General features: G+C 33.6%; 55 protein-coding genes (2 of these 55 running past the window's edge). 48 read left to right on the forward strand and 7 right to left on the reverse strand.

The window, feature by feature from the left end; all coding sequences use genetic code 11:
- The 29 genes from ATE49_RS08755 to ATE49_RS08895 all read left to right on the forward strand — a co-directional run.
- Positions 1 to 1,625: the 3' portion of a GumC family protein gene (locus tag ATE49_RS08755; protein WP_065081862.1), read on the forward strand. 757 nt of this gene lie to the left of the window's left edge; the window shows 1,625 of its 2,382 coding nt (coding positions 758–2,382); its start codon lies beyond the left edge, outside the window; its stop codon occupies positions 1,623 to 1,625.
- Between the two features lie 80 nt (positions 1,626 to 1,705).
- Entirely contained in the window at positions 1,706 to 2,740 is a 1,035-nt protein-coding gene (locus ATE49_RS08760) for a polysaccharide biosynthesis protein (RefSeq protein WP_065081863.1), read from the forward strand.
- Positions 2,741 to 2,751: 11 nt separating this feature from the next.
- On the forward strand, positions 2,752 to 3,165 hold the full coding sequence (locus ATE49_RS08765; protein WP_065081864.1) for a WxcM-like domain-containing protein: 414 nt from the start codon (positions 2,752 to 2,754) through the stop codon (positions 3,163 to 3,165).
- Entirely contained in the window at positions 3,162 to 4,280 is a 1,119-nt protein-coding gene (locus tag ATE49_RS08770; RefSeq protein ID WP_065081865.1) for a polysaccharide biosynthesis C-terminal domain-containing protein, read from the forward strand. Before ATE49_RS08765 ends, ATE49_RS08770 begins: the two co-directional genes overlap by 4 nt.
- 15 nt (positions 4,281 to 4,295) lie before the next feature.
- Entirely contained in the window at positions 4,296 to 5,435 is a 1,140-nt protein-coding gene (wecB, locus tag ATE49_RS08775) for a non-hydrolyzing UDP-N-acetylglucosamine 2-epimerase (RefSeq protein WP_065081866.1), read from the forward strand.
- 4 nt (positions 5,436 to 5,439) lie between these two features.
- Positions 5,440 to 6,642, forward strand: a complete 1,203-nt coding sequence (locus tag ATE49_RS08780; protein WP_065081867.1) for a glycosyltransferase — start codon at positions 5,440 to 5,442, stop codon at positions 6,640 to 6,642.
- Positions 6,639 to 7,763 carry an EpsG family protein gene (locus ATE49_RS08785; protein ID WP_065081868.1) on the forward strand — a complete coding sequence of 375 codons (1,125 nt, stop codon included), beginning with the start codon at positions 6,639 to 6,641 and terminating at the stop codon, positions 7,761 to 7,763. Before ATE49_RS08780 ends, ATE49_RS08785 begins: the two co-directional genes overlap by 4 nt.
- A 1-nt stretch (position 7,764) precedes the next feature.
- Entirely contained in the window at positions 7,765 to 8,889 is a 1,125-nt protein-coding gene (locus ATE49_RS08790) for a glycosyltransferase (protein ID WP_065081869.1), read from the forward strand.
- On the forward strand, positions 8,886 to 9,419 hold the full coding sequence (locus ATE49_RS08795) for an acyltransferase (RefSeq protein ID WP_081278445.1): 534 nt from the start codon (positions 8,886 to 8,888) through the stop codon (positions 9,417 to 9,419). Before ATE49_RS08790 ends, ATE49_RS08795 begins: the two co-directional genes overlap by 4 nt.
- Before the next feature lie 2 nt (positions 9,420 to 9,421).
- The gene (locus tag ATE49_RS08800) at positions 9,422 to 10,378 is read left to right on the forward strand and encodes a hemolysin activation protein (RefSeq protein WP_065081871.1); all 957 of its coding nucleotides are present in this window, start codon (positions 9,422 to 9,424) and stop codon (positions 10,376 to 10,378) included.
- Entirely contained in the window at positions 10,375 to 11,307 is a 933-nt protein-coding gene (locus ATE49_RS08805; protein ID WP_065081872.1) for an acyltransferase family protein, read from the forward strand. The genes ATE49_RS08800 and ATE49_RS08805 overlap by 4 nt, the downstream gene beginning before the upstream one ends.
- Entirely contained in the window at positions 11,304 to 12,809 is a 1,506-nt protein-coding gene (locus ATE49_RS08810; protein WP_065081873.1) for a lipopolysaccharide biosynthesis protein, read from the forward strand. The genes ATE49_RS08805 and ATE49_RS08810 overlap by 4 nt, the downstream gene beginning before the upstream one ends.
- Positions 12,810 to 12,824: 15 nt before the next feature.
- Positions 12,825 to 13,835: a glycosyltransferase family 2 protein gene (locus ATE49_RS08815; protein WP_065081874.1), complete on the forward strand. Its 1,011-nt coding sequence runs from the start codon at positions 12,825 to 12,827 to the stop codon at positions 13,833 to 13,835.
- A 5-nt stretch (positions 13,836 to 13,840) separates the two neighbouring features.
- A complete protein-coding gene (locus ATE49_RS08820) occupies positions 13,841 to 15,157 on the forward strand; it encodes a hypothetical protein (protein ID WP_065081875.1) in 1,317 nt (438 codons plus the stop codon).
- A 3-nt stretch (positions 15,158 to 15,160) separates the two neighbouring features.
- Positions 15,161 to 16,201, forward strand: coding sequence for a glycosyltransferase family 2 protein (locus tag ATE49_RS08825; RefSeq protein WP_065081876.1), 1,041 nt, complete (start codon positions 15,161 to 15,163; stop codon positions 16,199 to 16,201).
- A 15-nt stretch (positions 16,202 to 16,216) separates the two neighbouring features.
- Positions 16,217 to 17,359 carry a glycosyltransferase family 4 protein gene (locus ATE49_RS08830; protein WP_065081877.1) on the forward strand — a complete coding sequence of 381 codons (1,143 nt, stop codon included), beginning with the start codon at positions 16,217 to 16,219 and terminating at the stop codon, positions 17,357 to 17,359.
- Positions 17,356 to 18,270 carry an NAD-dependent epimerase/dehydratase family protein gene (locus ATE49_RS08835; RefSeq protein ID WP_065081878.1) on the forward strand — a complete coding sequence of 305 codons (915 nt, stop codon included), beginning with the start codon at positions 17,356 to 17,358 and terminating at the stop codon, positions 18,268 to 18,270. Before ATE49_RS08830 ends, ATE49_RS08835 begins: the two co-directional genes overlap by 4 nt.
- Entirely contained in the window at positions 18,270 to 19,226 is a 957-nt protein-coding gene (locus tag ATE49_RS08840; RefSeq protein ID WP_065081879.1) for an MraY family glycosyltransferase, read from the forward strand. The genes ATE49_RS08835 and ATE49_RS08840 overlap by 1 nt, the downstream gene beginning before the upstream one ends.
- A 3-nt stretch (positions 19,227 to 19,229) precedes the next feature.
- Positions 19,230 to 19,700, forward strand: coding sequence for a PglD-related sugar-binding protein (locus tag ATE49_RS08845; RefSeq protein ID WP_065081880.1), 471 nt, complete (start codon positions 19,230 to 19,232; stop codon positions 19,698 to 19,700).
- A gap of 242 nt (positions 19,701 to 19,942) precedes the next feature.
- Positions 19,943 to 20,386, forward strand: a complete 444-nt coding sequence (locus tag ATE49_RS08850) for an adenylyltransferase/cytidyltransferase family protein (RefSeq protein ID WP_034845531.1) — start codon at positions 19,943 to 19,945, stop codon at positions 20,384 to 20,386.
- Between the two features lie 2 nt (positions 20,387 to 20,388).
- Positions 20,389 to 20,934 (forward strand): dTDP-4-dehydrorhamnose 3,5-epimerase, encoded by a 546-nt coding sequence (rfbC, locus tag ATE49_RS08855; protein WP_065081881.1) that lies wholly within the window; start codon positions 20,389 to 20,391, stop codon positions 20,932 to 20,934.
- A gap of 7 nt (positions 20,935 to 20,941) precedes the next feature.
- Positions 20,942 to 22,021, forward strand: coding sequence for a dTDP-glucose 4,6-dehydratase (rfbB, locus tag ATE49_RS08860; protein ID WP_065082010.1), 1,080 nt, complete (start codon positions 20,942 to 20,944; stop codon positions 22,019 to 22,021).
- Between the two features lie 40 nt (positions 22,022 to 22,061).
- Positions 22,062 to 22,928: a glucose-1-phosphate thymidylyltransferase RfbA gene (gene rfbA / locus ATE49_RS08865; protein ID WP_065081882.1), complete on the forward strand. Its 867-nt coding sequence runs from the start codon at positions 22,062 to 22,064 to the stop codon at positions 22,926 to 22,928.
- 145 nt (positions 22,929 to 23,073) lie between these two features.
- The gene (lptB, locus tag ATE49_RS08870) at positions 23,074 to 23,802 is read left to right on the forward strand and encodes an LPS export ABC transporter ATP-binding protein (protein ID WP_009087046.1); all 729 of its coding nucleotides are present in this window, start codon (positions 23,074 to 23,076) and stop codon (positions 23,800 to 23,802) included.
- A gap of 111 nt (positions 23,803 to 23,913) precedes the next feature.
- Entirely contained in the window at positions 23,914 to 25,638 is a 1,725-nt protein-coding gene (locus ATE49_RS08875; RefSeq protein WP_065081883.1) for an ABC transporter ATP-binding protein, read from the forward strand.
- A 46-nt stretch (positions 25,639 to 25,684) separates the two neighbouring features.
- Positions 25,685 to 26,116, forward strand: coding sequence for a DUF1493 family protein (locus ATE49_RS08880; protein WP_065081884.1), 432 nt, complete (start codon positions 25,685 to 25,687; stop codon positions 26,114 to 26,116).
- 14 nt (positions 26,117 to 26,130) lie between these two features.
- Positions 26,131 to 26,706 (forward strand): cob(I)yrinic acid a,c-diamide adenosyltransferase, encoded by a 576-nt coding sequence (locus ATE49_RS08885; protein WP_059325296.1) that lies wholly within the window; start codon positions 26,131 to 26,133, stop codon positions 26,704 to 26,706.
- 41 nt (positions 26,707 to 26,747) lie between these two features.
- Positions 26,748 to 27,359, forward strand: coding sequence for a thiamine diphosphokinase (locus tag ATE49_RS08890; RefSeq protein ID WP_065081885.1), 612 nt, complete (start codon positions 26,748 to 26,750; stop codon positions 27,357 to 27,359).
- Positions 27,360 to 27,545: 186 nt separating this feature from the next.
- Positions 27,546 to 28,937, forward strand: coding sequence for a type III PLP-dependent enzyme domain-containing protein (locus tag ATE49_RS08895; RefSeq protein WP_034866478.1), 1,392 nt, complete (start codon positions 27,546 to 27,548; stop codon positions 28,935 to 28,937).
- A 29-nt stretch (positions 28,938 to 28,966) separates the two neighbouring features.
- Here the strand turns inward: ATE49_RS08895 and ATE49_RS08900 are convergent, their stop codons facing one another.
- From ATE49_RS08900 to ATE49_RS08920, 5 genes are all read right to left on the reverse strand, one after another.
- Positions 28,967 to 29,629 (reverse strand): HAD family hydrolase, encoded by a 663-nt coding sequence (locus ATE49_RS08900; RefSeq protein ID WP_065081886.1) that lies wholly within the window; start codon positions 29,627 to 29,629, stop codon positions 28,967 to 28,969.
- A gap of 95 nt (positions 29,630 to 29,724) precedes the next feature.
- Complete coding sequence (locus ATE49_RS08905) at positions 29,725 to 31,119, reverse strand: alpha/beta hydrolase (protein WP_065081887.1); 1,395 nt, start codon at positions 31,117 to 31,119, stop codon at positions 29,725 to 29,727.
- A complete protein-coding gene (locus ATE49_RS08910) occupies positions 31,109 to 31,693 on the reverse strand; it encodes a YIP1 family protein (protein WP_065081888.1) in 585 nt (194 codons plus the stop codon). Before ATE49_RS08910 ends, ATE49_RS08905 begins: the two co-directional genes overlap by 11 nt.
- A 3-nt stretch (positions 31,694 to 31,696) precedes the next feature.
- On the reverse strand, positions 31,697 to 32,095 hold the full coding sequence (locus ATE49_RS08915; protein WP_065081889.1) for a PH domain-containing protein: 399 nt from the start codon (positions 32,093 to 32,095) through the stop codon (positions 31,697 to 31,699).
- Positions 32,096 to 32,162: 67 nt separating this feature from the next.
- The gene (locus ATE49_RS08920; RefSeq protein ID WP_065081890.1) at positions 32,163 to 32,438 is read right to left on the reverse strand and encodes a DUF2089 family protein; all 276 of its coding nucleotides are present in this window, start codon (positions 32,436 to 32,438) and stop codon (positions 32,163 to 32,165) included.
- A 148-nt stretch (positions 32,439 to 32,586) separates the two neighbouring features.
- On the opposite strand from ATE49_RS08920, the gene speB reads away from it, so the two are divergent.
- The 4 genes from speB (at position 32,587) to ATE49_RS08940 (ending at position 37,316) form a co-directional block, all read left to right on the forward strand.
- Positions 32,587 to 33,441 carry an agmatinase gene (speB, locus tag ATE49_RS08925; protein ID WP_059154324.1) on the forward strand — a complete coding sequence of 285 codons (855 nt, stop codon included), beginning with the start codon at positions 32,587 to 32,589 and terminating at the stop codon, positions 33,439 to 33,441.
- Positions 33,442 to 33,544: 103 nt separating this feature from the next.
- Complete coding sequence (locus ATE49_RS08930; RefSeq protein ID WP_065081891.1) at positions 33,545 to 34,024, forward strand: BON domain-containing protein; 480 nt, start codon at positions 33,545 to 33,547, stop codon at positions 34,022 to 34,024.
- A gap of 6 nt (positions 34,025 to 34,030) precedes the next feature.
- Positions 34,031 to 34,450, forward strand: a complete 420-nt coding sequence (locus ATE49_RS08935; protein WP_065081892.1) for an SH3 domain-containing protein — start codon at positions 34,031 to 34,033, stop codon at positions 34,448 to 34,450.
- Between the two features lie 103 nt (positions 34,451 to 34,553).
- Entirely contained in the window at positions 34,554 to 37,316 is a 2,763-nt protein-coding gene (locus tag ATE49_RS08940) for a TonB-dependent receptor (RefSeq protein ID WP_065081893.1), read from the forward strand.
- A gap of 261 nt (positions 37,317 to 37,577) precedes the next feature.
- On the opposite strand, the gene ATE49_RS08945 is transcribed toward ATE49_RS08940, so the two are convergent.
- Both ATE49_RS08945 and panC read right to left on the reverse strand, forming a co-directional pair.
- Positions 37,578 to 38,018, reverse strand: a complete 441-nt coding sequence (locus ATE49_RS08945) for a GNAT family N-acetyltransferase (RefSeq protein WP_065081894.1) — start codon at positions 38,016 to 38,018, stop codon at positions 37,578 to 37,580.
- A 2-nt stretch (positions 38,019 to 38,020) separates the two neighbouring features.
- On the reverse strand, positions 38,021 to 38,863 hold the full coding sequence (gene panC, locus ATE49_RS08950; protein WP_065081895.1) for a pantoate--beta-alanine ligase: 843 nt from the start codon (positions 38,861 to 38,863) through the stop codon (positions 38,021 to 38,023).
- Between the two features lie 111 nt (positions 38,864 to 38,974).
- On the opposite strand from panC, the gene ATE49_RS08955 reads away from it, so the two are divergent.
- From ATE49_RS08955 to ATE49_RS09025, 15 genes are all read left to right on the forward strand, one after another.
- Entirely contained in the window at positions 38,975 to 39,745 is a 771-nt protein-coding gene (locus ATE49_RS08955) for a glycogen/starch synthase (protein WP_045183705.1), read from the forward strand.
- Between the two features lie 28 nt (positions 39,746 to 39,773).
- Complete coding sequence (locus ATE49_RS08960) at positions 39,774 to 41,306, forward strand: DUF4270 domain-containing protein (RefSeq protein WP_065081896.1); 1,533 nt, start codon at positions 39,774 to 39,776, stop codon at positions 41,304 to 41,306.
- A gap of 19 nt (positions 41,307 to 41,325) precedes the next feature.
- The gene (gene glmS, locus ATE49_RS08965) at positions 41,326 to 43,176 is read left to right on the forward strand and encodes a glutamine--fructose-6-phosphate transaminase (isomerizing) (RefSeq protein WP_065081897.1); all 1,851 of its coding nucleotides are present in this window, start codon (positions 41,326 to 41,328) and stop codon (positions 43,174 to 43,176) included.
- A 54-nt stretch (positions 43,177 to 43,230) separates the two neighbouring features.
- Positions 43,231 to 44,280, forward strand: a complete 1,050-nt coding sequence (locus ATE49_RS08970; protein ID WP_065081898.1) for an NAD(P)/FAD-dependent oxidoreductase — start codon at positions 43,231 to 43,233, stop codon at positions 44,278 to 44,280.
- A 12-nt stretch (positions 44,281 to 44,292) separates the two neighbouring features.
- Positions 44,293 to 44,709 (forward strand): RrF2 family transcriptional regulator, encoded by a 417-nt coding sequence (locus ATE49_RS08975; protein WP_078678032.1) that lies wholly within the window; start codon positions 44,293 to 44,295, stop codon positions 44,707 to 44,709.
- Between the two features lie 81 nt (positions 44,710 to 44,790).
- Positions 44,791 to 45,504 (forward strand): phosphoadenylyl-sulfate reductase, encoded by a 714-nt coding sequence (locus ATE49_RS08980; protein ID WP_059154332.1) that lies wholly within the window; start codon positions 44,791 to 44,793, stop codon positions 45,502 to 45,504.
- Positions 45,505 to 45,516: 12 nt separating this feature from the next.
- Complete coding sequence (cysD, locus tag ATE49_RS08985; protein ID WP_059154333.1) at positions 45,517 to 46,428, forward strand: sulfate adenylyltransferase subunit CysD; 912 nt, start codon at positions 45,517 to 45,519, stop codon at positions 46,426 to 46,428.
- A 65-nt stretch (positions 46,429 to 46,493) separates the two neighbouring features.
- Complete coding sequence (locus ATE49_RS08990) at positions 46,494 to 47,732, forward strand: sulfate adenylyltransferase subunit 1 (protein WP_065081899.1); 1,239 nt, start codon at positions 46,494 to 46,496, stop codon at positions 47,730 to 47,732.
- A 2-nt stretch (positions 47,733 to 47,734) separates the two neighbouring features.
- Complete coding sequence (gene epsC / locus ATE49_RS08995; RefSeq protein ID WP_065081900.1) at positions 47,735 to 48,568, forward strand: serine O-acetyltransferase EpsC; 834 nt, start codon at positions 47,735 to 47,737, stop codon at positions 48,566 to 48,568.
- A 112-nt stretch (positions 48,569 to 48,680) separates the two neighbouring features.
- Complete coding sequence (gene cysK, locus ATE49_RS09000) at positions 48,681 to 49,592, forward strand: cysteine synthase A (protein WP_065081901.1); 912 nt, start codon at positions 48,681 to 48,683, stop codon at positions 49,590 to 49,592.
- A gap of 25 nt (positions 49,593 to 49,617) precedes the next feature.
- Entirely contained in the window at positions 49,618 to 50,463 is an 846-nt protein-coding gene (gene cobA, locus ATE49_RS09005; RefSeq protein WP_065081902.1) for a uroporphyrinogen-III C-methyltransferase, read from the forward strand.
- The gene (locus ATE49_RS09010; protein WP_065081903.1) at positions 50,453 to 52,156 is read left to right on the forward strand and encodes a diflavin oxidoreductase; all 1,704 of its coding nucleotides are present in this window, start codon (positions 50,453 to 50,455) and stop codon (positions 52,154 to 52,156) included. Before cobA ends, ATE49_RS09010 begins: the two co-directional genes overlap by 11 nt.
- Before the next feature lie 149 nt (positions 52,157 to 52,305).
- Positions 52,306 to 53,997, forward strand: a complete 1,692-nt coding sequence (locus ATE49_RS09015; protein WP_260232411.1) for an NADPH-dependent assimilatory sulfite reductase hemoprotein subunit — start codon at positions 52,306 to 52,308, stop codon at positions 53,995 to 53,997.
- A gap of 495 nt (positions 53,998 to 54,492) precedes the next feature.
- Positions 54,493 to 57,381 (forward strand): TonB-dependent receptor, encoded by a 2,889-nt coding sequence (locus ATE49_RS09020; protein WP_065081905.1) that lies wholly within the window; start codon positions 54,493 to 54,495, stop codon positions 57,379 to 57,381.
- Position 57,382: 1 nt separating this feature from the next.
- Positions 57,383 to 57,671, forward strand: partial view of a TSUP family transporter gene (locus ATE49_RS09025; RefSeq protein ID WP_065081906.1) — the 5' portion only. 1,223 nt of this gene lie beyond the right edge of the window; the window shows 289 of its 1,512 coding nt (coding positions 1–289); the start codon lies at positions 57,383 to 57,385; its stop codon lies off the right edge, out of view.

The following is a 57,671-nucleotide window of genomic DNA, read 5'->3' on the forward strand; positions in this document are numbered from 1 at the left end:
CAGAAGACATATTAAATGCCATGGTTATTGCATATAATAATGATGCTATACAGGATAAAAATTCTGAATCAACAAAGACCCTGGATTTTATAGAAGACAGAATTAAAAAATTATCTGGTGAACTAGGACAAGTTGAAAATGAAAAAGAAAACTTTAAATCTAGAAATCAACTTACTGATATTGAGACAGAAGCTAAAATTAGTCTCGAAAGCTCTGCTGCTGCTAGGGCTAAGCAATTAGAATTAGATGGTCAGTTGGAATTAACCAATGCACTAATTAATTATGTATCTCATCAAGGGCAATACCAAGTATTACCTTCTAATGTAGGACTAATGAATCCAGAAGCAATTGCAGGTATAGCAGCTTATAATCAATTAATACTACAGCGAAATCGTTTATTAGAATCTGCTACTCCAGAGAATCCTGTTGTCGTTGATATTACTAAACAGGTTAATAGTATGCGTTCTTCTGTTATGCAAAGTCTGCAACGTAATAAGAATGGATTAGAATTGGCAAGAAATGAATATCTAGGAGAACAAAATAAGGTTTCCGGTAAAATATCCAAGCTTCCGTCAATTGAAAAAATGTTTAGAAGTATTGAACGCCAACAACAAATCAAGGAAAATCTTTATCTACTATTATTACAGAAGCGAGAGGAAACAGCAATTTCAAGATCAATTACTGCTGATAAGGCAAGGATAATAGATAATGCCTATGCTTCAGACGCTCCGGTAGCTCCAAGAAAAATGGTCATTTTATTAGGTGCACTAGTAGCTGGTTTATTATTGCCATTTGGAGTGATTTATTTGTCGGATTTACTTAATAATAAAGTGAAATCTAAGCATGATTTAGAAAAATTATCTCATACACCAATATTAGGAGAAATACCAAGTGTAGAAAAAGGAGAACCAGATATCGTTCAAATGAACGACTTGTCTCCTATGGCAGAGGCATTCAGGATTTTAATAACGAATATGAATTTCATGTTGCCTAAAAAAAATACAGGTAAAGTAGTATACGTAACGTCCACAGTAAAGGGGGAAGGGAAAACATTCACCTCTGTTAACTTATCTTTGACACTGGCTACTCCAACTAAAAAGACAATTATTATTGGATCAGATATTCGAAATCCACAATTACAAAGATATAATACCGCAAGAAAGGGACTAAAAGGACTTACAGAATATTTATATACTGACCAGACCAAGCTAGAAGATATAATTCATGTATCCACATTCAACCCGTATTTAGACGTAATTTATTCAGGAATGATTCCTCCTAATCCTACAGAATTATTAACAAATAATCGATATGAGAATCTATTAGAAGAATTAAAAGAATTATATGATTATATTATTGTTGATACAGCACCTCTAATGCTTGTGACAGATACATTCTTAATTGCAGACCTGGCTGATGCTACTATATATGTTACACGATCTAAGTATACAGAAAAGACACTGATTGATTTTGCCAATAGTAATATTGATCAAAAGAAAATTAAAAATGTAGGCTTTGTATTAAATGATGTTGGTAAAAATTATTTTGGATATGGTAATAAATATGGCTATGGTTATAGTGCTAAAGAAAAAAGCTGGCTTGAAAAAATAAAAGACAGATTATAACAATTAGTTATTAAATTGATCATTTAAGTACAAGGCTATAGTGTACTAACTTATATAAAAAATAATAGATTACAGAAAAGATGTTAATAAAAGATAAAATTTTACTTATAACTGGGGGTACTGGTTCTTTTGGTACAGCAGTACTTAATCGTTTTTTAAAGACTGATCATTTTAAAGAAATACGTATTTTTTCCAGAGATGAGAAAAAGCAAGATGATATGCGTAATCTTTATAGAAATGATAAAATAAAGTATTATATAGGTGACGTAAGAGATTATAGCAGTGTTGAGCCTGCAACTCGCGGAGTAGATTATATTTTTCACGCTGCGGCTTTAAAACAGGTTCCATCATGTGAGTTTTTCCCAATGCAGGCGGTAAAAACTAATGTTGAAGGAACACAGAATGTAATACGTGCGGCGGCCATAAATAATGTTAAAAAAGTTATTTGTCTTTCAACTGATAAAGCTGCATATCCTATTAATGCAATGGGAATATCTAAGGCAATGATGGAGAAAGTTGCAGTAGCAGAAGCTCGTAATTTATCTGACACAGTTGTTTGCTTAACTCGTTATGGAAATGTAATGGCTTCACGAGGGTCAGTAATACCATTGTTTTTAAATCAAATCCAAAAAGGAGAGGCTATTACAATAACAGACCCAAATATGTCACGCTTCTTTATGTCTTTAGAAGATGCTGTTGATTTAGTACTATTTGCATTTGAAAATGGTAATCCTGGGGATCTATTCGTAAATAAAGCTCCTGCTGGCACAATTGGTAATTTGGCTCAGGCTTTAATTGAAATGACTGGTAAAGAAGTCCCCATTAAAGTTATTGGAACTCGACATGGAGAAAAACTTTATGAAACACTATGCACCCGTGAAGAGATGATGAAAGCTGAGGATATGGGCGATTTTTATAGAATACCTGCAGATAATCGGGATCTGAATTATGCGAAATATTTTTCTGAAGGAGAAGAAGATATTTCGAAAGTAGAAGATTACCACTCTCATAATACAGAGCAACAAGGAGTAGAAGGACTAAAAAAATTAATATCTACACTACCTTTAATCCGAAAAGAAATTTTTGGAGAAGATGTCATGCAATATCCATATTAATCATAACTGAAATGATTTATAAAGGTAGTAAACATATTGATGATAGGGGAATTATTACTTTTAATAATGAGTTCGACGCATCTCCTGTTAAAAGAATCTATACTATAGAGAATAATTCTATTGATTTTATTAGAGGATGGCAAGGGCATGCTATTGAGCAAAGATGGTTTTCTTGTATGAAAGGAAGTTTTGACATTGCTGTAATAAAGATTGATAATTTTGAAAACCCTTCAAAAGAATTGAATCCTGTTTATTTTAAACTAAATACAAAGTCACTGGACTATCTTCATATAGATGGTGGATATATTACTGCTATAAAAGCGCTTGAACCTGAAAGTAAATTATTAGTACTGGCTGATTATGCCCTGGGAGAAATTAATGATGAATATCGATTTCCCTTAGAAACTTTTAAAGTAGAATTATGAAAAAAATAGGAATAACAGGCCAAAATGGATTCGTTGGCAGTCATTTATATAATACATTGGGACTGTTTCCTGAAGAGTTTGAAAGGATTGAGTTTAGTCGGGAATATCTTGATGATGAAGAAAAACTGGATCAATTTGTTAGAAAATGTGACGTTATTGTCCATTTAGCAGCAATGAATAGGCATGAAAGTGAGGACGTTATATATGAAACAAATATTGCTTTAGCCCAAAATCTAGTTAATTCATTAAGACGAACAAATTCAAACGCACATGTATTGATTTCCTCATCTACACAAGAAGAAAGAGATAATCTATATGGTAAGTCTAAAAGAAAAGCTCGTGAAGCAATTGTTAAATGGGCAGATGAAAATAATGGAAAAATTACAGGTTTAATTATTCCTAATGTTTTTGGAGCTTTTGGAAAACCTTTTTATAATTCATTTATTGCAACTTTTTGTTATCAGTTAACACATGGCCAAATGCCTACTATAGCTAATGATGGTGAAGTGAGTTTAATATATGTTCAGGAATTGGTAAATAGTATCATCGAAGCTATTCGTAACGAGAAAAACGTACCTGAATTTTTTATTGAGCCTACTGCGATAAGAAAAGTATCTGATGTTCTGGAACTATTGAATGAATACAAAATAAAATATTTTGACAATGGAGAAATTCCTATCCTGAATAACTCTTTTGAACATAATTTATTTAATACTTATAGATCATATATCAACTATAAAGATCATTATCCGGTTAAATTTGTACAACATACAGATCCCCGTGGTGCTTTTGTAGAAGTGATTCGTTTAGGAATAGGAGGACAATGTTCTTTTTCTACTACAGTATCTGGAATTACAAGAGGGAATCATTACCATACCCGGAAAATTGAACGCTTTGCTGTAATTAAAGGGAAAGCTCTAATCCAACTACGAAAAATTGATTCAAATGAAGTTTTAGATTTTTATTTGGATGGTAATGAGCCAGCCTATGTTGATATGCCTATTTGGTATACACATAATATAAAAAATATAGGAGAAGAAGAACTTTATACTATTTTCTGGATAGATGAGCCATTTAATCCGGAAGATTCAGATACTTATTTTGAAACTGTATAACAGCTAAATGTAATAATGAAAAAACTTAAAGTAATGACGGTCGTAGGTACAAGACCGGAAATTATCAGATTATCAAGAGTATTATCAGCATTGGATGAATCTGATGCTGTTGAACATATTATAGTTCATACAGGGCAAAACTATGACTATGAATTGAACCAGATTTTTTTTGAAGATCTTGGCTTACGTAAACCAGATTATTTTTTGGAAGCTGCAGGTAAGACAGCAACTGAAACTGTTGGAAATATTTTAATTAAAATAGATCCTTTATTGGAAGAGCTAAAGCCAGATGCATTTTTGGTCTTAGGAGATACTAATTCTTGTTTATGTGCTATTCCCGCTAAAAAAAGACATATTCCTATTTTCCATATGGAAGCAGGTAACAGATGTTTTGATCAGCGTGTTCCGGAAGAAACCAATCGTAAGATTGTAGACCATACTGCAGATATCAATCTGACCTATTCGGATATAGCCAGGGAATATCTATTAAGAGAAGGGCTTCCTGCAGATAGAATCATCAAAACAGGTTCACCCATGTTTGAAGTATTAAGTCATTATTTACCGGAAATTAATGCTTCAAAAGTTTTAGAAAAATTAAATCTGGAAAAGGGAAAATTCTTTGTAGTTTCTTCTCATCGTGAAGAAAATATAAATTCTGAAAAAAATTTCCGAGGCCTAATGACTTCGTTAAACTCTATTGCAGAGAAATATCAATATCCGATTATTGTTTCAACTCATCCTCGTACAAAGAATATGATTGATAAAATGCAGATAGAGATGCGTCCTGAAATTCAATTTTTAAAACCTTTAGGTTTTCATGATTATAATGCACTGCAAATGCATGCATATGCTTGTCTTTCAGATTCCGGAACGATTTCTGAAGAATCATCGATATTAAACTTTAGAGCCTTAAACATACGTCAGGCACATGAACGCCCAGAAGCGATGGAAGAAGGAGCTGTTATGATGGTTGGGCTATCTCCGGAACGTATTATGCAGGGATTAGTACAAGTGTTACAGCAAAAAACAGGTGAAGATAGAAATTTTCGCCAGGTAGCAGATTATTCGATGCCAAATGTTTCTCAAAAAGTAGTGCGTATTATTATCTCTTATACTGATTATATTAAAAGAACTGTGTGGTCAGAGGAAATATAGGGAAATGAAAGTTTTGATGATTAATACCGTGTGTGGTTATGGAAGTACGGGAAGTATTTGCACGGATATTGCGAATGCATTGGAAAATGAAGGGAATGAATGTTTTATCGCCTATGGGCAGGGAACGACTTCATATAGGAATAGTTACAAAATTGGCACTGTATTAGAAAATCATCTACATAATCTAGGATCAAGAATATTTGGTAAACAAGGATACTTTACTAAAACCGGAACAAAAAAATTAATCAATTTTATTAAGGTATACAAACCAGATGTTATACATTTACATAACCTGCATGGAAATTATTTGAATCTTGATATTCTATTCGAATATCTTAAAGATTTTAGTGGCAAAGTATTTTGGACATTCCACGACTGTTGGCCTTTTACAGGAAAATGTGCTCACTATACTTCTGTAGGTTGTTATAAGTGGCAATCTCATTGTCAAAAATGCCCACAAATTAAAGAATACCCACCAAGCATTTTTTTTGATAAATCTTTTGAGATGTTTGAAGATAAATACAAAAGATTCTTATCTGTACCTGATCTGAAAATTATTACTGTCTCAGATTGGTTAAAACATCAGGTTGAAAAATCTTTTTTTAAGAAAAATAAAATTCGAAGAATTTATAATTGGGTAGACCATAATACATTTAGTCCCAAGTATGGTTCAGATATTGTTGAAAATTATCAAATTCAGTCCGGAAAATTTACTGTTTTATGCGTAAGCGCATCGTGGTCTATTGATAATAGTAAGTTACAAGATCTACTATCTCTTGCTAATTCTTTACAAGGAGAAGATATTCAGATAATTATGATTGGTGTTGTTATTGGCAATGTTAATATTCCGGATAATGTAATATCAATAAATTATATTGGGGATAAAGATTCATTGGCCCAATTATATAGTTTTTCTGATGTATATCTACACTTATCATCAGAAGATACTTTTGGTAAGGTTATAGCCGAGGCACTAAGTTGTGGGACACCCGCTATTGTATATAATTCTACAGCTTGCCCTGAAATTATAGATTCTAAAACAGGTATAGTAGTGGAAGATCGAAATATAGAGTCTATAAAAAAGAGTATTTTGAAAATTAAAAACAAAGAAGTAATTTTTACATCATTAGATTGCCGGGAAAGAGTATTAGAAAACTTTGATATTAATAAAAATATTAATAAAACAATTGATTGGTATAGAGAATGATTAATAATGTAATAATAATTATTATTTATGTTTTTATTGGGAGTGTTTTTTTTAGACTCCCAGATAGAAATACCTACAAAAGAAAAAAACAATATGTAGGTATTGTATCAATATTGCTTATATTGCAATCTGCACTTAGAAATTTGGCTGTAGGTGATGACACATATGGTTATTATACAGCGTTTATTGCAGCAAATAATAAATACACATATTCAGAAGTATTTTCTAATTTTCTCAATTATTATAATGGTTCTATTGGAAGTGATTTTGGATATATATTTATGGAAAAGTTTTTCTCAGATATATTGGGGGGCAATTTTAGAATTTTCCTTTTTCTAGTTGCTATTCTTTTTTTTATTAGTCTGGGGAAATTTATTTTAAATAATACAAGAAAATTATCAGATATAGTTGTTGCCTATACCATCTACAGTGCACTGTATTTCTCTTTTTACTCAATTACCGGAATTAGGCAAACAATAGCTATGGCTATTGTTATGTTTGCTATACCTTATATTAAATCAAAAAACATATTTAAATTTCTATTATTAGTATTTATTGCATTTACTATACATAAATCTGCTATAATTTTTATACTCTTTTATGCTGTAAATAGATTTAAAAGGCTAGGCAAATACTTGTTTTTGTTTGCACTTTTCCTATTTCCAATAGCTATGAGTTTTAAAGGGCAGATGTTAGCTGTATTTCAGGTAATAATAGGAAGTGATTCGTATAGTGAATATGAAGGGGCTGGAACATTAACATTCACATTACTATTTTTATTAGTCTCTATACTAACTTATTGGAAAAGAAATTTTTTTATTCAGAATAATATAAATTCATCATTCTTCTTTAGTGCATTAGCTTTGTGCTTGGTACTTCTTCCACTTTCATGGATTAATCCTAGTTTGATAAGGATTATTATGTACTTTTCAATTTATTTATTAGTGGTTATTCCTGAAATACTCAACAGCTTTTCGCCTATTTCAGTAAAATTATCTAAAGATTTAAAGATAGTATCTATTATTCTCTTGGTTATTTTATATATGAAATCGAATTCCGAGTTTCAATATGGTTATTTCTGGGATGATATGAGGCTGAATAAGCACTATTTTCAAAGGTAATATGAAAAAGGAAATAAAATATATAAGTTTTTATTATAACGACATGGAGGCCCGTGTGGGAGCTGTAGCCGCTATGTCTAAAATTAATTTTTTAATAGATATACTTTCCAATATTGGGTATTTTACAAAGCTTGTTTCACCATCATGGGCTATAAAAAGACAAAAGGAATTATATATTAGAGAAAAAATATATAATTATTCTAATTATGATATTGTTTTTTCACCCACTTTTTCTCCGAATAATAAATTCCTTGTATTCTTATCAATATTGACAAGTATATTTTGGTGCTTCTTTTATTGTTTGTTTAATATTTCCAAAGGAGAAAAAATTATATTATATCATACCCCATGGCTGGTGCTCCCGGTATTTATTGCAAAGAAAATTAAAAGATTTAAAGTAATATTAGAAGTAGAGGAAATCTATAGTGATGTTAAAAAAATGAATCCTCTTGTTAAGAAGCTCGAATACTATGCATTTAATAATGCTGACTATTTTATTTTGTCTAATGATCTTTTAGCTGCCAAAATTATCAATACAAAACCATATATTGTTTTTTATGGAAATTATCATGTATATGAAAAAATAATAGACCAATATACAGATGGTAAAATACATTTATTGTACGCGGGTATTATAGATTATGACAAAAGGGGAGCTTTTAATGCATTAGAAGCCGCAAAATATTTAAATGATCAGTATGTTCTTCATATTATCGGAAGTGGTAATATTGATGAGCTACAAAATGAGATTAGAAAACATAATAGCATTTCTGATTGCAAAGTTTTTTACGATGGATTAATGACCGGAACTGATTATATTAAATATGCTCAAAGGTGTCATATAGGTCTTAGTACACAAAAAATGGAAGGAAGTTATCTTGATACCTCTTTTCCAAGCAAAATTATTAATTATTTAGGATTAGGATTAAATGTTGTAAGTGGAGATATTAAATGTGTAAGAGAATCCAAAATAAATCATATGGTAAACTTTTACACTAAAGATGAACCCGAGCAAATAGCACAAACAATCATGCAAATGAAGTTTATACCATCAGATATAATTAGAAACGAATTGAGTGAGGTTCAAAGATTATTCATTAATGATATAGATAAATTAATATTATGATGTTATTATATAGAATATATAGCAAGCTGTTAATGCTTATTAGAAAATTTATTTTTCTTAATAAAATAAATTCTGATGAAAAAACGGTTAATATTTATGGCAAAGTATACATAAATGCAACAAATATAAAAATAGGAAAAAATGTTTCAATATATCCTAATGTTTATTTTTGGGGAGATGGAGAAATCATTATCGGAGATAATGTAGACATAGGCATTGGAACTGTAATTTTTTCAAAAAAACGAGTGTTTATAGGAAGTAATACTTCTATTGCAGCTTATTGTTATATTATAGATAGTAATCACTCAACAGGAAAAGATCGTCTCATTAGAGAACAACCATTGGATTTTGATGAAGAGGGTATTATAATAGAGGATGATGTATGGATTGCAGCTGGATGCAAAATATTAAAAGGAAGTAAAATAGAGAAAGGAGCTGTAATCGGAGCAATGAGCATGGTGAATAGTAAAATTGATTCTAATGGTATAGCTGTTGGAATTCCTGCTAAAATAAAGAAATATAGAGAATAATTATGGAAATAAAGAATTATAAAATAGATATACCGGTATTACTAATTTTTTTTTGTAGACCAGAGAAAACAAAACAGGTATTTGACGCAATAAAAGAAGCAAGACCATCTAAATTATATCTTTATCAGGATGGAGCCAGACCTAATAGACCGGATGATGTAGAGAATGTAAAAAAATGTAGAGAAGTTGTTGCAGATATAGATTGGGATTGCCAAGTTTTCTATAAATATCAAGAAGAAAATTTTGGTTGTGATCCATCTGAATTTATTTCCCAAAAATGGATGTTTGAAAATGAAGAATATGGTATTGTATTAGAAGATGATGACGTACCATCACAAAGTTTTTTCCCATTTTGCAAAGAGTTGTTAGAAAAATACAAAGATGATAAACGAATAGGAATTATCTGTGGTATGAATACCCTTGGAGAAACAAATTATAATGATGATTCTTATTTCTTTGCAAAATCAGGTTCAATTTGGGGATGGGCTACATGGAAGAGAAATGTAGATATATGGGACGAACATTATACTTGGTTAGATGATGAAAAGCTACTACAAAATCTTCAACGGAATTTGTCAAAAGGAGAGTATCAGCAATTGGTGAATACTTCTATGCAGCATCGAAATACAGGAAAAGCACACTATGAAACTATATTAGGATCTTCTGTTATTATAAATTCTATGATGAATATTATTCCTCATAAGAATATGATTTCTAATATTGGAATTGGGGAAAATAGTACACATGCAACAAATAATCTAAAGCTTTTGCCTAAAGCAATAAGAAAAATATTGTATATGAAGACTTTCGAACTTAATTTTCCATTAAGGCATCCTAAATATATTACTGAAATAGTACAATATAAAAAAGATGTAAATAGAATTCTGGCTATAGATTATCCTGTTAAAAGATTTATGAGAAGAATTGAAGGGATTATATATCGCATAATTAATAGATGAAAAATAATAATTTAGAAATAAGTAAGTTTTTTGCAATTGTATCCGTTGTTATAGCACATTACATTTCAGATGATTTTTCTATGTGGAGTCGATTGTTACAAAGAGTCGGAACTTTTGGGGTTCCGTGTTTCTTCTTTTTATCAGGATACTTTTATAATATTGAAAAATATGGATTTTTAATTTTTTTTAAAAATAAAATCAAAGGTATTTTAGTCCCTTGGGTTTTTACTGGTACAATTGTATACCTAGTAACTAAAAAACATTTTGATATAGCAGAATGGATTATGTGGATTGCAGGTATTGGAACATATCTATATTATCTGTCGGTATTAATATTTTTATTTCTATTATTTAGTATTAGTTTATTAAGAAATAAATACATTCTAATAGTACTCATTTTATTAAATATAGTTTCATTAGCAATAACATATCTTAACCACTATAATATCTATAGCTATTTGAATATATTTAATTGGATTGGTTTTTTTAGTCTGGGAATGCTTGCAAAAGGACATTTGTATAATGTTATTACTGCACTAAAAAAATATACATATATAATAATATTATTATCCATAGGAATTATCACCTACATTACACTGACAATAGAGAGTAATTATGCTGGATATTTTTCTAAATATGCATTTGGATTGGAAATCTTGGGAGGAGGGGTTTTATTATTAATATCTTCATATAAAGTATTTAATAATAAAATGATACTAATGGTTTCAAAATATTCATTTAGTATTTATTTGATTCACTTTTTATTTTTTCCAATAAAAAGAATAGTCCCCCATAATCTTTTATTTGAAATTTGTACGCCAATACTTTTAACTTTTCTTATAAGTATTTTGCTATATCTTGGGGAACTTGTTTTCTCTAAAATAAAGTATGGTGGAAATTTATATAATACCTTATTAGGAATAAGATGAGCTCACAAATAAAAAAAGGAGCTATAATATCATATGCAACAATATTTATAAATATTGTTATTGGTTTTTTATATACTCCTTGGATGATCCGTACAATAGGAAAATCTGATTATGGACTGTATATTTTGGCAACAAGTTTTCTTTCCTATTTTGTAATGGATTTTGGGCTGAGTCAGACGATAGCCAGATATTTAGCAAAATATAAGATCGAAAATAAAATAAATGAGATTAAAAATCTCTTAGGATTGGTAGGTAAGGTATATCTAATCCTTAATTTTTTAATCATTATTATTTTAATAATTGTATATTTTTTTTCTGATCAAATATTTGTTAAACTAACACAGGAAGAGATTGTAAAGTTTAAAAATATATATGTAATAGTAGGTTTTTACAGCTTACTTTCTTTTACTTTTTTACCCCTGGATAGTATATTTATTGCATATGAGAAGTTCTCTGTGCTTAAGAAACTAGACTTGCTTAACAAATTGGGAACAGTTGCTTTGATGATTGTTTTCCTCTTTTTAGGATATAAGTTGTATGCATTGGTACTTATAAATGCGTTAGTTACAATTATTGTTATATCAATAAAATTAATTATCTCTTATAATTGGTTGCAAATTAGAATTAACTTTTCATATAAAGATCGGCAACTCTTAAAAGAACTATTCAAATTTTCATTCTGGGTATCGGTTATCGGAATTGCTCAGAGACTTTTAGTGAACATATCTCCAACTGTTTTGGGAATGGTATCAGGAACCGAACAAATTGCGATTTTCTCCATTGGAGTTGTTATTGAAGGTTATATATGGACGTTGGCACATGCACTGAACGGATTGTTTTTACCAGAAATTTCCAGATTAGAAAAGAAAGATGATAATAAAACTGAAATTACTAATTTGATGATAAAAGTTGGACGTATACAACTTTTAATTATGGGTCTTTTCTTTATTGGTCTAATTGTATTAGGAAAAGATTTTATTTTATTATGGATGGGAAATGGTTTTTCTGCGTCTTATTATGTTATATTATTTTTAATACTGCCAAGTATTATAACAATTACTCAGGAAGTAGCATATACTTATCTGTTTGTAATTAATGAACTAAAATATAGAGCAATATTATTTTTAACTGCTTCTATAATAAGTTTTATTATTTCATACTACCTAAGCTCTTTGTATGGAGCTATAGGCAGTGCCATCGGAATTTTCGTAGGAGTCATGTTGTGCCATGTAATAGGGATGAATTATATTTATTGGAAAAAAATAAAATTAGATATACCAAGGTTTTATAAAGAAGTATTTGGTAGGCAGTTGTTTTTATGGATAATAATTTTGCTTATTGGTTTTTTTATAAATAAAAACATTAGATTCGAAAACTTATGGTTATCTTTTATTTTCAAGGGAGTTTTCTTATCCATATTATTTATTTTAGGACAATGGTTTTATGGAATGAAAGGTGAGGAAAAAAATATGATCAAAAAATTATTTAAAGGGCGTTTATAGCCAGTCAGTTATAATATGAAAGACCTCATTAGTATAATTATACCGATTTATAAAGTAGAAAAATATATACGCAAATGTGTACAAAGTGTATTACAGCAAAATTATACATCTATAGAACTTATTTTAGTTGATGATGGATCACCAGATAATTGTCCTGAAATATGTGATGAATTAGCTCTGACGGATTCAAGGATTAAGGTTATACATAAAGAAAACGGAGGACTGTCTGATGCCAGGAATATCGGAATAAAAGCGGCCTCGGGAGAATATATTATGTTTTTGGATAGTGATGATTACTGGGAAGGAAAAGATTTTCTTAATAATCTTATTTCCAGAGTACAATTAGCTCTTCAGCCAGATATTATTCTGTATGGAACCTATGATGTTAGTGAAAATAATGGAAGTAAGAGAAAATCACGAGGAGATTATAACACTAATGAAATAAGAAAATCACGAGATAATGCTATAAAATCCCTTTTTGAAACAGGAGAATTTCCAGGTTCTGCATGGGTAGTCGCAATCAATAAAGAATTTTTATTGAAAAATAATTTATTTTTTATAAAAGGTATTAAGTCTGAGGATATTGACTGGTTAATTAATGTATTTTTTCATGCTGAAAAAATAGATTGTATAACAGATGCATTCTATATGTATTTAAGGGGGAGAGAAGGGTCTATAGTTAATTCATCAAATGCAAAAAGTATTGATGATATATTAGTATCGGTAGATAAATGGAAACCTGTTTTGAAATCTAATTTATCTGCTTACAATAAATACTTATTGTCTTATTTGTCCTACCAGTATATTACAACCTATATTATCTATTCCAAACTCGAAAAAGCTGATCAGCAAAGACTGAAACCTCGCCTGCTTCAACATTTGGATTTACTTGAATTTGTAGGAGGAACAAAAGCTAAATTGAGTAAAATATTGATAAATTATGCAGGATTAAAAAATGCATCTGTAATATTGTATTTATTCCATAAGCTATTTAATAAGGTTACAATTTTAAAGAAAATTTCATAAGATTTATGCTAGAAAAGAAAAGAGTTTTAATTATTTCGGGTGAGGCCTGGCGTGATGAAAGTAATGGTGGAAATGTTCTAACAAATCTTTTTACTCCGTTAATGGATGAGTTTGAATTTGCTCAGATTTATACAAATCCACAAATGCCCAATAATTCTGTTTGTAAGAGATATTATCATATCTCAGAAGCAGAGGTGATTAAATCTTTTTTAACCAGAAAACCGTTCGGAAATAGATTAGAACTGCTTACATATAATACGGATATTAAATCGCAGGAGAAAAATATTAGCCTGGAAGTATCTGCTTTAACCAAATTAAAAAGATTGAATTTTGCTATTTTTCATACTATCCAGGATGTAATATGGCGGCTCTCTAAATGGAAAACACCAGAATTAGAGCAATTTATTAGGGAATATAATCCGGATATAATTTTTGCTCCTATGTATTACAGTCTTTTTATTCATAGAATAGATAGATATGTAGCAAAACTTACCGGGAAAAAAGTAATTTCTTATGTATCTGACGATCACTTAACTTATCGGCAGTTTTCTCTGTCACCAATTTATTGGTTCAATCGTTTTATGTTAAGAAGAAATGTAATTAAAACTGCCAAATACTACTCGTTGCTTTATACAATGACAAATGAACAAAAAGAGGAGTATGAAGATGTGTTGAAAATTCCAATGAAGGTATTAAAGAAAACAGGAGACTTTACTGTAAAACCTCTTCCGAGAATTAATTTAAACGAACCACTTGTAATAACATATGGTGGTAATTTAATTAGTAACAGACAAAAAACATTAGGTGCTTTAGCAAGCGCTATTCAAAAAATAAATAAAGATTCGGTTAAAATTATACTCAATATATACACACAAAGTTATGTTGATGATAAAACAAAAAGCTTATTACATGATGGCAGAAGTAGTTTTTTGAATGGTAAAATTACTATGCCTGAACTTCATGAAAAATATAAAGAATCGGATATATTATTGCATGTAGAGTCATTTGACCTAAAACCTCGGCTAGAAACAAGATTGTCTTTTTCTACCAAAATAATAGATTTACTGAATGCATATCGATGTGTAATGGCTATATGTTGGAAGGAAAGCTCTCCTTATCTTTATTTGAAATCTGAAAATGCAGCAATCTGTATTTCAGATATAGATTTACTTCAGCAAGAATTAGAATATTTATTAATTAATAGGCAAACATTACAAGAATATGCGGAAAAAGCATGGGATTGTGGAGTTCGTAATCATCAAAAAGATATTGTTATCAAAGACTTGAAGGATGATTTTAATAATATATTATCAAAAATTTAGAAAATGGAAAATCCTTTAATTTCTGTTATTATTCCTGTTTATAATGTTGAAAAATTTATTAGTCAGTGTCTGGATAGTCTGATTAATCAGACATATTCAAAAATTGAAATAATAACAATTGATGACGGAAGTACGGATAATAGTTTGATAATTCTTCAAGAATATGCAAAGACAGACGAAAGATTAAAAGTTGTTGCTGTACAGAATGGCGGTGTTTCGGAAGCCAGAAATAAAGGTATAGAACTTGCGCAGGGAGAATATATAATGTTTGTTGATAGTGATGATTGGATAGACATTAAAATGATTGAAACATTACTTTCCCATTCAACAGATTATTTGGACCTTGTTCAATGTTCTTATACAAGAAGTTATGTAGACAAATTTGTTCCCAGATTGTTAAATGTATCCGGAGTTATACCCAATAAGGTATTTAAAAGAAAACTTATAGGAATGATTAAAGAAGAGTTATCGGATCCTTCCCAAGCAGATTCATTTGTTATTCCTGTAGCTAAACTTTACAAATCAAAGATCATTAAAGATTATAAAATTAGGTTCATTTCATTAAAGAAGATAGGTACTAATGAAGATTTAATGTTTAATTTGGATTATTGTAATAATATAAAAGGAGATATACTCATCTTAAATGAACCTCTTTATTATTATAGAAAAACTAACGGAGAATCAATTACTTCAACTTATAAACCACAGTTGTTTAATCAGTGGAAATCATTGTTTTCTATTTTAAAGAATAACTATCTGGAAAATGATAAAGATTTTAATGAGGCATTTAATAACCGCATATGCTTAAGTATAATAGGATTAGGGTTAAATGAGTTGAAAAATAAAAACAATTTTTATACTCAGCTAAAAAAAATTAAGTTCATTTTGAATGATCCTATATATAGAGCTTCATTTGCGGAGCTTAATTTATCTTATTTTCCAATGCATTGGAAGTTTTTCTTTTTGTTAGCAAAATATAATATATATATTGGAGTTTATTTAATGTTATACGGAATCGATTTTTTTGTAAAGAAAAAAATATAGTAATATTTAAGAAAAATGGATAAAAGAATACTTCATGTAGTTTCGGTTTCATTCTCCTTACCATATTTTATAGGTGAGCAGTTTACTTATTTTAGAAGAAAAACTGACTATACCTTTTATGTGGCTTGTTCTCCCTCGGAAGAACTCTCTGATTTATCGGAGGAACTTCAATTTACAAAAGTTCCCCTTCCTATTAATAGAGCAATATCTCCTATACAGGATCTTAAAGCTATTTTTTTATTAAGAAAATTTATCAGAGAAAATAAAATTGATATTGTTGTAGGACATACTCCTAAAGGAGGAATGATTGCGATGCTGGCAGCTTATTTAGCAGGATTAAAAAACAGAGTTTATTTCAGGCATGGAATTATGTTCGAAACATCTAGAGGGATAAAAAGATTTATCTTGAAGAGTATAGAACAAATGACAGGCTTTTTTGCAACGAAAGTAGTATGTGTAAGTAATGAAATAAAATCAATAAGTGAGAGAGAACATCTAAGTAATAAAAAAAAGAATATTTTATTAGGACGAGGGACGTGTAATGGTGTAGATTGTGATAATCGGTTTAATCCTGAAAATTATTATAATGAGAGAGATTTAAAGGATAAACTGGGACTTGATGATACTAATTTTGTAGTAGGTTATGTCGGAAGACTCGTAAAAGATAAAGGCACGGAAGATCTTGTAAATGCATGGAGTTTAGTGACCGATAAATATCCACAAGCAAGATTGCTATTAGTTGGTCCGTTCGAAGATAGAGATGCCGTAAGTGAGGAAGTTAAGAATAAAATAGTAGATACTTCATCTATTATTCATACTGGACTTGTAAAAAATACGGAGGATTACTATGCTGTTATGGATGCATTCATATTACCATCATACAGGGAAGGATTTCCGACTGTAATCTTAGAAGCTTCATCTATGGGGTTGCCTATACTTACAACAAGAGCAACAGGTTGTTCTGAAGCAATTATAGAAAATGAGACCGGAATATTTTTTGATATTGAAAGTGTAAAAATATATGAAGCTATTGAATATTTTATAAATAACCGTTCTATAGCCAGACAAATGGGAGAAAATGGAAGAAACTTTGTTAAAGAAAATTTTGAACAAAGTTATATATGGAGAATTATTGAAAATAAAATATTGAGTACATGAATATTTTAATTGCTGGTGGGTCAGGATTTATTGGGAAAAATCTTATATCAACTCTTTCAAATAATTATGATATAAGAACAATAAGCTTGCGAGATGAGAATTGGAAGAAGAAAATAATAGATAATCAATATGATGTATTCATTAATATGATTGGGAAAGCTCACGATCATAATGGTGTTTTTACAGAAAAAGATTATTATTATGCAAATTTTGAATTAGTAAAAGAAATTTATTCTGAATATATAAACTCAAAAGCAAAACTATTAATACATATAAGTTCAGTAGCAGCAATAGAGGAATATGAAAGTGTTACACCACTGACAGAAGAGAGTGTCTGCAATCCTCAATCAATTTATGGGAAGACTAAAAGAGAAGCCGAAAAGTGGTTACTTGAACAAAAGCTACCTGAAGATAAAAAAATTATAATTTTGCGCCCGCCAATGGTTCATGGACCTGGCGATAAAGGAAATTTGAAATTGCTTTATAAATTTGTTAGCAAGGGAATTCCTTATCCCTTATCCTCTTTTGATAATAAAAGATCATTTATAAGTATAAATAATTTTATTTTTTTTATCGAAATAATTTTAAAACGGAAAGAAAGAATTGTTACTGGGATCTATCATGTTTCTGATGACGAATCAATCTCTACCAAAAAAATAATTTCTATTATTAGTAAAGTCGAGAAAAAAAGTGTAATAAACATAAGTTTACCCAAATTTATAGTAAAGGGAATTGCAACTTTAGGTGATATATTACCTATTCCATTAAATACAAAACGATTGAAAAAAATAACAGGCGATTTACTGATTTCTAATGAAAAAATAAAAACAGTATTGGGAATAGATAAACTGCCTTATACTGCAGAAGAAGGACTGAAAATTACTATCAAATCATTTAAAAACAAAGATTAATGGATTATCTGATCATTCTCATTATACTTTTCATTTTGGAACTTATCTACTTTAAAATTGCGGACAAATTCAATATTATAGATAAACCTAATGAGAGAAGTTCACATACTCAGGTCACCTTAAGAGGAGGTGGGATTATTTTTTATTTTGGAGCATTGTTGTTTTTTATAGTTTCTGGTTTTCAATACCCATATTTTATACTGGGACTTACTCTAATGGCCTTAATAAGTTTTTTGGATGATATATTTACATTGTCTAATAAGATTCGGTTACTAATACACTTAGTAAGTGTAATACTAATGTTCATGCAGATAGGACTTTTTTCTTATGCATGGTTTATTCCTTTAATAGCATTGGTATTAACTATCGGAATTATTAATGCTTATAACTTTATGGATGGGATTAATGGGATTACAGCGTGTTATAGCTTAGTTGTTCTGATTCTATTAGCTATAGTCAATCAAAGAATAAATTTTATAGATAAAAATTTAATATACTATAGTATTATTGCTACACTTGTCTTTGGATTTTTTAATTTCAGACAGCGGGCCAAATGTTTTGCAGGAGATGTTGGCAGTGTAAGTATTGCATTTATTATTGTGTTTCTTTTAGGTCAGCTTATTATGAAAACAGGAAATATTATATACCTGTTGTTTTTAACAGTATATGGATTAGATGCAATATGGACAATCATCAGAAGATTAATTAAGCGGGAAAACATTTTTAAAGCTCACCGCAGTCATTTATACCAATACTTAGCCAATGAAAATAAGACTGATAAATTGATTGTGTCTGCAATTTATGGATTGATACAGTTGTTTATTGGTGGCATTGTAATATGGGCAACAACATTATCTTTAAACAATCAGTTTTTATTATCAGGAGGAATTATAATTTCAGGTAGTATAATATATCTTGGAATAAAACAAAAACTAATAAAGACTTATAATCTTTAAGAAATGCAGGAATTTGTTTTATATGGTAATGGAGGCCATTCCAGAGTTATTCAGGATCTCATTGTAAAACTAGGTGGGAAAGTATTGGAAATATTTGATGAAAAAAATGTTTATAATCCACATATTTTTCCACAGGCAAAAATGATTATTTGCATAGGTAATAATGAGATTAGAAAGAAGATCTCCTTAGGGATAATGCATGAGTTTGCTACATTAGTTCATCCTAACGCTATATTGGCAGATAATATAGAAATTGGAGAAGGAACTGTAATTCTTGCAAATGCTGTTTTACAGGCTGGAACAAAAATTGGAAAGCATGCTATAATTAATGCAAATACTACAATAGACCATGATGTTGTAATTGAAAATTTTGTGTCAATATATCCTAATTCTTATATTGGAGGGGAGGCTTATATTACAGAAAATAAGACTGTTGAACCTAACCAAGTAATTAGAAGAAATACAGTCTTTTAGTAGATTTCAAAATTTTAATAATAAAAGCTTTTCCTAATTTATTATAATTTTGGAAAAGCTTTATAAATTGTGATTCGATGTTGTTCCAAAAGTATATCATTTTTCTTAATTACAATTACGGGAAACCGTAATTAAGGAGAATAAATAGAATAATCGGGAGTAAAAGGAGAAAAAAATCGATTTGCTTTTCTTAATTTAATATGTACTTTTGCTCATTACATTTTACAAAATAATAGATAAAAATGAAAACACAAAAAATAGGAATTACTTTTTCCGCTTTTGATTTATTACATGCTGGACATATAAAAATGTTGGAGGAAGCTAAAACTGTATGTGATTATCTTATAGTAGGGTTGCAATTAGATCCAACTCTTGACAGGCCAAATAAAAATAAACCTACACAAAGCATTGTGGAACGTTATATTCAGCTAAAAGCATGTCGTTCAGTAGATGAAATTATCCCATATAATACAGAGGAAGACTTATTAGACATCTTAAAGTCCTTTGTCATAGATGTACGTATTATAGGAGACGACTACAGGGATACAAACTTTACCGGAAAAGATTACTGTGAGCAAAAAGGGATAGAAATATATTATAATAAAAGAGATCATCGTTTTTCAAGCACTGCTTTGAAAAAAGCAGTTTACGAACAAGAACTTAAAAAGCAGGAGGCTAATAAATAATTATGAAATTAGTAAAAACTCCTTTGAAGGATTGTTATATTATTGAACCTACTGTTTTCGAAGATGAAAGAGGATATTTTTTTGAAAAATATAACGAAAACAAATTTGAAGAATTAACTGGTTTAAACGGTCATTTTGTTCAGGATAATATTTCAAAATCCTCATATGGAGTATTAAGAGGTTTACATTTACAAAAAGGTGAACATGCTCAGGCAAAATTAGTATCGTGTCTTGAAGGAAGAGTTTGGGATGTTGCGGTAGATCTGCGGGAGAACTCGGAAACATTCGGGAAATGGTATGGAATGGAGCTTTCTGCAGAAAATAAATTACAGTTTTATGTACCCAGAGGTTTTGCCCATGGTTTTGTGGTACTAAGTGAAACTGCAGTTTTTTCCTATAAATGTGATAATTTTTATAACAAAGAATCTGAAGGAAGTGTTAAATTCAATGATTCTGATCTTAATATTGACTGGAAAATTGCAGAGGTAGACATGATATTGTCAGAAAAAGATCAGAATGCTCCAACTTTCAAAGACAAAAATTACTAAATATACCATGAAGCATATTATTATCACCGGAGGAGCGGGTTTTATAGGTTCTCATGTTGTAAGAGAATTTGTAAAAAAAAATCCTGAGATTACAATTATCAATTTGGATGCATTAACATATGCAGGAAATCTTGAAAATCTGAAAGATATTGAAAACTCTCCTAATTATGTTTTCGAAAAAGCGGATATTACAAAGCCTGAAGAATTAAGAAGGGTTTTTGAAAAATATAGTCCGGATGCTGTAGTACATTTGGCAGCAGAAAGTCATGTAGACAGAAGTATTACAGATCCGAATGCATTTATCAATACAAATGTTATAGGAACAGCAAACTTACTGAATTTGTGTCGTGAATTCTGGACATTAAATCCTGAACACACACATGGCAGGTTTCCGGATGAACCACGAATAAATCTTTTTTATCATGTTTCTACAGACGAAGTGTATGGAAGTTTAGGTGAAACTGGTTTCTTTTTAGAAACAACGGCTTATGATCCTCAGTCACCTTATTCAGCTTCAAAAGCAGCATCAGATCATTTGGTAAGAGCTTATGGCAATACTTATGGAATGCCATTTATAGTTTCTAACTGTTCCAATAATTATGGACCAAACCACTTCCCCGAGAAGTTGATTCCACTGTGTATTTCTAATATTTTAAATGAAAAGCCATTGCCAATTTACGGAGATGGAAAATATACAAGAGATTGGTTATATGTAATAGATCATGCCAGAGCAATTCATCAGATATTTAATGAAGCAAAAACCGGAGAAACTTATAATATAGGAGGTTTTAACGAGTGGCAGAATATTGATCTGGTGAAAGAACTTATAAAGCAATTGGATGCTAAATTAGGTAAACCGGAAGGGCATTCTGAAAAACTTATCACATTTGTTAAAGATCGTCCAGGTCACGATAAACGTTATGCAATTGATGCAACAAAACTTAATCAGGATTTAGGATGGGAGCCTTCAGTTACATTTGAGGAAGGATTATCTAAAACAATTGATTGGTATTTGGATAATAAGGAGTGGTTAGAAAATGTAACATCCGGAGATTACCAAAAATACTATGAAAATCAATATTCATAGGTATAGAAAAAGAAAGCAAATCCACAAAATCTGAGATTAGATGAAAGGAATTATTCTAGCCGGAGGATCCGGAACACGATTATATCCATTGACGATTGCCGTAAGTAAACAGCTAATGCCTGTTTATGATAAACCAATGATTTATTATCCTTTATCAACACTGCTTTTAGCGGGTATTAAAGATATACTAATCATTACAACTCCACACGATCAGGCAGGATTTGTAAAGCTCTTAGGAGACGGATCACAAATCGGGTGTAATATCGAATATGTGGTACAGCCTAGCCCGGATGGATTAGCCCAGGCATTTGTTTTGGGTGAGCAGTTTATTGGAAACGATGCTGCCGCTTTAGTGTTGGGAGATAACATTTTCTATGGAAATGGAATGGGAAGAATGCTAAAACATAAAACCAATCCGGATGGAGGTGTTGTATTTGCATACCATGTGGCAGATCCAGAGCGTTATGGTGTTGTTGAGTTTGATGATAATTTCAAAGCTTTGTCTATTGAGGAAAAGCCCTTGAAACCTAAATCTAACTATGCAGTACCCGGCTTATATTTTTATGACAATAATGTTGTAGAGATAGCTAAAAATATAAAGCCTTCTCCACGTGGAGAGCTGGAAATTACAGATGTTAATAATATCTATTTACAACAAGGTAAATTAGAAGTCGGTGTGCTAGACAGGGGAACGGCATGGCTGGATACCGGTACATTCGATTCTTTGCATGAAGCGTCAGAATTTGTAAGTGTTATTGAAAAGCGTCAGGGCTTTAAAATAGGATGCATTGAAGAAATTGCTTTTCACAATGGATTTATTAATGAAGAAAAACTTCTGGAGACTGCTCAGAAATATGGAAAGAGTGGTTATGGAGCCTATCTGAAAAATTTAGTAAAAGATAAATAGAAAATAAAAAGCAGACTTTTAGTCTGTTTTTTTTATCCACATTTTTATAAAGATTATCCTGAGTGGAGATAAAATCAGGATTACTCGAATTCACAAACAGACAACATCACAATTTTCTCTATCTTTGTTCAATTAATTATAGCAAATGATTCTACGCGGAGAAAATCTGATTAAAGAATATGGTCCCAAAAAAGTAGTAAAGGGAGTGTCTGTGGAAGTTCGACAAGGAGAGATTGTTGGATTGTTAGGTCCAAATGGTGCAGGTAAAACAACATCTTTTTACATGATTGTAGGTTTGGTAAAGCCCACTTCCGGAAAAATATGGCTGGACGACCATGAAATTACTTCAGATGCTATGTACCGTAGAGCTCAGAAAGGAATTGGCTATCTGGCTCAGGAAGCTTCAATCTTCAGAAAGTTATCTGTCGAAGATAATATTATGGGGGTATTGCAGCTGACTAAACTATCCAAGCAGGAGCAGAAAAAGAAATGCAATGAACTAATTGAAGAGTTTTCTTTGGAGCATGTTCGTAAAAACCGAGGTGATTTATTATCAGGTGGGGAACGACGTAGAACCGAAATTGCACGATGTTTGGCCACAAATCCAAGCTTTATTCTATTAGATGAGCCTTTTGCAGGGGTAGACCCCATTGCAGTAGAAGATATTCAGAAGATTGTACGTTCTTTGGTGGATAAAAATATTGGTATTCTGATCACTGACCACAATGTACAGCAAACTCTTGCTATTACCCATAAAACCTATATTATGTTTGAGGGAAAAATCCTGAAAGAAGGTATTCCGGAGGATCTTGCAAATGACCCTGAAGTACGTCAGGCATATCTTGGAGAAAACTTTAGATTCGAAAAGTTTTAATCCGTATCTTCGAGTGGCTTAGAAGATTTTATGGCAAAGAAATTCACAAGGACACTCAATCTTATCCACATTTACCAACAATTGCGCCCATTTATCAAGCCATATAGGTTGATGATATATGGGACGTTAATTCTTACCTTTTTGGGTGCTTTAGCAGCTCAGGTGAATCCCGTTGTTCTTAAGTATACAGTAGATGAGGTTTCCAAACTAACGCACCTTGCCCATCCAATGCAGGAAGGAATTCATGTTTTGGTTGTTATTAGTGTGATCCTTTTAGGAAAGGAACTTGCCAATATCTTTATTCAGTTTGGACAAAAGTTTTATGGGGAGAAGATCCGAATAAATGTTAGTAGTGATCTGGCTCAGGCAGCTATTGATAAGATTTTAACCTATAGAATAGCTTACTATAACGACGAAAATCATGAAAGTGGAAAATTGCAAATTCGCATTGATCGCGGAATTGAGAGTTTAACGCGTTTAGTTCAGAATTTCTTTATCGATATTCTGCCTCTATTTTCCAATGCTATTATAGCGTTAATCATCATGTACATGCAAAATGTGTATGTAGGTCTAGTATCGACTGTTATTATACCCATTTATTTCTATGTAAGTGTTTTGCAGGCCAAGAAATTACAAGGTGTCCGAAGGCAGCTGCGTACTCAGCGCGAGCAAAAAACGAATGGGCTGCTCAATCTGATTAATTCCATTATGGTTATTAAAAGTTTTGTTCGTGAAAAATTTGAAGGGAAAAAGCAGTTTGATCTCCAGATGCAGCTTATGGACAGCCAGATGTACACACGCCGTACCAATTTCTTTTATGATGGACTCAAAACCTTTTTAGAGCAGATAGGGGTTGTACTTATTATTCTTTTGACAGTTTACCTTGTTCTGGATCAGAAAATGACAATAGGTGCCATTATGCTGCATATTATGCTTTTTAATAATGTATCAGCACCTATCCGCCAGCTTCATCGTATTTATGATGAAATGAATGATGCTCTTATTTATGCTGAAGGTTACTTTGAAATATTAAATGCTGATGATGAAACGGAACCTAATGGTAGTATAGAAGATATAAAGATAAAAGGAACTTTCGTTTTACAGAATGTAGACTTTTCCTATCCAAACGGAACCCGTGCTTTATACGATATTAATATGAAGATTGAAGCTGGTAAAACAACTGCTTTAGTCGGACTAAGCGGAGCTGGAAAGAGCACTGTAATCAATCTTCTGTGTAAATTTTATTTACCTAACAAAGGAGAAATACTTTTAGACGGAAAGAATTTAAATGACTATGAAAATGAGTTCCTAAGAAGTCATATAGGATTAGTTTTACAGAAGAATCATATTTTTAAGGGAACAATAGAAGATAATATCCGGTATGGTGATATGAATGCATCTTTTGAACAAATAGAAGAGGCTGCAAAAAAAGCTTATCTCCATGATCAGATTCTGGATCTGCCGGAAAGCTATCAGCACGATGCTACACAACTAAGCGGAGGACAGCAACAAAGAATTGCGATAGCAAGATTATTTCTGAAAGATCCACCCATTATTTTTCTGGATGAGCCTACTGCAAGTCTTGATGCAATTGCAACTGAACAGATTAAAAATAGTCTTGATGCTATAAAAGAAAACAGAACAGTAATTATTATTTCCCATTCATTATCACAGATCCTGGATTCAGATAAAATTTATGTAATGAAAAAAGGCCGCGTTGTTGAAAGTGGAACTCATGAACAACTCTATGAACAAGAAGGTGTTTACAAAGAAATTTTTGATGCTTCTGCAAGAAGCCTTAATCTAGACCGATTAGTAAAGACTTATAAAGAGTAAATTATTAAAGTGAATTTGTTATTATTGTTATCTTAAGGTAAAGGGAATGGAAACTATTTGTGCAAAATATTCGGATGTTAAAAGTGCTATTCTTGCTGTAAAACAATTGAGTGAAGACTTAGGGTATAGAAGAAAAGGTAAAACAAAACTTTCGGATGCATATTATCTGGATTATGGTATCTATGAATTGGATTGGGATTTTTTTCTGGAAGAATATGAGAAAAGATTCAATTTAACATTAGAAGGGCTTACTTATGAAGATTACTTTCCAGAGCTTAATCCATTACATGAAATATTAAAATTACCATTACGGATTATTATGAAAATATTTTCTTTGTTCTCTGTGAGTATTAAGAGAATGTATAGAAATATTTTCAGCATTAAATGTAAGCGCCTTGAGGTTGGAGATTTAGTACTATCTGTATTGAATAAAAGATTTGCAAGTAGAGTAGATTATAAATTAATTTTAACCAGCTAAAAATAAACACCAATATGACTTTTAAAATATATACGAAAACAGGAGATAAAGGAGAAACAGCTCTATATGGAGGTACTCGTGTTTCCAAAGCCAGTGCAAGAGTAGATGCTTATGGTACTATAGATGAACTGAATGCTTTTATCGGAATAGCTAAAAGCCATATTGATGATAGCGACTGTTTGAAACAGCTTGCAGAAATCCAATATGATCTTTTTACTTTAGGTTCCGAAGCTGCAACACCGATAGATAAAGTATATCTGGCAAATGGAAAGTCTCGCTTACCTGTGACAATAAAAGAAGAAGATATCAGTAAACTGGAAGTTTGGATGGATAAGATGGATGAAAGTCTGGAGCCGCTACAATTTTTTATTTTACCTGGTGGTGGAAAAGCTGCCACATTTCTTCATGCTGCCAGAACAATCTGCAGACGTGCAGAACGTGGAATGGTGTTTCTAAATGAAACCGAAGAAGTTCGCCCGGAACTTATTAAATATCTTAACCGCTTATCCGATTATTTATTTGTTATGGCACGTTATGCTTCCATGTTGGATAACGAGCAGGAGGAATACTGGAATCCTAATGCAAGATAATTGGAACTGAAAAACTAAGCTTAGATAATTTTTATTTGTAAATGAAAGCATTACTCTTCATAAATGGAGAACCTCCAAAGAATATTCCGGAAATTAGAAATTATGATCTTGTTGCATGTACAGATGGTGCATTTCATTATTTAAGAGAAAAGAATTTTCCTTTAGATCAGTTAGATTTTATTTCTGGGGATTTCGATTCCTACGAAGAGAACGAAAAAATCGTTTCTGAAAAACTAATCCATACACCGGATCAGAATAAAACTGATTTTCACAAAGCTCTAGAAATAATTCTTGAAAAAGGTTTTTATGAGGTAGATGTTTATGGTGGAAGTGGTGGAGAGCAGGATCACTACCTTGGAAATCTTACAGTAGCATATTTATTCAGAAATAAAATGGAGATTACCTTTTACGATGAATATTCAAAGTATTTCTTTATTCCGAATGAATTCGAAGCTCAGAATGTATTAGGGAAAATTGTTTCACTGGTACCTTATCCTGTTGCGGAGAATGTAATAACAAAAGGGCTTAACTGGCCTCTCTTTGGTGAAGAATTAAATATGACAGGCAGAATAGGAACCCGTAACTTTGCTGTGGAAGATACTTTTACGTGTTCTTACAGTGACGGAGCAATATTGCTATTTATTGGTAAATAATACATTACAAAATAAATACCGATTAAAAGAGAAGAATTTGCATCTTCTCTTTTTTGTTTTTTTCATACTTCTAAATCTTTAACTCCCTATTCAAAAAAACTGCTTTCAAAATCCATTAATTTTTAGCAATTTTGTCGCTCGAAAAATCGATTTTATTTTATGTTATTTAAACCCCCATTGTAAAGAATGAAAATAAAGTATTCTGAACTTATAGATCAGACCTTGTATTTCCCGCAAGAAGAGTTTCAGGTGGATAATCACCAACTTAAATTTCACGGAATTCCTTTAATGGAATTGGTGGAAAAATTCGGGACACCTTTGAAGTTTAATTATCTTCCTAAAATCTCTGAAAATATTCAGCGGGCAAAAAAATGGTTTGCAGAAGCCATAGAAACCCATGAATATAAAAACAAGTACCGTTACTGTTATTGTACGAAATCCAGTCATTTTGCCTTCGTATTAGAAGAAGCATTAAAAAATGACATCAGCATTGAAACTTCCTCAGCTTACGATATAGATATCGTTAAAAGACTTTATGAAAAAGGAAAAGTAAAGGAAAATGTTGAAGTAATCTGCAATGGATTTAAGACAGATGATTATCTGGTGAAAATTGCAGATCTGATTAACTCAGGATTTGAAAATATTACTCCGATTCTGGATAACTACCGTGAATTGGATAAACTAACTGAAAGTATAGATACTACTTTCAATATTGGAATTCGTATTGCTTCCGAGGAAGAACCAAAATTTGAATTCTATACTTCACGTTTAGGTATTGGGTATAAAGATATTATTCCGTATTACAGCCAGAAAATTGCGGAACACCCTAATGCTAGACTGAAGATGTTGCATTTCTTCATTAATACGGGTATTAAAGATACTTCTTATTACTGGAATGAATTGTTCAAATGTCTTCGTGTGTATGCTCGTCTGAAAAAAATTGCACCGGAAGTAGATTCTCTGAATATTGGAGGAGGTTTCCCAATCAAGACTTCTCTAAATTTCGATTACGATTACGAATATATGGTAAACGAAATCGTATTGCAGATTAAAAAATTCTGTGAAGAGGAAGGTGTAGAAGAACCAAATATCTATACAGAGTTCGGGTCATTTACTGTTGGTGAAAGTGGAGGTAATCTTTATCAGATCATTAGCCAGAAGCGTCAGAATGATAGAGAGAAATGGAATATGATTGATAGTTCATTTATGACTACGCTCCCAGATACATGGGCGATCTCCAGACACTTTATTATGTTACCACTTAACCGTTGGGATGATACTTATGAGAGAGTTTTCTTAGGAGGACTTACTTGTGATTCCGACGATTATTATAATTCAGAACAGCATACCAATGCTATTTACCTGCCTGTATTTACAGATACGAAACCTCTATATATTGGTTTCTTTAATACAGGAGCATATCAGGAAACGATTAGTGGGTACGGTGGAGTTCACCACTGTCTGATGCCGCAGCCTAAACATGTGCTGATTGATAAAGACGAGAACGGAAATTATACATATTCAGTTTTCCGTGAAGAACAAACACCTGATGATGTTTTACGACTATTAGGATACTAAATAAGAAAGCTGCCAATTGGCAGCTTTTTTTATTTAAACCATTCTGTAGATGTTTCATAGAGAATTTCGTTATAGTCCGAAATAATCTTTTGAGCTTTGTCATACTTTTGATTTTCTGAATGTATACTCTTATAAGCTACACAGAAAATATCAGCAGAATAGGCGGCTTGTATTCCGTTAGTGGAATCTTCTATAACAATACAGCTGTTTTTATCTTCACCCGACATTTCGGCTGCCAGTTCAAAGATTTCCGGATGAGGTTTAGATTGTTTCAGATCGGCACCACTAATTTTTCCTGCAAAATATTTCTCCAGATCAAATCTTTCAAATACCCAGTTAATAGTATTCATACTGGCTGAGGAGGCTAATATCATTTTTATACCATTTTGATGGTAATTTTCAATAAGATTTCTGACTCCGGGAATAAGATCAAAATCAGGATCGTTATCAAAAAGATACTTAAAGTTTATCCTTTTTTTATCAGCGAGCTCTTGTGGCGTGTGATTCAGATTGAAAAGAGAGATAAGTTCCTGGCAAACACTCAGTGTCGTTTTTCCGGTAAAGGAAGTGAAAAGCTCCTCACTCACATTAATTCCGAATTCATCAAACATTTTGAAATAAGCTTTTCGATGTAATGGTTCAGTATCTACAATAACACCATCCATATCAAAAAGTACTGCTTTTAAAGGCATAAAAGTTTTTTTGCAAAGTTAAGACTTTCTGTAAATGAGGTTCTATATATTATTTAAGAGATTATTAAAGTAATGAAGCAACCTAAATTATAAGTTTATTTTTGATGTTTCTGTATCCAGTTTTTCATAATCTCCAAAGCTTTTGGAGAAAAGGTTTCTTCTATTTCTTCATATTCTTTAGGGCTTCCGGTTTTAGCTGTCTGAAAAAGATGATTGAGTCCGGGGATTTCTAAAACTTCAAAATCCTTATTTCCGGCTTTTGTCAACGCATTTTTTATAGCCTTTAAATTCTCTTCTGGGGTTATCTGAAGATCCAAGCTCCCATTTAGAGCAAGTACAGGAATTTTTACTTTTATAAGGTATTGCTCAGGAGTTGATTTCAGAAATGAAATCATCCATGGAACCATAGAATTAATTAGAATTTCAGATAATTGTACTTGAGCTTTCGCCGGGATTTTAGTTGTATTTTGAGCAAAAAACTTTTCTAATTCCTCATGTGCATCTTTGGAAAAATTATGGCCTTTATATTCCCTTACAAATTTGAAGAAAAAACTTTTCACCTTAATATCATCTTCTATTTGCTCGGGAGTAGCTCCATATACTTCATCGATACGCTTATTTTGTAATGTTAATAATTCATTTCCTGGTAGACCGGGACCTGCAAGAAGTATAATGTTTTTAATGTTTTTACTTTTGGCTGCAACGATTGGAGCAATTGCCCCGCCTTCACTATGGCCTATTAAACCAATATTAGAAAATCCTTTTTGTGCAAGAAAATTAACCGCTGCCATAATATCTGTGGCATAATTTTCTGTTGTATCAGTACTTTTCCCAGGGCTAGATTTTCCTATTCCCCGATCATCCATTCTTAAAGTTGCAATATTGTTATTTCCTAAATAATTGGCAATGACAGCAAAAGGTTTATGATCGTAAAATTCACTATCCCTGTCCTGTTGCCCAGATCCGGTTATAAGTACATATACCGGAATATTTTTGTTATAGTTCTGAGGTGTAGTAAGAGTTCCCGCTAAAAGATTCTTATCTATTGGGTTTGTAATCGTTACTTCTTCTGTATTATAACTATAGGGAGGTTTTGGGGTCTGTGGGCGATTAATTTTTAATGGTTCTTCTTTATCCGGGCCTTTAAATATCCCCAGAACTTTATTATTCTTTGAAAAAGGAACTTTGAAATTTACATTCTGTTTGGAAAATTCGGTATATACTAATATCATTGGAATACCATCTTCTACGGTTTTTTCTGTAGAAATTACTTTTTTGTAATCTCCGAACATACCACTTAGTTGTCCATTTACCATTTCAAGAACAGCTTCCGTCATTTTGTCTTTTACTTCATCATCTTCAAGTTTTATGCTTTCAGTATATCTTTTAGTAAAAAGGTTATTAACAAAGTCGCTTGCGGTTTTTTCTAAATCTTGGGAAAAGACTATTTGGCAAAGCAAAAGTAACATAATAGATAATTTAGTTTTCATAATATGATGTGCTATAGATTAAAGTGAAAAGAATAACAGATATGATAAAAAGAATAACATGAAGTCTTTTTTTCATATTGCAAGCTGTTTTAAAGCCTTTGAAAAGCAAAATATAAGAGTATATAATAATTGACAGAAGGAAGGTTCCAAAGAATGTAATAATGATTAAATCTCCCAAAGGAGGAATTTGTTTTGGAATTTTACCAACAGTTTTAATAACATTGTTTGAAGCGTTATGTATAAAAGAAAGTTGGGTTAGTGGGATGACTAAAATATATGGTATTTGTGAAATTAAGATTGTATTTACAACGTCTATAACTCGGGTGTTTTTATTAATGAATTTCCCTAAGATCAATAATGTTATTATACCAACAAGATTACAGATAAGAGTATTAAAGATAATGCTTTGGAATGTATAAACTTTTAAAGTTTCTTTTTCATTAAAAATGCTTTGCATCTTTATACCATATAATTGTTGAAAATATATATTGATACATAGAAAGATGATTCCATATATTAATAGAGCTTTTTCAGAATAATTTTCAAATGGGTTAAATAGCGTTTTCCAGTTCATAGTTTAAAAAGTGATATTGGGGTTTATTTTTAGTAATTCATTTTTGAACAGATCAAAATCCTTTGGTGAAATAATGATACTGCCATTTTTATAAATAATTTCGATTCTTCCGAATATTGAAGGTGCAGGAGATGAAATAGGATTTTTAGTTCTTTTGACGTTCCTAATATCCGAAATAGGTATTCTGGTACTTCCGAAAATACTATTGCGGATGATAAGTTCGTTTCCGATAATCCGGTAGCTTATTCCCATAATCAGGATGGATACAAATATTATTGCAGGTATCAGAATCGTAAGAGGAATATAATCTTTGTCTGTGAAAACGGAATAGAGCGGAAATAGTAAGGGTACAGCTATAAGTATAATAGTTTCCCAACCAATCTTTACAGGGATATTTTTCATGGGTTAATATTTTGTTTTTTGAGAGTGTTAGGTCAGTCGATTTGATTGTATGTAGATTATTACAAACTTAGGATAGTGTTTTCTTTAGCTTATTGATCTTCTCAATAAGATCATCCATTTTATTTCGCATTGTTGGATAAGAAAGATTAGCCTGTTTGCTCATCTCTTTTATACTTCCGCTGGATAGAAAAAAATCCAGAATAAACTGTTGTTCCTCACGACCAAGTTGAAGATACAGGGGAAGTTCATAATTGCCATTTACGGTAGTGTCACAATTCGTACACTTCATTTGACTTACAATCAGGGTCGATTCACAACTAGGGCATACAACAGGGAGTTTCATTTTATGTCTTTTAATTTTAATAAAGTTAAATATATTTTTAACAAAATTAAAAATTATTTTAAATTATCAAAATGTAATTGTCAATTTTTTTTTCCAGTTCTATTTCTAATTATATTTGTGGAATAATATTTCAATTTTTAATAAAAATATGAGAACATACGCAGGAATTCCTGAAGAGAATGCAACACTGGAAAATTCAAAAGTAATGTTGGTAACTGTTCCTTACGATGGAACTTCAACATGGGGGAAAGGAGCTGATAAAGGTCCTGCACTTTTTCTTGATGCTTCGGAAAATATGGAGCTTTATGATATTGAAACGGGAACTGAGCCTTACCTGAATGGTGTATACATGGCAGGAGAAATTTCTGAAAACTCAACACCAGAAGCAATGACTGAGGCTGTTTATCAGAAAACCAAAGAACTATTGGGTAACGAAGATAAATTGTTTACGCTTTTCGGAGGTGAACATTCTGTATCTATAGGTTCTATCCGTGCAGTAGGAGAGAAGTATGATAACCTTACGGTTCTTCAATTGGATGCTCACACAGATTTAAGACCTGATTTTCATGGATCTACTTCGAATCACGCTTGTGCGGTTTTTGAAGCGAGTCAAAAACACAATCTGGTACAGGTAGGTATTCGTTCTATGGATGTTGAGGAAATGGAGTATGTACCAAAAGGACAATGTTTCTGGGCCCATGAAATTGCAACAAACCCAAACTGGATAGATGATGTTTTAGCAAAAGTATCGGGTAATGTATATATCACAATAGACCTGGATGCTTTTGATCCGTCTATTGCACCTTCTACCGGAACACCAGAGCCAGGAGGCTTGGCATGGTATCCTACATTAGAACTATTGAAAAAAGTTTTCGAGAAGTGCAATGTTGTAGCTTTCGATATCGTAGAGCTTATGGATAGTCCAATGGCGAAGCCAACAGCTTTCTTATCTGCAAAATTATATTACAAAATGTTAGCCTATTATTTTACGGCTAAAAAGTAATTTTAATTTTTTTTAACAGAATAAAACCTTGTGAGCATAATTTTATTTAATAAATTTACGTTCACAAGGTTTTTTATTATAAACTATTAAATTAATCCAACACATGAAAAAAATTTTGACAACAGCTGCATTGGCTATTCTAGTGTCTACTGTAGCAGTATCTTGTAAAAAGAAAAATAACGATGCTGATTTGCAGACTAAAGCTACAGCTGTAGTTGCAGCAGATCCTCAGGCTAAAGTAGAAGTGAAAGATGGTGTAGCTCACCTGTCCGGTACTTTTAAAGATGCAGCGGCCAAAGATCAAATGCTTGCATCTCTTAAAGCTATCGAAGGTATAAAAGACGTAATGGATATGTCTACAGTCGAGGCTCCTGTACAAGTAGAAACAAAAGTTGCTTCTGCTCCTGAAAATCTTCTGAAAGTAAAAGATGCTTTGAAAGATTTCCCAAAAGTAAAAGCTGAGGTAGTAAATGGAGAACTTACCGTTAGTGGTGATGTAACCAAAGAAGATGCTAAGAAAATCAAGCAGTCTATCGATGCATTAAAAGTGGGTAAAGTAAATTATAACTATATCGTAAAATAACAAAAGATGAGCGAACTTCAAGATAAATATGCAAGTGTAATTACAGCTGCACAAGGTGCAGGTATTGGCAACTTACAAGTACAAGAACAGGATGGAATCCTTTATGTATCCGGTAGTGCTTCCAATTCTGCAGCTAAAGATGCTGTTTGGAATGCTTTAGGAGTAATAGATCCTAACTTTACAGCTTCAGATATTAATGTAGATGTACAGGTGTCAGGTCTTCCTGCAGGTACAAACCTTACGGTAAATACAGAGTCTACTAACCTTAATATCCGCGAGACTCCAAGTACTGAAGGTAACATCGTTGGTAAAGCGGCTAAAGGAGAATTGGTAACTCTGGTAGAGCAGACTAACGGCGAATGGTGGTTGGTAAGAACTAAGGATGGCGAACAAGGTTATGCTTATTCAAGATACTTACAATCGTAAATCACTATAAAAATAGTTAAAAAGTATTAAAACTAACTCCCATGCTTGGGAGTTAGTTTTTTTTTATTCTATTTTCGCCTCGCAAACTAATTAACACCTGAATATGAGAAAATTATTTCTACTCTTTATCCTGCTTATAGGGATTTTACACTATGGACAATCACTAAATCTTACAGGTAAAATAGTAGACCAGAACGGTAAACCGATTGAAGATGCTACCGTCTATTTACTAAAACAAAAAGATTCATCAATTATCAACTATACCAATTCCGGAAAAGAAGGAAACTTCAGTCTGAAATTTGATAAAATACAGGAACCAGTCCTGTTTAAAGTAAATGCTGAGCAACAAAAAGAGTATAGTAAAACATATGATAAACTTGAAAGCTCACAAAAGCTTGATGTTATCAAATTAATTACAGAGGTTTCTAAAAATATTGCCGGAGTAGAAATAAAAGGGGCTCCGCCAGTGAAAGTAAAAAAAGACACACTGGAGTTTAATGCAGCTTCTTTCAAAGTAAAACCGGACGGGAAGGTAGAAGAATTGATTAAGTCTTTACCCGGATTTGAAATTAGCAATGATGGTAAAATTACAGCTAATGGCAAAGAAGTAGACCAGATATTGGTAAATGGAAAGCCCTTCTTTGATAAAGATGGTAAAATTGCACTTAAAAATCTGCCCGCAGATTTAATCAAGAAAATTCAGGTAACGACTAGTAAAACGGAAGAAGAACGGGTAAAAGGAGAGAAAGGAAAGTCTAATAATATGAGCGTAAACCTTACCATAGACGAGAAGAAAAATAAAGGCTTTATGGCAAGGGCTTATGCAGGTTACGGATCCGACAAACGCTATGAAGGAAGTGCTATACTCAGTTATTTTAAGAAGAACACAAAAATCAGTCTTTTAGCATCTTCCAATAATATTAATGTTTCCGGTTTTAAAAGCGATGAGGTGTACGAAAGTATGGGATATGGAAGAAATGCTAATTTAATTCAGGGGAATACTTATGTTCAGGAAGGTAACAGAATTATGGTTTCTTCAGGGGACAATGGTGGTGGTATTCTACGCTCTACAATGGTTGGAGTTAACTATTCTGATGAATTGGGTAAGGATGCAAGTCTTAATGGATTGAGTATGTTGTATTCTAAAAACAATCGTGAAACCCGCTCAATTTCGGATAGAACAACCTTGTTGACAGATTATGCACTAAGAACTAAGTCTGAAAATTCTGGTGAAAATGATAGCAGTCAGTATAGTCTGGAAAACAGCTTCAGAATAAAACTGGATAAGAATACCAATTTTTATTTATCCAACTCATTTCTTACCAATAACGGAACAAACATTAATACAGGCGCATCTTCTACCTTTAGGGATGGTACATTGCTAAATGAGAATAATTCTTATAATAAAAACGATTCCAGAAATAATTCAGGTCAATCCCGAATTTATTTTTCAAAAAAATTAAATGAAAAGGGAAGACGTGTAAGCTTTAGTATGTCCGGTAGTGCCGGAGAATCGGTGAATGATAATCTGATTAAATCTGAAACACTTTTCGATCAGGAGCCTGGCAAAAATGATATCAGAAACCAAAGGTCATATAGTAAAGCTCTTAATAACCGTTATGATGTTAGTGCAGACTATGCTGAACCAATCTCTGATTCAGCAAAGGTATCTGTAAGTATGGGTTATAATACCTCTTACAACAGAAATAGCAGGGATGTAAACGACTTTAATTCGGCAACAGGAGATTATTCCAAATTTAATGTTGATTTATCTAATATGATGCGCCAACAGAATAATGCATTTGTACCCAGAGTTGGCTATGAGCTGAATAAGAAAAACATTAATCTATGGGCATCTGCCAACCTTAATGTCACGCAGATGGATGTTAATGCCCGCTATAACGGACAGGATTATAAGCTGAATAAAAATTTTGCCCTTCCGGAATTCAACCTTAATGCATGGAGTAACAAGGATGGGAAAAATATATCGGTATTTGTAGGAAGTAATTATGATATTCCTTCAGCAATGCAGCTGACTCCATATGAGGACAGATCTAACCCATTGATTTCCTATAAAGGAAATCCTGATCTGAAAAACACCTGGAGGTTTTATGGAAATATGTATTATAGCAAATATAATCAGCTAAAAAATACAAATCTATATTTCAACTTTAGTTTCAATTATCAGGACAATGATGTTACCAATAACCGTCATTTTAATAAAGAAACAGGGGGCCAGGAGATTACCTATATTAATGTAAGTGGAAATAAAAGCATTTACTTCGGATCAGGATATACCAAAACCTATAAATGGAAAGATAATAAACTAACAATTGGTCCAAGAGTAACTTTTAATCATCGATTTACTAATGGTTTTGTTGATGGTGACAGATATACAAGTGCAGCTTACTCAGTAACTCCGGGAATTAATTTGACATATGAAATTAAAGATAGAATGACGATAAAACCGTCTTATTCCCTAAGCTATAACCAGACAGATTACAAAAACTATGTATTGGATCAATCGCACACGACAAGCAATGTTTTCAGCCTGCAGTCTATCAATTATTTCGGAAAGAATCAGGATTTTACAATAGAGAATAATTTTACATATACAACCAATACTAATATTGCTCCGGGCTTCAAAAGAGATTTCTATTTCTGGAATGCCAGTTTGGGCTATACTTTCCTTAAGAAGCAAATGACTGCCAAGGTAATGGTATATGATGTACTGAATCAGAATCAGAGTGTGAAAAGAGTGATTACAGATACTTATATTGAGGATCGTGAAGACCTTATTCTGAAAAGATATGTAATGTTTACACTTAGTTATAAGTTTAACAAATTTGGTAGTAAGAAGGGGTAAAGCTAAAGCAAGAAAATAAAAAATGGTCAGATTTTTTCTGACCATTTTTTATGTTTTTATAAGCTCTTGTTTAAATTTTATTACTAACACTCTTCGACAGGCTCAGAGTGACATTGCTTGTCCAAAATACCTTTCTTTTAGGAGTGTCAGACTGAGCTGAGTTTATAGTGAGCCTGATGAACTATCGAAGTCTAAGATTTTTTTGAATCAAAATTTAAACAGGCTCCAAGTCTTGTAAGAGACAATAAATCTATAGTTAGACTATGGTGCCCAATAATAAAAATTAGATTCTGTATCTAATTGAAAATCGGTTTTAGGGTATAAATTGTTTCCAACCCTATTTGTTTTCGACGTTTCCAGAGAGAGCTGGCAAGCTCCGGTTTCTCTGCATAATTCTTTTGCCCTATCAATAAGAGCTACAGATATACCTTTTTGTCTGTATTCCTCTTCTACATAAAGATCATTCAGTAGCCATAGTTTTTTCATTCTTGTGGAAGAAAACAATGGGTACAATTGGGTAAAGCCTACGATCTTTTGATCAGCTTCAGCAATGTAAATCACTGATTCATTATGAGAAATTCTTTCTTCAAGAAAAGATTTTGCTGTTTCATAATCTGCTGTTTTTTTGTAAAAATCTCTGTATTTTTCAAAAATAAGCGTTAGAGATTCCAAATCATGAAGTGTTGCTAGTCTTATTTCCATGGTTAATCCAGATGCATATTATCAATTAACCTCACCTCACCTACAAATACAACAATAAATGCTCTGTAGCTCTTATCCTTGTAGAAAAAGTCAGTTTCCTTGAGCGTTTCTTCATCTGCAATCAGAAAATATTCTAATTCGTAGTCCGATTGTTCAAAAATTTCTTCAACCCGTTTTTTTATTTCCGGAATACTTATCACCCGGAACCATTCATTAACCTTTACTAAGGTTTTGTAAATAAGTGTAGCTCCGTTTCTTTCATCTTCAGATAAACGAGCATTTCTGGAGCTTAAGGCCAAACCGTTTTCTGCTCTGTAAATAGAGACACCATGAATGTTAATCGGGAATTTTTCTATTTCAACAAGCTTTTTAATAATAGCCAGCTGCTGATAATCTTTCTCCCCAAAATAAGCATTGTCAGGTTGTACCTGGCGGAATAACTCTGAAACTACAGTCCCGACACCATCAAAATGACCCGGACGGAATTTTCCTTCCATTTCATTTTCAATACCACCAAAATCATAATGTTTGCTTTCTGCTTTTTCTGGATATATATCTTCAGTACCTGGAATATAAACAGCATCTACACCTACTTTTTCGAGCATTGCAATGTCATTTTCTTCAGTACGGGGATATTTCTTCAGATCATCAGGATTATTAAACTGTGTTGGGTTTACAAACACAGACGAAATTACGATGTCATTATCCTTTCGTGCTTCTTTGTATAAGGACATGTGTCCATCGTGTAAAGCTCCCATTGTTGGGGCAAAACCAATCTTTTTACCTTCTTTTTTTATTGCTGCAATATAATCGCTGAGACTCTGGCGATTGCGGAGAATTTCCATATTCTGAAATTTGAGCAAAATTATTAAAAAATGTTAATTAAAATGTATTACTGGAAAAAGTTGTATTTTTGTAAAATTAACCATCTTAATTACTACTAGAGAAAGATTATTATGCCGAACCAGAAAATTCTATACGTCACTTCCGAGCTATTTCCGTACCAAGAAGACAGTAACATGGCTACGATGGTGAATAAGATGGCCTTGAGAATGTATAATGACGGAAACGATGTTCGTGTTTTCATGCCAAGATTTGGAATGATCAGCGAGCGTAAATTTCAGCTTCACGAAGTGATTCGTCTATCAGGGATGAACATCATCATCAACGACCTTGACCAGCCTTTATTAATTAAAGTTGCTTCTTTACCAAACGAAAGAATGCAGGTATACTTTATCGATAATGAGGAATATTTCAAGAGAAAACAACTGTATTTCGATGATGAGGGAGTCGCTTTTTCAGATAATGACGAGCGCGCAATTTTCTTCGCAAGAGGAGTTATCGAAACAATTAAAAAACTAAACTGGGTACCGGATGTTATCCACCTGAATGGCTGGATGGCTTCATTTATTCCGTTATACCTTAAAACGTTCTATAAGAACGATGACTATTTTAAAGATACTAAGCTTGTTGTTTCTATTTACAATGAGAAAGATGCTGCCTTTGAAAATAATATTGAAGAAAAATTAAAATTCGACAATATCGAAGGACTTACTGCGTTAGATAAACCAAGCTTCAGAAAATTTGTTGGAGAGAGTCTTCAGTTAGTAGATATCGTACTGAAAGGAGATGAATCTTTGGAAGATGATCTGGAATCTATGTATACTGGTGCTACATCCGACAAAAAGGATTTTGTAAGTGCCGACGCTATTAACCAAGTGTACTAAACCAAGTAGCCAATTTTTGATATAAATAATGAAGAAAATAAAGATAATCGCTAACGTTTGTTTTGTTGCGACTATAGGTCTGTTTACGCTGACTTCTTGTGAAGCTGATGCTGATAACCTGGGAAGCCAGTTCTTAGATGGTAATGCCGCAAACGGACTGGAATTCAGTTATCCTGTTATTGCATATAATATAGATAATAAAGATTCTATACGTAGTGATGCCAAAAATCTGACTAATGCTATTTTAGGAGCATTTGATGAGCCTGTATTCGGGATGCACAAGGCTGCTTATGTTACACAATTGCGTCCTTCTGCTTATGGAACGGACTTCGGAACTAATCCAAAAGTAGACTCTGTAGTATTACAAATCCTTCCAAGCTATGTGACGGATTCTGTTACAACAACAACAACTACAATTAACAAAGTTTCAACAGATCAGGATTCTACAAAAACAGTTAATACTTACCCGTTAGTAAAATACGGTAGATCTAAGATTGGAGGAAATCCTGTGAAATTTAAGCTAAATGTACATGAGGTTACTGACTTTCTTTATGATAATACCAAAACATATTTTTCTAATCAGGTAGTTGCTACAGGAGCAAATCCTTTAGGTACTAAGCAAATAGATGGTAATGTAAGAGGTGTGAAAATTACGAAAGTAGGAGACAACTCAGAACTATTAAGTAGAGATCCGGGAATCAGAATTCAGTTGGATAAAAACTTCTTCCAGAACAAAATTATTGCTTACCAAGGGAAAAACGAATTGAGTGATGCTGCTTCTTTCATAAGACATTTCCGTGGATTAAGGCTTTCTGTTGATGAGAATGACGGATTCTTATTCAACCTTAACCCTAATACAATGTCGGTTACAATGTATTATTCCAATGATGTAACGTCTAATAATACAACGACAAGACAACAGAATACTTATACATTCGATTTAGGAACATCCAATGTTCACTTCAGTCAGTTTACGTTTAATAGACCATCAGCACCATCAGCTTATACAACAGCAATGGGGAATATTAACAAGACAACTGGTGATGCCAAATTGTACCTTCAGGGTGCCGGAGGTAATGGTGCTGAGTTTGTAATTCCGACATCAATTATTGAGGGGTTAAGAAATAAATATACACAAGAAAAAGCTGGAATTTTGACCGCGAAAATAAGATTGTACTCCGATGAGAATACATGGAAAAGTGCATTTGCAAAACCTTCCACTTTTACAGTACTTCAGAAGGATATGAAGCAATTTATGGATGACCAAACTGCTTTGGCTGGAGCTGGATATATCCGAGTAAAAGCAACTAATCTGGACAAGAACCCTGCTTACTATGATATTACGATTACCCAGACGGTAAAAAATATCGTAGAAAAAGATGCTGAAAATAAACCTATTGTGATTAATGTTGGTGACTTTACAGCAAATTCACAAACAGGAGCACTTTTAGGCTGGAACTACACTTCAAGAGCTTATACACCAAACAGAGTAGTATTAGTTGGAACCGATGAGTTAAATGTTAATAAGGCTCAGCTGCAAGTCATTTACACTAAAAAATAAAATATAAAAACACAAACAAATGTGCGGAATAGTAGGATATACAGGCTTTAGAGATGCCTATGATATTGTAGTTAACGGTCTTAAGAGATTAGAGTACCGTGGCTATGATAGTGCAGGGATCGTTTTAGAAAGTGCACAAAATAAACTTGAATTAAAGAAAACAAAAGGTAAGGTTTCTGATCTTGAAGAAATTGCAGAAGGATTAAAAAACACTGCACATATCGGAATGGGACACACCCGTTGGGCAACTCACGGTGTACCTAGTGACAGAAATTCGCACCCGCATCTTTCCAATAATGGTAAAATAGCATTAATCCATAATGGTATTATTGAAAATTATGATACCATCAAAAAAATGCTTACTCAGAAAGGATTCGTGTTTCATTCTGAAACCGATACCGAAGTATTGGCTAACTTCATTCAGTATTTTATGGATGAATCCGGTAAAGACTTTCCTGAAGCAGTAAGAACTGCATTAAGCGAAGTTTACGGAGCTTATGCGGTAGCTGTTTTACATGAAGATCACCCTGGACAATTTGTTGTAGGAAGATTAAGTTCTCCTTTAGCAATTGGTTTGGGAGATAACGAATATTTTATTGCTTCCGATGCTTCTCCGTTTGTTGAGTTTACAAAAGAAGCGATTTATTTGGAAGACGGACACATGGCTCTTATCTCTTTAGAAGGAGGAGTAGATATCCGTGTAATCAATGATAATACAAAAGTAGATGCTCAGATTCAGGAACTGAAATTGAGCCTTGAGCAGATTGAAAAAGGAGGATACGATCATTTCATGTTAAAAGAAATTTTCGAACAGCCTAAATCTATTCACGATACAATGCGAGGAAGAATACTTTTAGATGAAGGTATTATCAAAATGGCTGGTATCTGGGACAATCTGGATAGAATTAAAAAAGCAAAAAGAATTGTTATTATTGCTTGTGGTACTTCTTGGCATGCAGGCCTTATCGGTGAATATCTTATCGAAGAGTTTGCAAGAATACCTGTTGAAGTAGAATATGCTTCGGAATTCCGTTACAGAAATCCAATCATTGGACCTAAAGATGTTGTTATTGCAATTTCTCAGTCTGGTGAGACAGCAGATACAATGGCAGCTATTAAACTGGCAAAAGAAAAAGGAGCATTTGTATATGGTATTTGTAATGTAATCGACTCTTCAATTGCTCGTATTACAGATGCAGGTTCCTATACACACGCAGGTCCGGAAATTGGAGTAGCTTCTACAAAAGCTTTTACTGCACAGTTAACAATCCTTTCTCTTATTGCTCTGAAATTAGGTAAGCACAACGGTAATCTTAACAATACAGAATTCATGAAATATCTGTATGAATTAGATGCCCTTCCTAAGAAGGTTGAAGAAGTATTGGAGTCTTCACACGATACTGTGAAGAAAATGGCAAAAGATTTTGTTGACGCTACGAACTTCTTGTATTTAGGAAGAGGTTATAACTTCCCAGGAGCTCTTGAAGGAGCTTTGAAACTGAAAGAAATTTCTTATATCCATGCTGAAGGTTATCCTGCAGCTGAAATGAAGCACGGTCCAATTGCACTTATCGACGAAAATATGCCGGTAGCTATTATTGCTCCTAAGCAAGGACATTACGATAAAATTGTAAGTAACGTTCAGGAGATTAAAGCAAGAAAAGGAAAAGTTATCGCTATTGTAAACAAAGGCGATACTCAGGTTGCTAACATGGCAGACTATGTAATTGAATTCCCTGAAACTTCTGAGTGTTTCTCTCCAATAGTTTCCGCTATTCCGTTACAGTTATTATCTTACTATATTGCAGTTTACAGAGGTGCAAATGTGGATCAGCCAAGAAACCTGGCAAAATCTGTTACAGTAGAATAAATATCATATTGAGTATAATCGAAAACCTGAGTATCTTTGCTCAGGTTTTTTTGTATGGAAAAGTTAGATTACATCATTGTAGGGGACGGATATGCCGCCATGTTTTTTGCACATCAGCTGTTGAAAAGTGGAAAGACTTTTAAATTGTTTTCAGAGGGAAATAGAGCGGCATCACATATTTCGGCCGGAGTTTGCAATCCTGTTGTATTGAAGAGGTATAACAAAATATGGAATGATGAGGCACAAATGGACTATTTACCGGTTATCTTTGATGAGATTGAAGAATACCTGCATAAAAACTATTTAATTCAGGAAAATGTAGTTCGTATATTTCACGATGAAGGTGAGCACAAGTTATGGCTTAAAAAAGCTTCACAGGAAAAATTTGAAGATTATCTGGATTCAGACATACAGCAACTGTCCAGTGTTGAAAATCCTTTTGGTATAGGAAGAGTGAAAAACTCTTGTCGTCTGGATGTTCGTAATTTTTTCACAGATTTTTTTAATTTTTTAGAGGAGAAAAACGCGTTAATAAAAGAAAGGTTTAATTATGAAATATTAAGCACGGATCAGAATTCTTACAATGACTATACTTTCGATAAAATTATTTTTGCCGAAGGGACTGGGATAAAGGATAATCCTTATTTCTGCGAAATACCTGTGAAACCCAACAAAGGACATCGTTTTAGTCTCCGACTGGAAAAAGATACAGAAGCTTTTGTGATTAAGAAGAAACATTTTCTGTTCAGATTTTCCGGAGATGAATATTACTATGGCGGAACATATGACAGAGATTCTGAAACCCATGAGATTGAAGAAAAAGCTGTAGAAGAATTGAAAAAGGGACTTGAAGAAGTGTATAAGAGTTCTTACGAAATTGATGAGATATCAACTGCTTTCCGTGCTACGGTTGCAGACAGAAGACCTATAATTGGACGCCACGAAATACATCAGAATCTTTATATTTTTAATGGATTAGGTGCAAGAGGTGTACTGAATGGCAGCTATTTTTCTAAGCAATTATTCGATTTTATAGAACATGGAATTGAATTTCATGAAGAGGTAGATGTAAAAAGATTTTCTCAAATCGGGAAAATATCTTAAATTGCACAGATTATGATGTCCAAACGGTGTAAATACGCTTTGAAAGCGATGGTGAGGCTGGCGAGAAACTATAAAAATGGATTCTTGTCGACGGCCATTATTGCACAAGAGGAGAATATTCCCAAAAAATTTCTGGAACAAATTTTACTGGAACTAAAAAGAGCCAAGCTTGTAAACAGCAAGCAGGGTATAGGTGGAGGTTATTATTTACTTAAATCTCCCGATGAAGTTTCTTTAGCAGATTTGTACCGCATTTTCGAAGGGCCAATTTCTTTAACGCCCTGCATTTCCCTTAACTATTATGAAGCTTGCGACGATTGTGTTGATGAGGAAGCTTGTTATCTTAGACATGAATTAATCAACGTTCGTGAGAAAACTCGTAAAAGTATGATGGAGGCTACATTAACTGCCTTTATGAATAGGAAGTAATTTTTTTTAAATCTAAACACTACTAATTTGGTAGATTTAATAGAATTAATATATATTTGCAAAATCAATTTTGAATCTGAAATGGAAAATAGTCTGAAAATACAACTGAATGAATTGCTGGAAGGGATATCGGAAACCCTTTCTAATACAGAGGTTTTACAGTTACTGGTAGACAGGTTTCCGAAAGAGGTAATCTTTTCTACCAGTTTTAGTTACGAGGATCAGGTTGTAACACATTTGGTAAAAGATCTTGATGTGGATATTTTTACACTGGATACAGGAAGGCTTTTTGAGCAGACTTACGAAACATGGTCAGCAACAAAAGCTTTTTTCAAAAAAGATATCAAAGCTTTTTATCCGGACGCAGAAGTATTGGGGAAATTTGTAACTGAGAATGGACCCGATTCATTTTATCGTTCTGTAGAAAACAGAAAAACCTGTTGTAATATCCGCAAAGTACAGCCTTTGAAAAAGGCACTGCAGGGGTATAAAGTTTGGGTTACCGGATTGAGAGCGGAACATTCTGCCAACAGACATAGTATGTCCCCATTGGAGTGGGACGCAGACAATCAGATTATAAAATATCATCCATTGCTAGACTGGACAACTCAGGAAGTAAAGGACTATGTAAAAGGAAACAGACTACCATATAATTATCTTCATGAAAAGGGTTTTGTAAGCATTGGATGTGAACCATGTACCAGAGCTATTCAGGAAGGAGAAGATTTCAGAGCCGGCCGCTGGTGGTGGGAAGATGCTAATAAAAAAGAGTGTGGTCTGCATATTCACCAATAAAAAAGAAAACAAATGTCAACAATAGAACAAGCCAATTATTTAGAACAGTTAGAGTCCGAATCTATTTATATTCTGCGTGAAGTAGCCGGACAGTTTGAACGTCCTGCGTTGCTTTTTAGCGGAGGGAAAGATAGTATTACACTGGCGCATCTGGCTTTTAAAGCTTTTAGACCTGGAAAAATTCCATTCACCTTTGTTCATGTAGATACAGGGCACAATTTCCCGGAAGCATTAGACTTCAGAGATGCTCTGGTAAAAGAGTTGGGAGTAGATCTTGTGGTACGTAAAGTGGAAGATACAATAAAGAAAAAAAATCTTACAGAACCAAAAGGTAAATTCCCGAGTAGAAACTGGCTGCAGACTTTCACGCTGCTGGATACGATTGAAGAATTTGAATTTGATGCCTGTATTGGTGGTGCTAGAAGGGATGAAGAAAAAGCACGTGCAAAAGAGAGAATCTTTTCAGTACGTGATGAGTTTGGACAATGGGATCCAAAACTTCAGCGTCCGGAACTGTGGAATATTTTCAATGGTAAGATTCATAAAGGGGAAAATGTGCGGGTTTTCCCGATTAGTAACTGGACAGAGTTGGATGTATGGAACTATATCCGAAAAGAGAAAATAGGATTACCATCTATTTATTTCTCTCATGACAGAGAAGTAGTAGATCTGAACGGACAATGGATTGCCAATTCTGAACATGCTTCTCTGGATGCCAATGATCTGATAGCTACAAAAAGAGTACGTTACCGTACTGTAGGAGATATGACTTGTACAGCTGCTGTAGAATCTAATGCTGAAACAATAGATGAAGTGATAGATGAAATTATAGCAACCCGTATTTCGGAAAGAGGAGAAACACGAATCGATGACCGGGTGACTGAGGCTGCAATGGAAGACCGTAAAAAAGGGGGATACTTTTAACATCAGTAATTGGTAATAAGCAATGAGTAATTATTCATTACCTATTACTCATAAAAACAAAGGATATGGATATATTAAGATTTATAACAGCAGGAAGCGTAGACGATGGTAAAAGTACCCTTATAGGCAGACTGCTTTACGATAGCAAAAGCATTTTACAAGATCAGTTGGAGGTTTTGGAAAAGCATTCTAAGAACAAAAATGATGACGGAGTAGATCTTGCACTTCTTACTGACGGACTGCGTGCAGAGAGAGAGCAAGGAATTACAATAGATGTGGCTTACAGATATTTTTCAACAGCCAGGAGAAAGTTTATTATAGCTGATGCTCCCGGGCATGTACAGTATACGCGGAATATGATCACCGGTGCATCCAACTCAGATCTGATGGTTATCCTTATCGATGCCCGCCAGGGAGTTATAGAACAAACCAGAAGGCATTCTATTATAGCATCATTACTTAACCTGAAAAAAGTTGCTGTAGCCATCAACAAAATGGACTTAGTAGATTATTCACAGGAAGTTTATGAAAATATAAAAGCTGATTATGCAAAAATTGCAGAAAACCTTGGACTGACTCAAGTTACCTATTTTCCGATATCAGCACTAAGAGGAGATAATATAGTAACCAGATCTGCTGATACAGATTGGTATAATGGTGTTTCTCTTTTAGAATATCTGGAAGAAGTACAAGTAAATACCGATACAGATACCAACAGTCGCTTTCAGGTGCAGTATGTAATCCGGCCTCAGGTAGATGAGTTACATGACTATCGTGGTTATGCCGGGAAAATCCTAAGTGGAGATTTCCGCAAGGGAGATCACATTTATATTTTGCCTGCAGAGATATCTACAAAAATAGACAGAATTGAAATTAACGGATCTGAAGTTGAAGAAGCTTTTGAAGGGCAGTCAGTAGTATTGCATATTGAAGATGATATAGATGTAAGCAGAGGAGACTTTTTTGTAGCAGCAGAGCAATTGCCACAAGTGGAAAAAGAAGTAGAGGTATTGCTGTGCTGGTTGGATCAAAAAGCATTACAGCCTGGTAATAAATACATATTGCAACACCACAGCAGACAGATAAAAGCATTGGTGAAAGATGTGGAATATAAAGTGAATGTAAATACACTGGAACACGAAAAAGCAGATGGTGATATAAAGCTGAATGAAATTGTGAAAGTAACACTAAAAACAGCACAGCCACTGGTTTTCGATAGTTTTAGAAAAAATAAAGCAACAGGTTCTGCAATTCTGGTAGATGAAACCTCTAACTCGACAGTTGCAGCCTGTATAATTCAGTAAATATGAGTAAAGTGTCCGATTCTTTTATTGAGCAGATTTTTCAGAGAAAAAAAAATGCATCATATGGTTTCTTCGATAAGAATAAAGCTGAAGCTTTTGTGGAGGAATTGTACCAGCTGCTTTTTCTTCCTCAGCATATCAATATGGAGGAGACGCTGAGAAATAATTTTGAAGAATTACAAAACAAACTTTTTGAATTAATAAAAAATACGACTGATGACAAACTTTTTGCAAAACGACAAGTGGAAGTGCTGTTTGATGCATTGCCGGAAATATATGACCGCTTGATATTGGATGCCGAATCTATTTTAGAATTCGATCCTGCAACAGAATCTTTGGAAGAAATTCTGCTGGCATATCCTGGTTTTTTTGCCACTTATGTTTATAGGATTTCCCACCAGTTGTGGAGACAGAAAATAAGAACTCTTCCCCGCATTCTTTCGGAATATGGACATAGCAAAACCGGAATCGATATTCATCCGGGAGCGGTGATAGGAGAGCATTTTTTCATAGATCACGGAACAGGCATTGTAATCGGGGAAACATCGGTGATAGGGAATCATGTGAAGATCTATCAAGGAGTTACATTAGGAGCATTAAACGTTTCCAAGGATAAAGCCAATCAGAAAAGACATCCTAATATTGAAGACAACGTCATTATTTACTCTGGTGCTACTATTCTGGGCGGAGAGACAACCATTGGCCGGGACAGTATTATAGGAGGTAATGTATGGATTACCCAAGATGTTCCTTCAAATTCTCTGGTCTATAACAAAAGCGAAATTAGGATAAAAGACAATAATCCTCTTCCGGAGTCATTAACCTTTGTCATTTAAAGTACGAATTACAAAATGAGAATTACGAAATATTTTGAGTTTGAGATATGAAACTCAGATCTGAGAAACTAACAAACCATAAACTGTAAACCAACAACTAAAGAAAAACATTATGAAATTTCAGAATATATTAGAAACTATAGGAAATACACCAGTCGTAAAAATTAATAAACTTTTTAATTCGGATAGTGAAGTTTGGATCAAGCTGGAGAAGACTAACCCAGGCGGAAGTATTAAAGACAGAATTGCTCTTTCAATGATTGAAGATGCAGAAGCTAAAGGTTTGTTGAATAAAGATAGTATAATTATAGAACCTACAAGTGGTAATACCGGAATCGGACTTTCTCTGGTAGCAGCTGTGAAGGGATATAAACTTATTCTGGTCATGCCCGAGAGTATGAGTGTGGAAAGAAGAAAGATTATGGAAGCTTATGGAGCAGAATTCGTATTGACACCAAGAGAAAAAGGGATGAAAGGTGCCATCGAAAAAGCCAGTGAACTGGCAGAAGTAACGCCGAATTCGTGGATTCCGAGACAGTTTGATAATCCTGCAAATGTGAAAGTTCATACTGAAACCACAGCGCAGGAAATCCTGCAGGATTTTCCGGACGGGTTAGATTATATTATTACAGGAGTAGGAACCGGTGGGCATATCACAGGAATTGCGCAAGTAGTAAAACAAAAATATCCTAATGTAAAAGTAATCGCTGTAGAACCGGAATTATCACCAGTATTAAGCGGAGGTGCACCGGGGCCACATCCATTACAGGGCTTAGGAGCAGGTTTTGTTCCGTCTATTCTGGATACTTCTATTTTGGATGGTATTACTCAGATTGGCAAAGACGAGGCTTTTGCTTTTGCTATCGAAGCCGCAAAAAAAGAAGGTCTTTTTGTAGGGATTTCCACCGGAGCGGCACTAGCTGCTGTTGCAAAAAAACTTTCCGAGGTACCAGCAGGTTCTAAAATATTAACGATTAACTATGACACAGGTGAAAGATATCTTTCTATAGAAGGATTGTTCTAAAACCGGTCTATACACCAGACTTTAAATGAAAACAACTAATAAAACACCAAAGGTATATCTTATCGGTGCGGGGCCTGGCGATCCTGATCTGATCACAGTAAAAGCTATTCGCGCCATTGCAGAAGCAGATGTAATCTTATGTGACAGACTGGTTAGTCCCGAGATTGTGGATAACTATGTGGGAAAAGAAACAGAGATTATTTATGTAGGCAAAGAATGCAGTAAAAAGGCATCCACACCACAGTCTTCTATTAATGAATTAATGGTAGAATACGCACTTCAGAATAAAACGGTAGCAAGATTAAAGGGTGGGGATGTATCTATATTTTCCAATATCCTGGATGAATTACAGGTATTGAAAGAGAATAGGATTGCGTATGAGATTATTCCGGGGGTAACTGCAGCTCTTGGAGTAGCAGCTTATGCAGGAATGCCTTTAACAGCGAGAGGATATGCTACGTCAGTAAGATTTCTTACTTATTATAAGTCCGAAATACTGACCGAAGATTACTGGAAAGAAATAGCAGAAACCAATGATACGCTGGTGTTTTATATGTCTGTAGGAAATCTTACCAATCTGGTAGATAAATTTAAAGAATATGGTGTCTCTTCGGAAAAGAAAATTGCCGTAATAGAGCAGGCAACTACGCCTTTTCAGAAAGTATATACCTCTTCTTTTGAAGACTTTGCCCAAACATTAGGTCATAAACTATTTGCATCACCGTCATTGGTGGTTATCGGCAAAATAGTAAACCTGCATGAAGAATTCTTCTGGCTGCAAAATACAGATGAGGAAGGATTGTATTTCAAATCAATAACCAACGGAAGTCTGCTTCCAAAAACTCAAAACTTTTTTGAATATGCTGTCTGAAACTAAACTAAAAGTACTGAAAGAAATATCCAGTGGTTTTTCCAGAGATGAAGCTATCTGGGCAAGCGGTTATCTGGCAGGTTTGGCCGGAACCTCTGCTGCTGTAGCAGACTTACCTCCACAGCAAACTACGCATACAACAGCTGTAAAGAAAATAACACTGGTATATGGTACCGAAACAGGTAATAGTAAGAAACTTGCAACAGAGCTAGCCGGAGTTGCTAAGAAAAAAGGCATTCAGGTAAAGTTGGGTGATTTGTCTCAATACAAGCCTAAAGATCTGGCCAAGGAAGAATATTTTTTTGTTGTAATAAGTACTCAGGGAGAAGGAGAACCACCGATTCTGGCAAAGAAATTCTACGAATATATTCATGAAAACGAACTGAATCTTTCCAATATTAAGTTTGGAGTTTTAGCATTAGGTGACAGTACTTATCCACAATTCTGTAAAACAGGTGAAGATGTGGATACACGCTTTGAAGTTCTTGGCGCAGAACGTATTATTCCGCTAAAAAGATGTGATATAGATTATGAAGAAGATGCTCACAAATGGCTCGATCATATTTTTGAGGTTGTACAGAATAAGGAGGCAGGCACTTCACAGGCAACACCGGCAAAGGCATCTTCCGGAAGAAAAAAATATCAGGGAAAAGTATCCGCTATTATCAATTTGAATGATATTACTTCTGATAAAGAGACGTATCACATCGAAATAGAAACGGAAGAACCGATTGTCTATCGTCCGGGAGATGCGTTAGGGGTTATACCTTATAATTCAAAACCTGTAGTAAAAGAGATTATTGGCTTAACAGGGATAGATCCTAAAAAACAAATTCAGACAGCCAGAGTTAATGCCAGTGCAGAAGAGCTTCTTCATCAGCACCTTAATATCAGTTATCTGCTAAAGACAACAGTTGCGCAGTATGCGCAAATTACCGGTCATGATATACCGGAAACCCGTTTAAGTCTTCTGGATTTGCTTAGAATTTATCCGGTAAAAAACGCAGAGGAATTCGAAGTCGTTATAAAAGCGCTGACTGTTCAGGCTCCACGTTTGTATTCAGTCTCATCGTCGCCGGAGGCTCATGGAGATTCTGAAATTCATATTACAGTAGCCAAATCAGAGTTTTTAATCAACGATAAAAAACAAAATGGCTTGTGCAGTGGCTTTCTCAGTGAATTTGAAGAAGATGGAGCTGTAGAGTTTTATATACAGGAGGCTAAACATTTTAAACTTCCGGAAACGGCAAAAGATGTTATAATGATAGGTCCCGGAACAGGAATAGCACCATTCCGCTCATTCCTTTGGGAACGTGATGCTACGGGAGCAGAAGGAAGAAACTGGCTTTTCTTCGGAGACCGGAGTTTTGTATCAGATTTCCTTTATCAGTCAGAATTTCAGGATTTCCTGAAAACAGGAGCTTTAACCAATCTGGATCTGGCATTTTCCAGAGATACATCGGAAAAAGTATACGTACAGCACAGACTGCAGCAAAAATCTTCGGAAGTATTTCAATGGCTGGAAGGAGGAGCATCAGTATATGTATGCGGGGCAAAAGAGCCAATGAGTAAGGATGTGGAGGAAACACTACTCGGTATTATTCGGCATGAAGGAAAAAGAAACGAAGAGGAGGCAAAAAACTATTTAGAGGAACTGGAACTAAGTGGCAGATATGCTAAAGATGTATACTAAAACAGTTTGATTATAAAATCGTTAAACCATACTTCAGACCTTATAGGTTTTAAAAACCTATAAGGTGTAAGATATAATTTAAAATTAGTCTTGAAGAGACATATTAATATAAAATAGGATGAAATCCTATTGCTAAAAATAAAACAACAATCATGAGTGCTAAAGATAATCTTTCACCTGTAGAAAAAATAAAAACCAGCAGTAACGGACTAAGAGGGACTTTGAAAGAAAGTCTTCTGGATAATTTCACTGGTGCTATCCGCGAAGACGACCAGAATCTGATAAAATTTCATGGAATGTATCAGCAAGATGACCGTGATCGTCGTGAAGAACGTGTGTCAAAAAAATTAGAATGGCTGTATTCCTTTATGATCCGTTTGCGTCTTCCTGGTGGTTTCCTTACTTCTGAACAATGGGTTGGGTTAAATGAAATTGCTGGTGATCACTCTACCGGAACAATTAAAGTAACAACCAGACAGACGATTCAGCTGCACGGTATTCTGAAGTCTCATATAAAACCAACTATCCAGGCATTTAACTTGCAGCATCTGGATTCTATAGCGGCTTGTGGTGATGTTAACCGTAATGTAACCTGTACCTCTAATCCCTCAGAATCGCCGCTGCATAACGAAGTTTATGAGCTTGCAGGTAAGATTAGTGAGTTGTGTCTGCCTAAAACAAAAGCCTATTATGATATCTGGATTGATGATGAATTGATAGTAGACCGTAAGGCCGAAGAAGATCCATTATATCAGGACAGATATTTACCCCGTAAACTGAAAATTGGAATTGCTGTTCCGCCTAATAATGACGTAGATGTATTTATCAATGATATTGCGCTGATTGCTGTTATCGAGAACGATCAGATTGTTGGTTATAATATTGCTGCCGGTGGCGGATTAGGGGCTACACACGGGAATGAAGCTACTTATGCAAGATTGGCTTCAGTTTTGGGATTTGTAGATACAGAAGAAAAGGTACTGAAAGCGGTATATGAGATCATTACTGTACAACGTGATTTTGGAAACAGAAGTGACCGTAAATTATCCAGGTTGAAATACACAATAGATAAACTGGGAATAGAGGGTTATCGGGCTGAGGTAGAAAAAAGATGCGGTTTTAGTTTCGAGCCGGCGAGAGAATATAAGTTTGAGCAGAGAAAAGACCGATACGGCTGGGTACAAAATCATGAAGGAAAATGGTTCTACACTGTATTTGTAGAGCATGGAAGGATACTGGATGAACCTAACAGACAGGGAGAACAATATCCGTTAAAATCAGGATTGCTAAAAATTGCTGAAACCGGAAAAGTCAACTTCCGTTTTACCTGCAATCAGAATCTTATTGTGTCCGACGTTCTGGAGGAAGATAAAGCAGAGATAGATCAAATTCTTAAAGAATATGGTATTTCAGACTATACAGAACAAGCAAGCGCATTGCGAAAAAATTCAGTAGCCTGCGTAGCTTTTAATACATGCTCTTTGGCATTAGCAGAAGGTCAGCGCTATTTACCAACACTGGTGACCAAAATAGAACCTTTACTGGAAAAATATGGACTCTTTGAAGAGGATATCACGATCAGAATGACAGGTTGCCCGAATGGATGCGGAAGATCTCCAAATGCAGAGATTGGCTTTGTGGGAACAGCCTATGGGAAATACAATCTGCATATTGGCGGAGACCGTTTAGGAACAAGACTTAATACAAAATATAAAGACAATATTGGTGAAGATGAAATCCTGAAAACTCTGGATGAACTCTTTGGAATCTATATACAGAAAAAAGAAGCTGAAGAAACCTTTGGTGATTTTTCATACCGCTATTTACAAATCACAAAATAAAAATATGATAGATATTCTTTACCGACAGAAAAAATCTCATAAACATTACCATCATCTTTTGGGGATACGAATGTGTATGTGTTGCTAAAAAAGCTGCTAAGTGTTACAGTATTATAAGCTGCAATTTTTAAACCACATAGATACATAGAAGCAAACGCTACAATAGAGTTTCGGATAGAAAATAAATTTTCACATATCAGCTATGTATCCTAATGTTAGTCTTTATATACATTATAAAAACTATTCTATGTGGTTAAATAAGAAAGTTTAGCTCTGTACCACTATCCTTATGCTGCAAAATATCGACAGGCAAGGATGTGGATAAGTGAATGGATGAATAGTCAATAAGACAATAAGTGAATAGTTTTTTAATTGACCTATTCACCAAAATTCACTCATTCACTATAGTTCACCTATTGACAAATAAATTTTATTGAACTATTCACATCCATCACTAAACCATAAACATACACCATAAACCAAATAACGATTATAATGGAACTAACTATAGAGAGGGGTTTTCTGAAAAGGATACATTTTATATTATTTACATTTTTATTTTTCAACTTTTTTCAGGCTCAGCAACAATTAATAGAATTAAGTGGTATTATTAAAGATACCGACAATCATAAGGGCGTAACAGGGGCGCATATTCAGGTTGAAAATACCCAGGATATTGCGTCAACGGATCAGGATGGAAATTTCAGTCTGAGAACCAGGGTAAAGATACCTTTCAGAATTATCATTAAAAAAGAAGGATTTACAAGCCAGACTGTTGAAATTCTCTCATTGTCCAATAAAATAACAGTAGAACTAAATCCACAAAATACTATAATCAATGAAGTTGTAATATCAGCTTCCCGTGTTCCGGAAAAAGTACTGAAGTCACCTATTGCTATTGAAAAAATTGATATTCGTACCATTCGGGAAAGTCCTGCAGCTTCTTTTTACGAAACTTTGGAAAATGTAAAAGGACTGCAGCTGCTAACATCCAGTCTTACTTTAAAAGTACCTAATTCCAGAGGATTTAATTCGCCGAACAACTTCAGATTTATGCAATTGGTAGATGGGGTAGACGTTCAGTCTGCAACTTTAGGTGTTCCTTTAGGAAATGCTATTGGGCCTACTGAACTCGATATTCAGTCTATGGAAGTTACTCCCGGAGCCGCATCTGCCTTATATGGAATGAATGCTATTAACGGGCTTGCCAGTTTACAAACCAAAGATCCGTTTACATCTCAGGGACTTAGCTTTTATTTCCGGGGTGGGCTGAATCATGTAGATAATGTCAATCATAAAATATCATCATTAGGAGAAAGTGCCATCAGGTTTGCCAAAGCCATTAATAAAAACTTAGCAATAAAGGTTAATGCATCCTATTTTAGTGGTGTCGACTGGATTTCAGATAACCGCACCGATCAGAATCCCAATTCATTAATTACGGCGAATCCTAAGTTTCCGGAGCTGAACAACAACAACCCGGCAGAAGATCTCTGGAATAAATACGGAGATGAAAGAAACAACCGTGTTGCGGTAAAAGTAGATTACAATGGAAAGCCTACAACTTTTAATGTATCCAGAACCGGATATTATGAAAAAGATCTGGTGAGTCCGGAAGTGAAGAATATAAAATTCGATGCAGGATTGTATTATCGTTTTGGTGATAATTGGCGCGCTTCTTATGTTTATCGCTATGGTTTGCTGGACGGAACTTTTCAGAGAGGTAATAAAATCCGTTTGCAAAATGCAACAGTACAAAACCACAAAGTAGAATTAACGGGAAAAGAATTAACAGTAAGAGCTTATGTCTCTATAGAGAATACAGGTGATTCCTATAATCTGAAACCCCTTGCCGATAATCTGGATCTTACAAATCTTTCCAATAATAACTGGAAAAATATCTTTCAGTCTGCTTTACAGAATAGCCTGAATGCAGGAACAAATTTGAATGATGCTTTTGCTTTGGCCCGCAGAGAAGCTGATAAAAATAGAGTTGTGCCGGGTACCAGTGCCTTTGAACAACTGAAAAATACAATTATCGGCATCAACAACTGGGATTCTGCTAATGGAGGTGTAGCAGGTGCTCCATTGACAGGAGGTGCCAAACTGGAACAAAAATCTCATTTTTATCAGGGTGAGGCTACCTATGACTTTAGCCGTTTTGTAAAAATATTTAATCTTCTTGTTGGTGTAGATTACCGTTTATATAGTATAACACCTGACGGTAATAACTTTGTGGACTTTAGCAGGCCTGTGGATCAGAGAAATGTTCCACTACCGGATGGAAGTTTTGGTAAAGATGTAACTTATCAGAAATATGGAGCATTTGCTCAGATCACAAAACTCTTCTGGGATGAAAAATTAAAGCTGAATGTGGCTTTGCGTGTGGATAGAAATCCTGAATTCAAAACGAAGTTCAATCCGAGAGTAAGTGTAGTTTATTCTCCTGTAAACCAGCATAATTTCAGAGTTTCTTTTCAGAACGGATTCCGCTTTCCATCTCTGTTTGAAGCATTGTCTTTTGTAAACAACGGAAATGTAAGGAGAGTAGGCGGATTGCCAATGGTTAATGAAGGTCTTGGATATCTGGATAATTCATATACATTATCATCTATTGATAGGTTTACGTCTGCGGTTAATGCCGATACAGATGCCGGAAAGAGTCAGAATCAGGCTGCATTGGATAATAAAAATCTTCTGTTAGTGGCTAATTTGCAGAAGCTTCAACCAGAGAGAATCAACTCTTTCGAGGTAGGTTATAAATCATTGCTATTCAATAACAGGTTAGCAATAGATTGGGATTTCTATTATAACATATATGATGGTTTTCTGGGGCAGGTAGAAGTTGCTGTACCTAAAAGCGGGAATGTAGGAAGCAATAATGCCGTACTTGATATGCTGAATCGTAGTAAGCAAGACAGATACAGAGTGTATACCAATAGTAATACAACTTATAAAAGTTATGGAACTTCATTGGGAATTCGTTATAATTTCCTGAAGAACTATAATGTAAATGCTAATGTTTCTTATAACGATTTAGCTTCTTCCAATAATAACTCCGATTTGTTTATTACAGCTTTCAATACACCAAAATGGTCGGCCAATATAAGCTTTGGAAACCGTGAGATTGTTAAAAATGTAGGGTTTACAGTAGTGGCAAGATGGCAGAATAAATTTTTGTGGGAAAGCCCGTTGGCTTCAGGAGAAATCCCGGCTTTCTATACAATAGATGCCCAGGTAACATGGAAATTACCGGAAATCAGTTCCAGCCTGAAAATCGGAGCAACTAATTTGCTGAACCGCCGTTATTTTCAATATGCTGCAGGTCCTGAAATTGGAGGATTGTATTACCTTGCGTATACCTATGATTTAAAATTTAAATAAAATGAGTAACTCTTTATATCCCATATTTGTAAAGCTTGAAACCTTATCATTACTTATCATAGGTGGTGGAAAAGTAGCATTGGAAAAACTGGACTCTGTATTGACTAATGCTCCCCAAACTTCTGTTAAGTTAGTAGCCAAAGAAATTATTCCGGAGGTAAAGGCTCTGCAAGAGGAATATAAAAACCTTGTTTTGGAGCAGAGAGCTTATACATATGCGGATTTTGATACTGCAGATCTTGTTATAGCAGCAGTTAATGATCTTGTTGTGGCGGAACAGATCCGTAATG

It is taken from the genome of Elizabethkingia miricola, from assembly GCF_001675285.1.
Classification (GTDB): Bacteria; Bacteroidota; Bacteroidia; order Flavobacteriales; family Weeksellaceae; genus Elizabethkingia; species Elizabethkingia miricola.

What these genes read in the sequence shown, in the direction of transcription:
- ATE49_RS08760 (WP_065081863.1), top strand. Translation starts at nt 1,706, where the DNA reads ATGTTAATAAAAGATAAAATTTTACTTATAACTGGGGGTACTGGTTCT.
- ATE49_RS08765 (WP_065081864.1), top strand. Translation starts at nt 2,752, where the DNA reads ATGATTTATAAAGGTAGTAAACATATTGATGATAGGGGAATTATTACT.
- ATE49_RS08770 (WP_065081865.1), top strand. Translation starts at nt 3,162, where the DNA reads ATGAAAAAAATAGGAATAACAGGCCAAAATGGATTCGTTGGCAGTCAT.
- wecB (WP_065081866.1), top strand. Translation starts at nt 4,296, where the DNA reads ATGAAAAAACTTAAAGTAATGACGGTCGTAGGTACAAGACCGGAAATT.
- ATE49_RS08780 (WP_065081867.1), top strand. Translation starts at nt 5,440, where the DNA reads ATGAAAGTTTTGATGATTAATACCGTGTGTGGTTATGGAAGTACGGGA.
- ATE49_RS08785 (WP_065081868.1), top strand. Translation starts at nt 6,639, where the DNA reads ATGATTAATAATGTAATAATAATTATTATTTATGTTTTTATTGGGAGT.
- ATE49_RS08790 (WP_065081869.1), top strand. Translation starts at nt 7,765, where the DNA reads ATGAAAAAGGAAATAAAATATATAAGTTTTTATTATAACGACATGGAG.
- ATE49_RS08795 (WP_081278445.1), top strand. Translation starts at nt 8,886, where the DNA reads ATGATGTTATTATATAGAATATATAGCAAGCTGTTAATGCTTATTAGA.
- ATE49_RS08800 (WP_065081871.1), top strand. Translation starts at nt 9,422, where the DNA reads ATGGAAATAAAGAATTATAAAATAGATATACCGGTATTACTAATTTTT.
- ATE49_RS08805 (WP_065081872.1), top strand. Translation starts at nt 10,375, where the DNA reads ATGAAAAATAATAATTTAGAAATAAGTAAGTTTTTTGCAATTGTATCC.
- ATE49_RS08810 (WP_065081873.1), top strand. Translation starts at nt 11,304, where the DNA reads ATGAGCTCACAAATAAAAAAAGGAGCTATAATATCATATGCAACAATA.
- ATE49_RS08815 (WP_065081874.1), top strand. Translation starts at nt 12,825, where the DNA reads ATGAAAGACCTCATTAGTATAATTATACCGATTTATAAAGTAGAAAAA.
- ATE49_RS08820 (WP_065081875.1), top strand. Translation starts at nt 13,841, where the DNA reads ATGCTAGAAAAGAAAAGAGTTTTAATTATTTCGGGTGAGGCCTGGCGT.
- ATE49_RS08825 (WP_065081876.1), top strand. Translation starts at nt 15,161, where the DNA reads ATGGAAAATCCTTTAATTTCTGTTATTATTCCTGTTTATAATGTTGAA.
- ATE49_RS08830 (WP_065081877.1), top strand. Translation starts at nt 16,217, where the DNA reads ATGGATAAAAGAATACTTCATGTAGTTTCGGTTTCATTCTCCTTACCA.
- ATE49_RS08835 (WP_065081878.1), top strand. Translation starts at nt 17,356, where the DNA reads ATGAATATTTTAATTGCTGGTGGGTCAGGATTTATTGGGAAAAATCTT.
- ATE49_RS08840 (WP_065081879.1), top strand. Translation starts at nt 18,270, where the DNA reads ATGGATTATCTGATCATTCTCATTATACTTTTCATTTTGGAACTTATC.
- ATE49_RS08845 (WP_065081880.1), top strand. Translation starts at nt 19,230, where the DNA reads ATGCAGGAATTTGTTTTATATGGTAATGGAGGCCATTCCAGAGTTATT.
- ATE49_RS08850 (WP_034845531.1), top strand. Translation starts at nt 19,943, where the DNA reads ATGAAAACACAAAAAATAGGAATTACTTTTTCCGCTTTTGATTTATTA.
- rfbC (WP_065081881.1), top strand. Translation starts at nt 20,389, where the DNA reads ATGAAATTAGTAAAAACTCCTTTGAAGGATTGTTATATTATTGAACCT.
- rfbB (WP_065082010.1), top strand. Translation starts at nt 20,942, where the DNA reads ATGAAGCATATTATTATCACCGGAGGAGCGGGTTTTATAGGTTCTCAT.
- rfbA (WP_065081882.1), top strand. Translation starts at nt 22,062, where the DNA reads ATGAAAGGAATTATTCTAGCCGGAGGATCCGGAACACGATTATATCCA.
- lptB (WP_009087046.1), top strand. Translation starts at nt 23,074, where the DNA reads ATGATTCTACGCGGAGAAAATCTGATTAAAGAATATGGTCCCAAAAAA.
- ATE49_RS08875 (WP_065081883.1), top strand. Translation starts at nt 23,914, where the DNA reads ATGATATATGGGACGTTAATTCTTACCTTTTTGGGTGCTTTAGCAGCT.
- ATE49_RS08880 (WP_065081884.1), top strand. Translation starts at nt 25,685, where the DNA reads ATGGAAACTATTTGTGCAAAATATTCGGATGTTAAAAGTGCTATTCTT.
- ATE49_RS08885 (WP_059325296.1), top strand. Translation starts at nt 26,131, where the DNA reads ATGACTTTTAAAATATATACGAAAACAGGAGATAAAGGAGAAACAGCT.
- ATE49_RS08890 (WP_065081885.1), top strand. Translation starts at nt 26,748, where the DNA reads ATGAAAGCATTACTCTTCATAAATGGAGAACCTCCAAAGAATATTCCG.
- ATE49_RS08895 (WP_034866478.1), top strand. Translation starts at nt 27,546, where the DNA reads ATGAAAATAAAGTATTCTGAACTTATAGATCAGACCTTGTATTTCCCG.
- ATE49_RS08900 (WP_065081886.1), bottom strand. Translation starts at nt 29,629, where the DNA reads ATGCCTTTAAAAGCAGTACTTTTTGATATGGATGGTGTTATTGTAGAT.
- ATE49_RS08905 (WP_065081887.1), bottom strand. Translation starts at nt 31,119, where the DNA reads ATGAAAACTAAATTATCTATTATGTTACTTTTGCTTTGCCAAATAGTC.
- ATE49_RS08910 (WP_065081888.1), bottom strand. Translation starts at nt 31,693, where the DNA reads ATGAACTGGAAAACGCTATTTAACCCATTTGAAAATTATTCTGAAAAA.
- ATE49_RS08915 (WP_065081889.1), bottom strand. Translation starts at nt 32,095, where the DNA reads ATGAAAAATATCCCTGTAAAGATTGGTTGGGAAACTATTATACTTATA.
- ATE49_RS08920 (WP_065081890.1), bottom strand. Translation starts at nt 32,438, where the DNA reads ATGAAACTCCCTGTTGTATGCCCTAGTTGTGAATCGACCCTGATTGTA.
- speB (WP_059154324.1), top strand. Translation starts at nt 32,587, where the DNA reads ATGAGAACATACGCAGGAATTCCTGAAGAGAATGCAACACTGGAAAAT.
- ATE49_RS08930 (WP_065081891.1), top strand. Translation starts at nt 33,545, where the DNA reads ATGAAAAAAATTTTGACAACAGCTGCATTGGCTATTCTAGTGTCTACT.
- ATE49_RS08935 (WP_065081892.1), top strand. Translation starts at nt 34,031, where the DNA reads ATGAGCGAACTTCAAGATAAATATGCAAGTGTAATTACAGCTGCACAA.
- ATE49_RS08940 (WP_065081893.1), top strand. Translation starts at nt 34,554, where the DNA reads ATGAGAAAATTATTTCTACTCTTTATCCTGCTTATAGGGATTTTACAC.
- ATE49_RS08945 (WP_065081894.1), bottom strand. Translation starts at nt 38,018, where the DNA reads ATGGAAATAAGACTAGCAACACTTCATGATTTGGAATCTCTAACGCTT.
- panC (WP_065081895.1), bottom strand. Translation starts at nt 38,863, where the DNA reads ATGGAAATTCTCCGCAATCGCCAGAGTCTCAGCGATTATATTGCAGCA.
- ATE49_RS08955 (WP_045183705.1), top strand. Translation starts at nt 38,975, where the DNA reads ATGCCGAACCAGAAAATTCTATACGTCACTTCCGAGCTATTTCCGTAC.
- ATE49_RS08960 (WP_065081896.1), top strand. Translation starts at nt 39,774, where the DNA reads ATGAAGAAAATAAAGATAATCGCTAACGTTTGTTTTGTTGCGACTATA.
- glmS (WP_065081897.1), top strand. Translation starts at nt 41,326, where the DNA reads ATGTGCGGAATAGTAGGATATACAGGCTTTAGAGATGCCTATGATATT.
- ATE49_RS08970 (WP_065081898.1), top strand. Translation starts at nt 43,231, where the DNA reads ATGGAAAAGTTAGATTACATCATTGTAGGGGACGGATATGCCGCCATG.
- ATE49_RS08975 (WP_078678032.1), top strand. Translation starts at nt 44,293, where the DNA reads ATGATGTCCAAACGGTGTAAATACGCTTTGAAAGCGATGGTGAGGCTG.
- ATE49_RS08980 (WP_059154332.1), top strand. Translation starts at nt 44,791, where the DNA reads ATGGAAAATAGTCTGAAAATACAACTGAATGAATTGCTGGAAGGGATA.
- cysD (WP_059154333.1), top strand. Translation starts at nt 45,517, where the DNA reads ATGTCAACAATAGAACAAGCCAATTATTTAGAACAGTTAGAGTCCGAA.
- ATE49_RS08990 (WP_065081899.1), top strand. Translation starts at nt 46,494, where the DNA reads ATGGATATATTAAGATTTATAACAGCAGGAAGCGTAGACGATGGTAAA.
- epsC (WP_065081900.1), top strand. Translation starts at nt 47,735, where the DNA reads ATGAGTAAAGTGTCCGATTCTTTTATTGAGCAGATTTTTCAGAGAAAA.
- cysK (WP_065081901.1), top strand. Translation starts at nt 48,681, where the DNA reads ATGAAATTTCAGAATATATTAGAAACTATAGGAAATACACCAGTCGTA.
- cobA (WP_065081902.1), top strand. Translation starts at nt 49,618, where the DNA reads ATGAAAACAACTAATAAAACACCAAAGGTATATCTTATCGGTGCGGGG.
- ATE49_RS09010 (WP_065081903.1), top strand. Translation starts at nt 50,453, where the DNA reads ATGCTGTCTGAAACTAAACTAAAAGTACTGAAAGAAATATCCAGTGGT.
- ATE49_RS09020 (WP_065081905.1), top strand. Translation starts at nt 54,493, where the DNA reads ATGGAACTAACTATAGAGAGGGGTTTTCTGAAAAGGATACATTTTATA.